Here is a 57,671-nt window from a genome sequence, read left to right as displayed (position 1 = left end):
TTGTAATATTCGTTAAAGTCTGAAGGTTTATACTTTTCGAATTGTAGTTTCTTCATGAAATTTAGTTAATGCTTTTAGTAAATTGATTTGATTAATCGTACGATTAAGATTTTGTTTCGGATAAGAAACTGAATAATAGACATCGTTATTCAAATAATCTCCTAAAAATCTTACCGCTTGAATATAAATCACAATATACGCAACAAAATCCATATTTTGTATCTCTATTGGTTGTAAATCATCTTTTAAATGTTCTAAAAATCCATTTTTAACCGCTTTGTAATAATTAGGTTCAAATAAATTCTCCGCAGTTGGATCATCTTCTTCCTTCAGATTCGCGTAGGTTCTAATCATATCCCCAAAATCGCACAAGATATTACCAGGCATTATGGTGTCCCAATCTATCACAGCAATCGCATTAGAATGATTCAGTTGATCAAATAAAAAATTACTTAATTTAGCATCTGCATGAACAATACGTTTTGGAAAATCAATGGCTAAATATTCTTTTACTTTCGAGAGATTATCTAAAATATAGTTGACCTCTTCTTTTGTTTCTTGTAAACGTTCTTTCGAAGCATTCTCTAATGCTTTATTAAAATCATTCATCCGTTTTTGATAATCCAAAAAATCATCAATCGACGGTTGAATTTGATCAACAGCCAAATCTAATAAGTACGAATGAAATTCACTCAATGTTTTGGCAGCTTCAAAGGCCTGATCAGAAGATTCTACTTTATCAAAACATATAGAATTTGGAATAAAAGATGTTAATCTCCATATTCCGTTTTCCTCTTTCACTAAAGAATTTCCTTTTAAATCGGGAATAATTTCTATAATTTGTTTTGGATACTTTTTTGATTTTAGATGAGAGGATACAAGTTGGATCGTATTCGAAATAATGTCCGGTTTTGAAAAAACCTGCGTGTTTATTTTTTGTAAAATGTATTTTTTTCCTTGATTATCTACTTCATAAGTAGCATTAATCCAACCAGAACTGATTGGATTAATGCTGATTTGATCAATCGTTAAAAAATAATGTTTTAAGATGTTTTCCATTTTTTTTATGACCAAAGCGGATTTGGATATTTTTGATCGTCCGTTAAAGTTTGAATAGAGTTGACCACTATTTCTCTATCTTCCGGATATGTCATTCCGAACCAATTGTCATCCGATTTTTTTACAATTACCTCCAATTGGTCTTCTTTTATCATATCATTGATTACCTTAGGAAGAAAAAATTCAGCTTTTGCCTGATTTGCATTGTGTTTAAGAAACGCTCTGAATTTATCTTCTAAATTTCTAAAAATAGAAGGATGAAGTATCCAAAAGTTCATTGATACAGGAGATTCGCCATCCAAAATATGGTTTACACTTTCCTCTTCGTATACAATGACACCTTCTTCGTCTGCAAAAATATTTGTACGCTCTACGACATAATCCAAAAATTCTTCAGTAACAGTACAGATTCCTCTGGATACGGATCCATTTTCGCTTAAAGTATTTTCTAATTTATAGGCAACCATTCCATAACGATTTGGTAAAATTAATTCCAATTGAACCAGTTCTTTTGCTTTCTGGAATGCTTTTCTACCATAAAAATCGTCCGCATTAATGACAATAAAAGGATTGCTTAGATGACTCTTGGCGATCAATAATGCATGAGCTGTTCCCCACGGTTTTTTACGATGTTCGATTGTATCATATATACTTCTTGAAACAGCTGTATAAGTCGTCTGCAGAATAAACTCGACAGAACCGCCATTGCGTTCTACTATATTTTGAAAGTATTTTTTTGTTTTAAGATCAAACTCTTGATTGATGATAAAGACAAAATGATGAATTCCAATAGAAAAAGCATCAAAAATCGAGTATTCCATCAAAGCTTCTTTACCCGGTCCAATCGGATCAACTTGTTTCTGCCCCTTATATCGGCTTCCCATTCCTCCTGCCAATATCACCAATGATAAATTATTAGCCATAGTTTTCAAATCCAAAAACTGGTTTTCTAGTTTTATATTTTCCTCTTGTAAAATCAGGCATCTCCTGAGACGCTCCATTACCTTCAATAGATTTTTCACTTAAAGGTGTAACAGCATACCAAGTTGCCAAATCATAAACATCAAAAGGGAATTCTTTATTTTGTTTGATACATTCTATAAAGTCATTAATCAAAAAGAAATCCATTCCTCCATGCCCGGCTCCTTCAGCTTGAGCTTCATACTTTTTCCAAATTGGGTGATCATGCGTTTTCAAATATTCTTCGGAATTTGCCCATTTGTGAGAATGTTGCATCTCATTTTCGAAATAAATAAACCCTTGATTAAATCCTCCCGAACCAATATCTTGCCAAATACCGTCTGCTCCCTGAATTCTAAATCCTAAATTATAGGGACGTTGTAATGACGTATCATGTGTCAATAATATTGTCTCTCCATTTTCACATTGCAACATGGTCTGCACAATATCTCCTTGTTTAAATTCTACTTTTGCATTAGGATGATCTTTTCCTCCGTTTTTCACAATATAGTCTGTTAAACCAACTTGTTTAGAAGCCATAGAGGACAAATGTGTAATTCTGTTTCCTCTATTTACATCCATCATTGTTCCTATTGGTCCCAGTCCATGTGTTGGATACAATTCTGCATTACGTTTCACATAATGACCTGTTCGCCATGCGGCTTCGGAAAAACCTTTTTCTCCAAACTCTACTCCGCCACCATAAGGTTGTTTTCCATCATTAAATAATACATTTCTTAAATCATGTTGATATCCTCCTTGACCATGTACAATTTCTCCAAACATCCCTTTACGAACCATATTCATGACGGCCATAATATCACGACGGTAACAAACATTTTCCATCATAAATACAGGAACTTTAGTTCTTTCGTATGTGTCGACATAATCCCAGCATTCCTGTATATTTATAGCACCACACACTTCCAAACCTACAATTTTACCGGCATTCATGGCTGCTATTGTCTGTTCTGCATGAAATTCCCATGGTGAAGAAATAATGACAGCATGAATTGTTTTATTCTTGTACAATTTTTTATACCCGTCTAATCCTTTGATGTATTCGACAGGTTTCTTGTTATGTTTTTGAAAAATCTTATTACATCGGTCAATCATTCGCTGGTCAGGCTCTGCAATAGCGACAACTTCAACATCATTTCTTTTTAATAATTCGTCCAGATGTACTTGCCCCCTCATTCCACAAGCTACTAGTCCAATTTTTACTTTCTCTATTTTTGATGAAAAATCAACCAATGAGCCTGGTGAAACTAAAGCTACTGTAGATGCAGCGGCTGTTGATTTAATAAAATTTCTTCTATCCATAATGTGTTTTTGTTTTCGATTTCTTTTCAAGTATTCGTTTGCAAAATATTAAAAAAAAATCAATAACCAGTCGCATAGTAGCAGAAAATTAATAGGTTTTAGGCGAATCCAAAGGAAATACTATAATAAATTCTGTAATCGTATTTTTTTCGTTTTTAGACTTAATTATAGATAATTTTTCGTTTATATCAGCTGCCTCTAGTATTTCAATTACAGCTACTTTGAGATTAGGCTGAAAATTATTCAAATACCAGTAAATTCCGCCATAACTTTTAGAATGAAAATCACCATTGTAGTGAAGAAAAAGATTTCCTTTTGTAATATTATTTAGAATAGACTCAGCCATAGTCGCATCTTTTATTGCTTGAGCTGCAACAAATTGTTTTGCTTTAACTCCGGCATGATCTCCCATCATTTTTAACATCTCCGGATATCCTGGCGCGTTATAATCAATGACAAACGGAAGTTTAACCATCAAATTTTTCTCATTATTTGGAATAGTATCCAATGATTCTATACCATTTTTCGCAATATAGGACGCATATTTACGTGTAACGTTTGTCGCTATAAAAGGAACTTTCTTTTCTTTTGCAAAATCAACCAACGGTTTGTAATCAGTTTTATAATTGCTCCAAAGCTTTGTATTTTTCTGAAATTCTTCATCTGTTGTTTTACCATTTACATACGCTGTTAAATCTGCTTGTTGGTGGCGTTCAAACATTTCTGCACCAAGTTTCAGTTGATTCCCTTTCAGCTCATACAAAGCTTTTGTCGTCTGTAATTGTAACCAATGATTGACTGCGTTATTATGATATTCTCCAAAAAGCACAACATCATATTCGGCCAGTTCTTTTATCATTTTACCAAAATCAACCTTCTTTTCCTTTTGATTATAGATTTGATAAACTTTTTTTTCTTGTGCGCTAAGCTGGATAGATGCTATAATAAGTAAGCTGTATAAAATCGTTTTCATGTTATTTAAATTAATTCTAAATTGTAACAAATTAACGAAAAACTCTACATATTAAAAAAACAAATTCAACTACGATGAATAAAGTTCTTGAAATAACTCAACTAACTAAAAAATTTGGCAGTTTTACCGCTGTCAATAACGTCAGCTTTTCAGTAGAGAAAGGAAACGTTTATGGACTACTTGGACCAAATGGAAGTGGAAAATCTACAACGTTAGGAATGATTCTTAACGTAATTAATCCTACAGCTGGCTCATGGAAATGGTTTGGAAAGGAACCTGACAACGATTCTCTAAAAAAAATTGGTGCAATTATCGAAAGCCCAAAATTCTACCCTTACCTATCAGCACAAAAAAATCTTGAAATAGTTGCGGACATCAAAGAAGCAGATTATTCCAAAATTGATGAAAAACTTGAATTAGTTGGTTTGCTTTCCCGCAAAAAAGATAAATTTCAACAATACTCATTAGGAATGAAACAACGTTTAGCTATTGCCGGCGCTCTACTAAATGATCCTGAAGTTTTAATTTTAGATGAACCAACCAATGGATTAGATCCACAAGGAATTATTCAAATTCGCGAATTGATTATTAAGATTGCTGAACAAGGTACCACAATTATCTTGGCAAGTCATTTATTGGACGAAGTAGAAAAAGTATGTTCACATGTGGTGGTTCTTAATCAAGGAAAAATGTTGTATGCCGGTTCTGTCGATCAAATGAATTCTAGTTTTGGTAGCATTGAAGTTTCTGCATCTAATATGGAAAGCTTAGAGTATACGTTAAAAACTTTTTCGTTTGTTTCTAAAGTTACCAAAGAGAATAATAAACTTTTGGCTGTTTTAACTGAAGAAAAAGATCCAGCAGAAATAAATAAAACGTTATATGAACATGGAATTATAGTCAACCATTTAGTAAAACGAAGAGAATCTTTAGAGCAACAATTTTTCCAATTAATTCAAAATCAAAATTAACATGAAAAGATTATTTAACATAGAATGGAATAAATTATTTTATAACAAAGGAACACGAATTTTTATCATTTTATATTTTGTGATGATTTTGTTAATGGGAATTACTTTACCGAATATCAAACCAAATATCAATGGATTAAAAATTGATTTCATTCAACTTGGTGCTTTAGAATTCCCTGCAATCTGGCACAATATTACCTGGTTACTTGGTTTTGGTAAATTCTTTTTAGCGATTATCGTGATTAATAATATAACCAACGAGTATTCTTTCGGTACATTCAAACAAAATACAATTGATGGGTTATCAAAAACAGAATTTCTGAATACAAAGGTACTCATGAATATCATCATTACACTTCTATCAACTTTGTTGGTTGCTGTTTTAGTTTTTGGATTAGGTTCTTTCTTTAGTGAAAAATTTGAATTTATCAAAGGCATCGAATTTTTGGGAGGCTATTTCATCGAAATTTTCGCCTATATTGTATTCGCCATGTTTTTATCTTTTTTATTAAAGAGAAGTGCCTTTGCAATTCTATCTCTAATTGTATTAAATATTATAGAATCAGTTTTAAAAGTGATTGAATTCTTGGTTCGTTTTGGAAAAAATCCACCAACCAATGTAGAAGAGATAAAATTATTCACTAATTTTTTACCACTCAACTCGAATTCAAAAATAATTGATTATCCGTCGATGGATATAAAAGAAGCTTTGATGGGTGGAAAATTATTCACACCAGATGCTATTCAATGGGAACATCTTGGAATCAATGTTTTCTATATCATTTTATTTTTAGGATTATCTTTATTCATCATCAAGAAAAGAGATTTATAGATTTTATTCAAAATTAGAAAAGGTTTCTTAACAAAATAATTAAGAAACCTTTTTTTGTCTATTCTAGAAATATGAAACAGTATTTACATTTGCTTATTTTTCTTCCTAATTTATTATTCGCTCAAACAGAATTTTTGAATAATGAAGAACTAAACTATCTAAAAAAGTTTATTTATCCTATTTCAACGACTAATCCTAAGGTTGAAGATGAAAAAGATTTACTGTTCTTAAATGAATTAATTGGAAACTCAAATGCTGTCGCTTTAGGCGAAGTTACGCATAGTTCTAAAGAAATTTTTCAATTAAAACATCGTATCATTAATTACTTGATCAAAAATAAAGAATTTGATATTGTAACAATGGAGTCTCCTACAGTAGAAACCAATCAAATTAACGAGTTTATTATTGATAATAAAACCAATGCCATAAATGTCTTAAATCAATTAAATTTTCCAATATGGGAAAATTATGATGTCTTAAATATGATTAACTCTTTACATGATTATAACTTGAATCATGATAAAAAAGTATATATAAAAGGAATTGATATGCAAAGTTATATTCCTTCTATCTCCATTCTAGAAACATTTTATGCCAATAATTCTATCGATTCTAGTACTTTAATTCAATTCAAGAATTTACTAGTAGAATTGCAAAAGAATCAAACACGAATTACCAATTATACGACAAACCAGAAAACACAATTTGAAAAATACATCAACCAAATAATTTATGAAATAAGCAACACAAAAGACTCTAAAAAAAATAAAGATTGGGCTCTTCATAATATAACCATTATTACACAATATTTCGATAAAATGTATCGCTCTAATCGAGATTCATTTATGGCAGATAATTTCTTTTGGACTCAAAACCAATATCCAAACTCTAAATTTATTATTTGGGCTCATAATCAACATATCATGCAAAAGAAGCCTGCTAGTGGGTTTTATTTAGACAAGAAATTAAAAGAAAATTATACGTCTATCGGTTTTACTTTCTTCAGTGGACAAAATCGTGTGTTTTTAAATACTATGAAAAAGATTCCCATTACCAAAGTTGTTGAAGCTCAAATAGAAAATAGCACATCCATCGAAGCTTACTTAAACTCTCTTAATATTCCTATTTTTCTATTAGACTTAAAAAAAATAAAAGAAGAAAATAATAATTTAGCTAAATGGATTTTAAATAAAAAACCATATCGATGGACAGGAATGGTAGAAGCTAAAAATGAATTTGTCAATTCATCTATTACAGATGATTTCGATTATCTCATTTTTATTAATCAAAGTACAATTTCAACTTTACTTCATGAAATCGAATAATTATCAATTGAATGCTAAAAAATCTATTTCTTACGTTTTTATTTCTTTGCACTATTCCACTTTTACAGTTGTTTGTTTATCTTTGCAACTATGCAAATGACAAATTTCGAAGAGTTAAAATCTCTTTTAAAATCAACGCCAAAAAAAATTGCAATTCTTCCGCATAAAAATCCGGATGGAGATGCGATAGGTTCTACATTGGCAATGTTTCATTACTTGAACAAACTAGGGCATACGTGTAACATTGTTTCGCCGAATGATTTTCCGAAATTCTTAAAATGGATGCCTTCTGCAAAGGATATTGTAATAGCAGATTATCGTCCAAAAGTTGCCGAAGCTATTATTCATCAAGCCGAGTTAATTTTTATTTTAGATTTCAATACCGTAAAACGAATTGACGACTTAGGGAACTGGGTAGAACGTTCAAAAGCTCCAAAAATATTAATCGATCATCACCGCGAACCTGATACATTCGATTTCATGTATTCGGATATTGAAATGCCAGCAACTTGTCAAATGGTCTACAATTTTATCAATGCGATGAATGATTTAGATAAAATTGACAAAGGTATTGCTGAATGTATCTATACAGGAATTATGACTGATACCGGTGGTTTCCGTTTTCGTAATACTTCAGCTGATACACATCGTATCGTAGCTGAATTAATTGACAAAGGTGTAGAAGTTGACAAAGTAACGTCATATGTCAATGATTCGCAGACTCAAGGTCGCCTGAAATTATTATCCTTAACTTTAAATAACCTGACTTTTTTGCCGGAATACCGCACAGCTTTTATGTTCTTAAAACGTGAAGACCTGTTAAAAAATGGTTTTCAAAAAGGTGATACAGAGGGGTTCGTTAATTATGGTTTGAGCGTAGAAAATTTCGTTTTTTCTGTAATTTTCATTGAAGATACACATCATAATTTCATCAAAATTTCATTGCGTTCAAAAAGCGATTTTGATGTGAATGAATTTTCGCGTAAACATTTTAATGGAGGTGGTCACATCAATGCTGCTGGTGGTCGTTCGGATATGAACATGGAAGAAACAATTGCTTACTTCCAATCTCTTCTAACAGATTACAAAGAAAAATTGGCCCATATTGTCATCTAAATGAAAAAAATTATTTTATTCACTTTCGGAATCTTTACTTTGGTCAGTTGTGACCAGAAAGTTATCCAATATCCCGTTTCATATTCCAATGATGATTTTATGAAACGTTCGCAAGAGCGTGGAAAATTGTTACACCAAGAAGAATTGCAATGGTTTGATGATTACATGAAAACATCTGATCTAAAGTTTGTAAAAACAAATTCTGGCTTTTGGATTTCAAATAGTGGACAACATACATCACTAACTGCTAATAATGGAGATTATATTGAATTTGAATACCAAGTAACGGATCTCGAAAACAATGTTTTATATACTTACAACGAGAATAAAACTCAGAAAATTATTTTAGGAAAATCTGATATTGTAAGAGGCTTACAAGCAGCATTGCAACTAATTCCTGAAGGTGAATCTGCAAAATTATTATTACCTTCGTTTTTAGCATATGGAGGTTATGGTGACACTAAAAAAATTGCACCGGACACACCTATTATTATGGATGTAAAGGTTTTAAAAATAAAAAAACACTAAAATAGAATTTCAAAGACTTTAAAATAAAATGAGAAAAATATTATTAATCTTAACTGTCATTACTACCTTGGTAAGTTGTGGCGTTAAAATTCCAAAATCGATGAGTAAAGAAGAATTTAAAAGTTTAGAAGACGGATTGTATGCAAAAATGACAACAAATCATGGTGCAATGACAATCAAATTATACGAAGAAGAGGCTCCAATGACGGTTGCAAACTTTGTTGGATTAGCAGAAGGAACAAAAGAAAATAAAGCAAAATCAAAAGGAGTTCCTTTTTATGACGGAATCGTTTTTCACCGTGTAATTAAAGACTTCATGATTCAAGGTGGAGATCCTGATGGAAGAGGTACAGGAGGACCTGGTTACGATTTTGAAGATGAATTTGATCCAGCTTTAAAACACGATAAAAAAGGTGTTTTATCTATGGCAAATTCAGGACCGGCAACAAATGGTTCTCAATTTTTTATTACAGAAGTTCCTACTCCGTGGTTAGACGGGCGACACACTGTTTTCGGACAAGTTGTAGAAGGCTTAGAAGTTATCGATTCTATTGCGAATGTAGAAAAAACTCCAGATGATAAACCTGTTGTTCCTGTTGTAATTGAAAAAGTAGAAATTGCCCGTAAAGGTGATAAATATGCTAAATATGACGGGGCAAAATCATTTGAAGACGCAAAAGCAAATCATGCAAAAAAACAAGCTGAAGCTGAAGCTAAAATAAAAGCTGAAAAAGATGCAGAAATTGCTCGTCAAAAAGAATTAGAAGCGAAAGCACAATCAACTCCGTCTGGATTAAAATATGTTATTTTAGAAGAAGGTACAGGGGTTAAACCAGTTCAAGGAGATGCTATTCAAGTTCATTACACTTTACGTTTAAATGACGGAGAAAAATTAGACTCTTCTTATGACCGTGATCAACCATTAGATGCAACAGTTGGAGTAACAGGTTTAATTCAAGGTTGGATGGAAGCTTTAACAATGTTCAACAGAGGGGCTAAAGTATTTTTAATTATTCCTGCTGAATTAGGTTATGGAGCAAGAGGTGCCGGAGGAGTTGTTCCACCAAACGCTACCTTGTACTTTGATATGGAAGTTTTAAATAAATAAACTTATAGATAGACAATAAAAAAATCCGCTCAAATGAGCGGATTTTTTTTATTGTTCCAAAACTGATTCTTCTTTTTCAGTCTCAATTTTCTTTTCATATTTTTTTCGAATATAATCAGCAGCCAATGTTACAGCAATTCCTCCAATTATTCCATAAATAGAACGTTTACCAAAAAATTTCGCAACAGTAACTCCTGTAGTCGCTGCTGTTGTTAATAATCCTATTTTCGTTCCTTTTTCTTTTTGACTTTTTGTTAATGCGTCTAAAATTCTCATAGTTTGGATGTTTAATTTAGAAGGTATAACAATTATCAAACCAAATTTTATCGAATAAAATCTTCAACCAATTCCTTTGGACGCCCCACTACTCCACTTCTTTCATCTGTTACAATAGGACGTTGAATCAATTTCGGAAATTCAATCATCGCATCTAAAATAGCATCTTCAGACAACTCTTTTCCTTTAAAATTTAATTTCCACTCTTCTTCATTTGTTCTGATAATATCAATCGGTTTTAGATTTAGTTTTTTTAGAACATCTTTTAATTCTTCCTTTCTCAAAGGTTCTTTCAAATATTCTCTTATTTCAAAATCTTTTCCGGATTCTTCTAAAACTTTTATCGCTTCTCTGCTTTTCCCGCAGCGAGAATTATGCAAAATCGTATACATATCGGTATTTTTTAGTAAATTTAATCAAATTAAAAATGATGAAAAAACTAATCCTACTTATAAGTCTTCCACTCTTATTTTTTGCCTGTTCTACAAATCAGACAACTAAAAATTCGATTCCAAATAAAGAGGATAATTCTTTAAAATTTGAGCCAAACGAAGAGGGTGATTATGATATTGTTGTATTTGACCCTCAATATGATGTTTATTTAAAATCGATTGCCTTACCAAAAGAATCTTATTCAAAACAATATTATGAACAAATGAACCGTCTATATGTCATGATCTGGAATCAACGTCATATGCAACCACTCGTATACAATCCTGATTTATATGCGGTTAGTATAGATTTAGATCCTTCTGTTGATTATGGATATGATTTTGAATATAAATTATTTAACTTCTTTCGATTTATTGAACATAAATATCGTGTCAGAATTAGATAATATCGTTTATTTTTGCAAGCTAATTTTAGAAAGATGAACGATTTTTCAACCAATATATACACTGAAATTGTTGAGGCTTTGCCCGACTTAACAGGGCTTCATAAAAAGGAATCCGAATTATTAGAATTTCATATCGAGAATGAATACAAATCAGCTCTAGGAGATTTATACATTCAAACATCTGATGATGATAAAATATGGATCAAGACTTCTCATCCTTTTACAACGTATCAAGTAGACGCAGTGGAAGAACTTCTATATATCCTGGAAGGTTTATTATTCAACGAATTATTTTGGGTTATTAGCTATGAAAAGGACGATTGGGATGATACATTTTTGATATTGAAAAATCAAGAAATTAAAACCGAAGAAGGTTTTAATTATAAAATTCTTTCTTGGAACGGAAAAGATGATAAAGTCATTAATGCCTAATTTTCTATTTTTATACATTTGCATTTATGTTTAACAACGAATTACTAAAAGATATCCAAAAGCGTACACAGGATTTGCACGAATATTTGGAAATTGAGCAGAAAGAAATCGAAGTTCAAAATGAAGAAGAACATGCTGCTTCTCCTGAATTTTGGAACAATCCGAAAGAAGCGGAAGCTTTTATGAAAGGTTTACGCGGAAAAAAGAAATGGATTGATGAATACCAGACCATTGCAAATGCTGTAAACGATGTGGAAGTCTTAGTAGAATTTAACCGTGAAGGTGAAGTTACAGACGAAGAAGTGATGGAACAATACGAAATTGTTGCAAAACTTCTCGAAGATATTGAATTTAAGAATATGCTATCAGAAGAAGGTGACAATCTTGGTGCTGTTCTTCAAATCACTGCTGGAGCCGGAGGAACAGAATCATGTGACTGGGCTTCTATGTTGATGCGTATGTACCTCATGTGGGCTGAAAAGCATGGTTATAAAGTAAAAGAACTGAACTACCAAGCAGGTGACGTCGCTGGTGTAAAAACCGTCACATTAGAAATTGATGGAGAATTTGCATTCGGCTATTTGAAAGGAGAAAATGGTGTTCACCGTTTGGTACGTATCTCACCTTTTGATAGTAATGCTAAACGTCACACAAGTTTCGTTTCAGTCTATGTCTCTCCAATTGTGGATGACACCATCGAAATTGAAATCAATCCTGCAGATATTGAGTTACAAACTTCTCGTTCCGGTGGGGCTGGAGGGCAAAATGTCAACAAAGTAGAAACCAAAGTTCAATTAACACACAAACCAACAGGAATAGTAGTCGTTTGTCAAATTGAACGTTCTCAATTGGCCAACCGTGAACGTGCAATGGAGATGTTAAAATCTGAGTTGTACAAAATAGAATTAGAAAAGAAAATGGCTGCCCGTAACGAAATTGAAGCAAATAAGATGAAAATCGAATGGGGTTCTCAAATTCGTAATTATGTAATGCATCCTTATAAATTGGTAAAAGACGTCAGAACAGGCACGGAAACAGGTAATGTAGATGCTGTGATGAATGGTGATATAGACGAATTCTTAAAATCGTTCCTGATGTTAATGGGGCAAAAAGAAACGTCAAAATAATCGTACACTAAATCTCTTTCATGAAGATATTAATCGGAGGCGCCGGAGAAGTTGGTTTTCATCTAGCTAAATTACTTTCCAATGAAATGAATGACATTGTCATCATGGATATGGACAAAGACAAATTGTTGATGATTGAAAACACGTTAGATGTAATGGCCTATCGTGGTGATATCACTTCTTTTAAAGCCCTACGAGAAGTTGGGATAGATGATATTGATATTTTTATATCAGTCACTCATCTTCAAAACACAAACCTTACGAGCGCTTCGATTGCAAAAGATTTAGGAGCAAAACGTACGTTAGCGCGCATCTCTAATCCTGAATTTTTACACAAAGAAAATCAGTTTTGGGTTCAAGGTATGGGAATTGATGCCCTTATTAGCCCGGAAAAACTAGCAGCAGATGAAATCTATTCTTTAGTCCAGCAATCTGCATTTAATGCTATGCATCCGTTTGCTAACGGCCAATTGTTCATGGTTGGAACTGTTTTGGATGCCGATTGTAAAATATTGGATAAGAAATACAAAGACATGTATTTAACAACAAAAGGTGGAGAAGATAACCTTTTGATGCCATTTGCAATTATCCGAAGCAGCGATCGTGGAGAATATCAAACAATTATTCCGGAAGCCGAAACTGAATTCAAAATTGATGATCACGTTTATTTTATTGTCAAAAAAGCCGGAATTTTAGAAATCTACAAAATTCTTGGAAAAAAACAAGAGTATTTCAAAAATGTAATTGTTCTCGGAGGAGGAAGCATAGGAGTTAAAGTTTCCAAACTTTTAAAAGACAACAAACACAATGTTAAACTATTAGAAATCAACCGAAACAAGGCATTCGATTTGGCTGATGATTTAAATAATATTCTGATTATTAACGGAGATGGTCGAGATGGTGAACTACTTTTAGAAGAAGGTATTTCTGATTCGGATGCCTTTATTGCTGTAACCGGAAGTTCAGAAACAAATATTATGTCTTGCCTTTTAGCAAAATCCAAAGGCGTAAAAAAAACGATTGCTTTAGTCGAAAATATCGATTATATCCATCTCAGTCAAGAGGTTGGAATTAATGCCTTTATCAATAAAAAACTATTAACTGCTGATAGTATTTTCCGTTATATTCGCCAAGGTTCAGTGATGGATGTCACTGGAATTTCAGATTTGGATGCTGAAGTTTTGGAATTCCGTATTCATGAAAATTCTGAAATTGCAAATAAGCATGTTTCTGACTTTCCATTTAAAGAAGGTGCTATTATTACAGGAATCGTTCGCAGAAATGACGGATTTATTCCTACCGAAGATTTTATTATCGAGCCCAAAGACCATGTAATTGTCTTTTGTCAGGCAAATTTAATTCCAAAAGTGACGAAATATTTTAAATAATGAAATCACTTAACATCAAAGTAATCCTGAACCTTTCAGGTGTTCTATTGTTACTGAATGCACTCTTCATGTTCATCGCAACATGTGTGAGTATTTATTTTAATGATCATTTACTCTACTCCTTTCTTCTTTCTGGAAGTTTAGTAGGGTTAGCAGGAATAGCAATGATGTATTTTACACGCGATAGAAGAAAACACATCAACAAACGCGAAGGATATATTGTGGTTTGTGTTGGTTGGCTTTTCTTGATTCTCTCAGGATGTTTACCTTATGTCACTTCTTTACTCTTATTACCTAACGACCATATTATCAATGAAAATTTTAGTCTTGTAAATATTGTTTACGAAACTGTTTCAGGTTACACAGCAACAGGAACTTCCATTTACGATGATGTAGAAAGTCTTCCGAAAAGTATTTTATTTTGGAGGAGTACAACCAATTGGATTGGCGGAATGGGAATTATTGTATTGACAATTGCCATTTTACCTTTTCTTGGAATTGGAGGCAGGCAGCTTTTTATGGCAGAAGCTCCGGGAATACATACCGATAAAATTCATCCTCGAATTACTGAAACCGCTAAAAATCTATGGTTAATTTACTTGGGACTAACTGCTTTTTTTGCGTTGTTACTTCATTTGGGAGGAATGAATTTATTTGATGCAGCTAATCATTCGATGAGTATAATTGCAACTGCAGGTTTTTCTACAAAAAATGAAAGTTTAATGCATTGGAACAATAATATTTTTATACAATATGTACTAATCGTTATGATGTTTTTAGGAGGTACCAATTTTGCATTGATTTACTTATTGATTAAGGGGCAGTTCAAAAAAGTATGGAAGAATGAAGAATTTAGATGGTGGGTTGGTTTACTTGGTGTGGTGACCTTCATTGTATTTCTTGTTTTATTTTTTAATATTTACCCCAATTATTCCGTCGAAACATATTCATGGTATAACTTAGAACATTCCTTTAGAAGTTCTCTTTTTCATGTTGTTTCTATTGCTTCTACGACGGCTTTAGCAATGGAAGATTATACAAGTTGGCTAACCGTAACCACGCTGATTTTCTTCGCATTATTCTTCATTGGAGGGTCAGCAGGTTCTACTTCAGGTGGAATTACAGTGATTCGACATGTCATTTTATTGAAAAATAGTTGGATTGAATTCAAACGAATTTTACACCCAAACGCAATTATTCCGGTACGTTACAACAATCGTTCACTCAACCAATCAATTGTTTTTCACGTGATGGCTTTCTTTGTAATGTTTATGTTTACCTGGATTGTAAGTTCTATTTTGTTTGCGCTTTTGAATTATGGTATAACAATGAGTTTTCAAGATATTTTGGCTTCTTTAACATTAACTGCTTCCACTTTAGGAAACGTAGGTCCGGGAATCGGCGAATTTGGTCCGGGTACCTCAATGAATTCTTTAACGGATAGTGCAAAATTATTATGTTGTTTTTTAATGATTTTAGGACGTTTAGAACTTTATACAATCTTAATTTTATTTACTCCTGCTTTCTGGAAAAATAATTAAATCATTGCTTCTAAAATAACTTTTTGAATAATTTTTTCAGTTTGGTCAGGAAAATCTTTTTCTATAATCTTATTCGAATCAACCCATTTCTGAAGTTGATTAACATTTAGATCATACGAATAATCGATACCAAGTTGTTTTAAAGCTTCACAGTTGCACAACTGTTCGTATTGTCCTTTAATTGGAATTACAAAAAGTTTTTTTCTGAGGTAGATACTTTCTGCAGGTAATTCAAATCCGGCTCCACACAAGACCCCTTTACAATTTTCTAAAGTTTTGATAAAAAGACGTTCATCAACCGGATAAAATTCTACATTAAATTGTTTCATCATTTCTTTGACAAAAGGAGAAAAAACCTTCCATCTGGAATCCTTGATTAGAGATAAAACTTCTACGATTTCATTTGGATGAAAACTAGGTAAATACACCAAATTATAATCTCCTTGCTTTGGATTTAGCATTCTGATTTTATCTCTGATAATAGGTAAAAAAATGGAATCGTGATATTCTTCAAAATGAAATCCATAACGATTGGAAGTCGGTGCATAATATTTCAAAATAGTCTCGCCTGTTTTATTCTTTATCTTTGGTGTTTCTTCAAATAATAAAGAAGCTTGGTGGCTGAGTCCTATAATTTTTTTCTTCTTTTTTCGAGCTGAATGCGCTGTGATAGGTTCAAAGTCATTGATAATTAAATCATATTTTTCGATTGGAAATTGATTTACTTCATTCCAAAAAGACTTAAAACTATTCTCCTTAAAAATTCTTTTATACGATACCTTTCCCATTTGATTATAAAATAAAGACAATCCTTTGTGGTATTTGAACTGATAATTTTCAAGCTGTAACTGCGAATTAGATCCACTTATAAAAACATCTAAATCGCCATAATTTTCGATAACCGGGAGCATCTTTTGTGCACGTGCCAAATGTCCATTTCCCGTTCCCTGCAGGGCGTATAAAATTTTCATTTACTTTTGTTTAGTATTGAAACGATTAACTCGTCCAACGAATAATTGAACTCAATCTCTTCCAGATTTTGCATCAAAACCTGTTTATGTTCATCAAAATAGAACACCGACCAATTTCCATCTACACATTCTAAAGCCGATAAATTTTCAATCCAATCACCAGAATTCATATAGATACAAGTTCCTTTATCCGTTTTTACTTTTCGTAATTGAGGTTGATGAATATGCCCACAGATTACATAGTCGTATTCATTTTCAATAGCCAATTCTGCAGCGGTTTGTTCAAAATCGTTAATATGTTTGACTGCTTTTTTGACTGAATTTTTAATCTTCTGAGACAGCGAATAACGCTCTCTTCCAAAAAACTCTAAACACTTATTGATAAAATAGTTTAACTGAATTAATTTATCATATCCCCAACCTCCTAATTTTGCAATCCATTTTGAATGCTGAATAGAAGCATCAAAAACATCTCCGTGAAAAATCCATGCTACTTTCTTATCTTGTTTTAACATATACTTATCAGTCAAGAGTATATTTCCAAAGCGCATTGTCGTAAATTTCCGCAACAATTCGTCATGATTACCAGTAATATAAATAACAGGAATTCCTTGCTCAGAAAGATTCAATAAATAGCTGATAATTTGAAGATGAGCTTCTGGAAAATAGCTTTTCTTAAAATTCCAAATATCTACAATATCACCATTCAGAATAACTTTTTTTGGATTGATTGACTGCAGATATGCTAACAATTCTTGTGCTTTACAACCAAAAGTTCCTAAATGCACATCCGAAATGACAACAACATCAAGATTACGCTTCATTGATTTTTATTTAAATTTCGAAATCAAATATTACTTAAACGTTTTTTTAATCTTATGAAATCTTTATAAATTTGACTCTAAATTGTAAAGTTATGAGCGAATTAAAATTCAAAACCAATATAAATTGTGACAGCTGCATCAAATCTGTAAAACCTTTTTTGGATGATGCTGTCGGCGAAAATAATTGGAAAGTAGATACGTCAGATGAAAGAAAAATTTTGACAGTAACAACAACAGAAGATGAGGAAGAAGTCGTGGAGGCTGTTACAGATGCAGGTTTTAAGATTCAGAAAATAGAGGAATAAAAAAAAAGCGATTCAATTTTATTGAATCGCTTTTCTATTAGAATAAGAAAATACTCTTACTTATTTTTTAACTACTTTTTGAGTAGAAGTTTTTCCGTTTACAGTTGTTTTAACCACGTAAGCTCCTTTAACTAAAGAAGAAACATCAACTGATTGATTCCCTTTTACTTCAAAAGATTTTACCAATTGACCATTCATGTTATAAACTTCTACTGCTGTTTTATCTTTCACATTAAAAGAAGCTGTATTTGTCCATAATGTATTAGAAATTGCTTTTGCAGCATCAGTATAGTCAATTGTTCCTAAATTTCCAGTTGTAACTTTTACGTCATCTAGGAAGAAACGAGAACTTGCCGGTTGAAATCCTTTAAAAGTAATTCTTGTTTCAGAAGTTCCTCCAATAATATTTACAGAAAATTCTTTGAAAGCTCCTTTTGTTAACTCAACTTCAGATACACTTAATGTACCTCCTCCTGAAATTTCTAATAATAAAGTTGTTTTCTCATTATTAGTACTCCAAGCACCAGCTCTAAAAGTTAAAGTCGCATTCCCGTTTAATCCCGCTAATTTAGGAGTAATAGCAGACCCTTGTGCAGATCCAGTTCCTATTTTAACAGCACCTGAAGCCTGATAAGCTTTAATATATTCGAAGCCTGTTGCTTCATCAACTCCATCACTTATAGCAGGTTGAGATAATGCTCCTCCCCATTGTCCATCATTTCCTCCAGCTCCTGTGTAAGCATCAAACGTTTGGTTCAAAATAACTTCTTGTGCTTGCGCCACACTAAAAGCAGATAAAGTAGCTACTGCTACTAAAGAATAGAATTTTTTCATATAAATTATTTTTATAATTATTTTGGTAAATATAGTTAAAAAACTAAATCAATACACATTACGCCAAAAATTAACCATTTAGTAAACTAAAAAAGCAGCCTTTACAAGGCTGCTTTCAATTATATATTAATCTTTTTATCTTTTTAAATATGAATTGCATGTCCATATGCATCTTCTACTGCCTCCATAATAGCCTCCGCCATTGTTGGATGAGCATGTACAGATTTCATAATTTCATGAGCTGTTGTTTCTAATTTACGAGCGACCACTGCTTCTGCAATCATTTCTGTAACTCCATCTCCAATCATATGACACCCTAGCCACTCTCCGTATTTTGCGTCAAAAACTACTTTGACAAATCCGTCTGCAGCTCCATTTGCAACCGCTTTTCCATTTGCAGAAAATGGAAATTTACCAACTTTTACTTCGTAACCTGCTTCTTTTGCTTTTGCCTCAGTAAGACCTACAGATGCAATTTCTGGTGAACAATATGTACACCCAGGGATATTTCCATAATCAATCGGTTCCACTTTTTCTCCGGCAATATGTTCTACACATAAAATACCTTGAGCAGATGCTAAGTGTGCTAAATCAGCTCCTTTTACAACATCTCCAATAGCATAATATCCTTTTACAGACGTTTCACAAAAATCATTGATGACAATTTTTCCTCTTTCTGTTGCGATTCCTACTTCCTCTAATCCAATATTTTCTGTATTTGGAACAACACCTGCTGCAGATAAAACTACTTCAGCCTCAAGAATTTCTTCTCCTTTAGCCGTTTTGATTGTAGCTTTTACTAAATCTCCTGAAGTGTCAACACCTGTTACTTCTGCATTTGTTAAAATATTGATTCCAGATTTTTTTAAAGACAATTGCAATTGTTTTGAAATATCTTCATCTTCTACTGGTACAATACGCGGTAAATATTCTACAATCGTCACTTCTGTTCCTAATGTATTATAGAAGTGAGCAAACTCTACTCCAATTGCACCAGACCCCACAACAATCATAGACTTTGGTTGCTTTTCCATTGCCAAAGCACCACGATAACCAATTACTTTTTTACCATCCTGTGGTAAAGCCGGTAATTCGCGCGAACGTGCACCGGTTGCAATGATTATGTTTTCTGAAGATAATTCATTCACAGAACCATCAGCAGCTGTAACTTTAACTTTTTTACCTGGTAAAACTTTCGCTTCACCTTGAATTACTTCAATTTTGTTCTTCTTCATTAAGAATTGAACTCCTTTACTCATACGATCTGCCACTCCTCTACTACGAGAAACTACATTTCCAAATTCGAACGAAATATCTGAAGGTAAGTTAATTCCAAAATCTTCTGCATGATTTAAGTATTTGAAAACTTGTGCAGATTTTAATAAAGCTTTTGTAGGAATACATCCCCAGTTAAGACAAATACCACCTAACTCTGCTTTTTCTACGATTGCTACTTTTTTACCTAATTGTGCTGCTCTAATTGCCGCTACGTATCCACCAGGACCACTTCCAATAACTATAATGTCGTAACTCATTTTTTCCATAATTTGAAATGCTAATTTAATCATTCTAGACCGAAAAAAAAGGAATTCCTTAAAATAGATTAAAATTTCTTACTTTTGCAATGTGAAAATATTCTTTGAAAATTACGCTGACGACTTACAAGTTGAAACTGAGCTACCTTTAGAAGGTAGTTTATCACAAGCTATCGAGATTTTTCATAACCTACCGGATTATGACGGAAGTTATATAGGCTTGGTTAATCGAGATGGCAATACTGTTCAAATTTCGAAATATGATCGTTTTTTATTTTTAATAGAAATCCCTGTATATCAAGAACAGGCTTCATATTATGCATTATTTACTTATTTTCAAGTTATGCAATTGTTACAGGATTTATACAAAGGATTTGATCCTTACACCATAAAAGGATTAAAATTTGAACAATATTTAAATAAAAAAGCAACGAAATAATCGTTGCTTTTTTATTTTTAATTTATGTATTAATTTGCCAAATCAGTGTATTTTTTTCTGGTTCTTTTTAAACGAATTAATACATAAATCAAAGAAAGAATTGAAATTGAAAATGTAACATTTAGCAATAAATCAGCAGATTCAACTTCCAAAATCTTCATAAATCCTGCAATAGTAACTAGCATCAAACTAAAAATATAGGCTACTATTGGATGCTTAACATAAACTTTCCCCATATTTAACCAAATCTTAACAATTGGGATAAAAATATTAATTATTTTCAATATTCCAAATTATTTTTAATCAAATACATAGAAATAAATCATTGTATATTTATGTATCCTTCTATTTATGGATTTTTCTCGCCAAAAGAATATTTGATTCTATGTTATCTACTTAAGTTTTGACATTTCATTTTTATAAAAGACTAAACTCTGTTGATTCAATTTATTTAGAAATGCATCATTAAAATCATTCAAACTTATAGATTCTAAATCAATCGTTGTTTTCAAAATAGGTAGAGTTATAACTTTATTCGACAACTTGTCAAGACTGCTCCATTTTGCAACAAATTCTTTTGTAGATACAGAATAAATTGATTCCCCATTTTCTTTTGATAAATCATCAGAAACAATTGTACGTTTTATAGCGGATAATTCCAACTTTTTAGATTGTCGATTGTATTTAAAGTAAGAAGTAAACAAAACATCTCCTATTTTATTTACAATCATAAACCCTCGTTTCGTTTCCTCAATAAAAGCATCTTGATCTAAATAATCAAAAGTCAAACTACTTTGTTTCTCATAATTAGACCCGGATAACAAAAAGTCTATCTTTTTTGTTTCGAAATTAATTGAAACTTTATCAAACTTTCCGTCTCCATCAAAATCTTTCACAATAGTCTCTTTTGCAAAAACCATCAGATGAATGCTAAAGAATAATGTTATGAAAGATAGAAATCTCATCGAAAATAAAAGTTTTAAATATTTATCTAAAGATACCACAAAAAAAGCTCCAAAAAGGAGCTTTAACTATTTAATAACAGGATTTATATCAAGTATATTTTCATTTCTATACTTTTCAATAAAATCATCTGTGAAATTTTCGCTTCCCATCAGCTTATTTTCCTGCAAAACTTTCTTGATATCTAGTTTTTTATACGCCTGTAACATTGGTTCTGAAATTGCTTTATACGTAAAATGCCAAGGCTCGTACTTAAATCCTTTTCGTGACGGATGATTTGTATACACTAAATAAAAACCATATTTTGATGCATGCTCATCTAACCAAAGTTTAAACTTATGCATTGACCCACCTTCATTAAAATGCTTCTCGTTCAACGGATCTGCCGGCACACCTCTTGTTCCATCTATAATATCCAAATCCGTTCCCCAATGGTGGCGAGAAGTTCCCGGTATTGTAGAATATTCTATAATTTTTTCAATATTCTGTTTCGCACTTATTTTTTTAGCTTGATTTGCTTTGTATTTACGTTCCCATATTCCGTTTTGATAGGTATAATTTCTATAACTCGAAATCACGTGTATTTTAAATCCTGCTTTCAAAGCATCAGCTTTCATCAATTCAAACTGTTTTGCTGCTTCCGGTAATAATTTGTACTCCTTTCCTACAAGAATTGGATTTCCTTTTCCTATAAGTTCAGCTGTTGTAAAAACTGGAGAAATCGTATCTGATTCTGAAGGAGTTTGATCACTGCTTCCAAAAGCGCATCCTGCATTCAACATAAATACAAGTAAAATTAAATAAGAAAATTTCATAATATTAAATTGTGACATTATGATCGGTATTAGATTTTGGTTTATTTTTATCAAAATTATAAAATAAAAGTGGAGATTGTTATAATAATTGTATTGATTTTATTGAACGGAATTTTTTCGATGTCTGAAATGGCTCTTGTTTCGTCAAGAAAATTCAAATTAGAAAATCAAATCAAAAAGGGAAGTTCTGGTGCAAAAACAGCTTTGGAATTAGCAGAAAATCCAAATAAATTTCTGTCAACAGTTCAAATCGGGATTACCTTAATCGGAATCTTATTAGGGGTTTTCTCCGGAGATAAATTAACTGCAAATTTAACGGAACTGTTAACCAAAGTTTCTTTTATTGCGCCTTATGCAAAAACAGTTTCTCCTATTATAATGGTAATCATTATCACTTATTTCTCTATTGTTTTTGGAGAACTATTACCAAAACGTTTAGGAATGAAATTTCCAGAAACAGTTTCTACAATTGTATCAAAGCCTATGAAGTGGCTTTCTGTTATTACTTCTCCTTTTGTATGGATTCTAACTTTTACAAACAATCTTTTCCTACAGCTTTTTGGAATAAAAGATCATGGTGGTGAAGTTGTAACAGAAGAGGAGATAAAAAGTATTATCAAAGAAAGCACAGAGGGTGGTGAAATTCAGGAAAAAGAGCACGAAATCCTAGAACGTGTTTTTGAACTCGGCGATCGCCGTGTAAATACTTTGGCAACCCACCGTTCAGAAATTGCTTCATTAGATATTTCTGATGATTATGAAAAAGCCCGTGCGAAAGTAAAGAAAAATAAATACTCAGCATATCCTGTTACTAAAAATAATAATCTGGATGAAATTGTAGGAATTCTGAAGCTGAAAGATATGTTCGGAGTCAGCAAAGATGATTTTAGTTTGAAGAAATTTATTCATAAACCTATTTTTGTAAATGAGAATTCGTTTAGTTACCCTTTGTTGGAAATGCTTCAAAATTCACAAGCTCATTTTGCTGTAATCTTAGATGAATATGGAACTACTGCAGGTATTGTTACAATAAATGATATTTTGGATGAGTTGGTTGGTGACACACCTGAAAATCAAGACGAAGACTATGAAATCATAGAACGTGAAGATGGAACATGGTTAATTGACGGGCAATTTTCTATTTACGAATTCGAAAAATTTTTTGAAATTGATATTGATGAAGAAATTGAGAACCGATATGTTACCGTTGCCGGAATCTTCTTAGATAAATACGAAACCATTCCAAATGTAGGAGATAAAGTTGAAGTAGATGATCTGATTTTAGAAATAGTAGACAAAGATGGTAATCGGATAGATAAAATTTTAGCTTACCGTAAATCATAAAAAAAGCTCAGCCAATTATTGGCTGAGCTTTTTTTATGATTTAATCGTTATAACCTATTATTTAAAATTAATTTTTCCTCCGGCAAGTTTTTTCTGGTTACGCTGAGATGGATTTCCATAAATATCAATCACTCCACCGGCTCTTGTTTTTGCCTCAACTGATTTCGTAGAGGTTGTTTCTATAAAACCACCTGCATTTGTCGTTAAGGTTGAGTTTTCGGCTTTTAATGTCTTAGAATAATATTTTCCTCCAGAGTTTGCTACAACAGTCTGAAATTCTGTATTTCCTGTTAATATAACTTCCGCTCCGGAATTAATTTTCACTTCTAACTTTCCTAAATTAACCGGTAACTTGATTGAAGAACCTTCATTCGAAATCAAATTCAAAGCTTGTGATTTAATCTCATCATCCGAATAAATTTTAGAACCTTGACTTGCTTGAATTTCATACAGCGATTTATAATAAACTTTAACCGTTGCCTCTCCTCCTTGCATCAATTTGGTTCCCGACATTTTGATTTTTAATTCGCCTTTGCTATTCTCTACCTTTATATCACTAGCATTGACACCATCCACTTCTATTAAATTTTTGTTAGATGATATTAATTCTACCGGTATTTTATCATACACCTTTAAAATACTAAACTCTCCTACATTAATTTCTTCCTGTGCAAAGACAAAAGAAGAGCCAAATAGTGCAACAGCACATAAAACGATATTTTTCATAAAAAAAGTTTTCTATTATAGATTTCGAAAATTTAAGCAAATTTCAAACCAAAATAGAAAACTTTTTTATTTTTAAGGGTATATTGTATTGATTATTTTGCTCCTTCAGCAGTTAATTCTGCAATGCGTACAATAATTTCTGTTGCTTTTTCCATCGATTCAACCGGAACATATTCATATGGCCCATGGAAGTTATGACCTCCTGCAAAAATATTTGGACAAGGTAATCCCATAAAAGATAAACGTGCGCCATCTGTCCCTCCGCGAATTGGTTTAATATTTGGCGTTACACCACAATCTTTTAATGCCTGTTCAGCAATTTCTACAGATTGGAATTTTTCTTTCACTTTCTCAATCATATTAAAATACTGATCAGAAACTTCTACCTTAATCACTTCATGATCGAAACGCTCTTGAATGTCTTCTGCTATTTGCAAAAATAACGCTTTACGCGCTTCATACTGTTCCATATCATGATCACGGATAATGTAAACCAATTTGGCTTCAGAAACATTACCACTCATTTTTGCCAAGTGAAAGAATCCTTCACGCCCATCTGTTAGTTCAGGAACTTCATCATTTGGTAATTGTGCAGCAAACTCCATTGCAATATTAGATGCATTAATCATCTTATCCTTCGCGTAACCCGGATGAACAGATTTTCCTTTAATTGTAACAATTCCTGACGCTGCATTAAAATTCTCATATTCTAACTCTCCAATTTCAGAACCATCCATTGTATAGCCCCACTCTGCACCAAATTTCTCTACATTAAAGAAATCAGCACCACGACCAACTTCTTCATCAGGCGTAAATCCTACAGCAATACGTCCATGTTTAATTTCCGGATGAGCAATTAAATATTCTGCTGCTGTTACAATCTCAGCAACACCTGCTTTATCATCAGCACCTAATAAAGTTGTTCCATCAGTTGTGATGATTGTTTGGCCTTTATATTGTAATAATTCGGGAAATTCATTCGGTGATAAAATCATTGAGTCATTCAATTTTATATCTCCTCCATCATAATTTTCCCAAATTTGAGGTTGTACGTTTTCTCCTGAAAAATCTGGTGATGTATCCATGTGAGATACAAAACCAATTGTAGGAACTTCATGATCTACTGTAGAAGGAATATACCCGAAAACATATCCGTTCTCGTCAATCGAAACATCTTCTAAACCGATCTGCTTTAACTCTTCTACTAAATAATTTGCTAAATCCCATTGACGGTCTGTACTTGGGAATTTTTCTAAGAAAGCTTCACTTTCCGTATAAGTTTTAACATATTTCAAAAAGCGTGTTACCAACTTTTCTCTCCATTCTGTTTGCATTGCGTTTTAATTTTTGTCAAAATTAGTAAATTATCTACCTTTAAGGCGCAAATAAACCAAAAAAATGAGTAAGCTTACTTTTAAAATTATTGAGTGTCCACGCGACGCGATGCAGGGACGTAAAGATTTTATACCAACTGACGCAAAAATCGATTACTTAAATCGTTTATTGACTGTCGGTTTTGAAGCAATAGATTGCGGAAGCTTTGTTTCTCCAAAAGCAATTCCACAAATGGCAGATACAAAAGAAGTTTTGGATCATATTGATAAAACAAATTCAACATCTAAATTATCTGTTGTTGTTGCAAACAAAAGTGGTGCAATGAAAGCTGCTGAGCATGAAAAAGTAGATATTATTGGTTTTCCTTTTTCTATTTCAGAGAGTTTTCAGCAATACAATACCAATAAAAGCCGGGAAGAAGCATTTGAAATGGTCAAAGAAATCAACAAAATTGCAATAGATAACGGAAAACACATGTTGATTTACTTGTCAATGGCGTTTGGAAATCCTTATGGAGAAACCTGGAATGAAGAAATTGTAAAAGAGTGGTCGAAAAAAATGGCTGATCTTGGAATCTCTTCAATCAATCTTTCTGATACAATAGGTGTTGCAGATGAAAAAACGATTGTCGACTTATTTCAAAACTTAATCCCTCATTATCCTGAAATTGAATTCGGCGCTCATTTTCATACCGTTTATACCGATTGGCACACAAAAGTAAAAGCTGCTTACGACAACGGATGCCGTCGTTTTGATGGAGCAATAAAAGGTTTGGGAGGATGCCCCATGTCAAAAAGTGATATGGTAGGAAATATGCCAACCGAAAAACTGATTAGCTTCGCAAACGAACACAAAGAAACACATGGTTTGAATCTTTTTGATTTCGAATCAGCCTGGAATGTTTCATTAAGAACATTTGGGCTGGTTTAATCTTAACAATAAACTAAAAAATCAATTCTTTTGTTAAAGGAAATTAAAATATGCTTGACTTTAACAAAAAAAGTTAAATTTGCTCATTGATAAGTAAATTATCAGGCTTAGAATATTAAAATGAAATTAAAGTATATGAAATTTAAATCGAGTATGATGTTGTTAATTGCAGCATTATTTACGGTAAATACTTTTGCACAAACAGCAAAACCAACACCAAAACGTCTTGCTAAAGTAGACGGTATCGCTGCTGTTGTCGGGGATCAGATTGTTTTAGAATCTGATGTTGATCGTGATTACTTAATGTCAAAACAACAAGGAATGAAAGTTGATGACAAATGCGATTTCTTAAACGACATTATGTTGGACAAAATGTTGGTTGACCGTGCAAAACAAGATACTTTAATTAAAGTTACCCAAGACGAAGTAACACGTCAGTTAAATTCTCAAATTGAAGGATGGATTGCGCAAGCCGGTGGCGAAAAACAAATCTTAGATTATTTTGGATTTCGTACTATGGCGGAAATGAAAAACGAGACAAAATATATTGTAGAAGATAATATTTACGCTCGTGAGAAAAGAAATATGGTTGTAAAAGGTGCAGATGCAACACCGGAAGAAGTTCGTTTATTTTTTGAAAAACACCAAGGTGAATTACCCGACGTAAAAGATGAGGTTTCGATTAGCCATATTGTAATGTATCCACAGATTTCTGAGGAAAACCAACAAAAAATTATTAATCAATTAAAAGAAATCAAGAAAGAAATTGAAGAAGGAGCTTCTTTTGCGACAAAAGCCATTTTATATTCAGAAGATCCTGGTTCTGCCAGTAATGGAGGCGAATATAAAAAAGTTTCACGTGGAAAAATGGTAAAAGAGTTTGATGCTGTTGCCTTCAACTTGCAAGAAGGTGAAGTTTCTGATCCTTTCAAAACTGATTTTGGATATCACATTATTAAATTAGAAAAACGCCGCGGTCAAGAGTTAGACTTACGCCATATCTTAATTACGTTGAAACCTACTGAGGAAGAAATAAAAGCAGCAAACAACAAATTAGATTCTATTCGATTGTTAATTAACGATGGAAAAATGACTTTCAAAGATGCTGCATTAAGATTTTCTGATGACAAATACACAAAGTTTAACTCAGGAAATATCATGAATCAAAATTCCGGAGATGATCGTTTTGAGAAAATAGCTTTACCATTACCAATGTTTACTGCAGTTACAACGTTGAATGAGGGTGATATTTCTCAAGTTTTTGAAGACGATTTTGACAACAGAAAAGCGTTAAGAATTTTAAAATTAAATAAATTCTATCCCGCGCATAAAATCAACTATGAAGATGATTATTACAGAATTCAGAAATTTGCTGTTCAAGACAAAGAACGAACTATGCTGATGGATTGGGTAAAACGACAAGTTGGTGATGCATATATAAAAATTGGTAAAGCATATCAAAGTTGTGACTTTCCAATTGACTGGGAAAAGAAAAACATAAAATAAAACAAAAACCCCCGAGAATTTCTCGGGGGTTTTTGTTTTATTTTATAATCGAAACTTTAGCTTATTTAGAAACCGGAATCTGAGAAGGCCAAATTAATTTACTTGGATCAAATCCTACTTTCTTCGCCGAATCTAAAAATCGGTCTTTTACTTTATCTGAAATTTCTTTTTTGCGTGATAAAATCCATAATTTATTATAATCTTCGCTTGCAACCAATGCATTGTTATACTCTTTATCAAAATCTATAACATATATTTTTTTAGCAAAAATGGGTAAAAAAGTTGTTGAAAACAATCCAACGTTTTCAATATCCTGTGTTCCTATTCCTTCTATTTTATCCCATCCCTTTTTCTTTGTATCATAACCGCGTACAATAATTTCTAATGAACCATTTTCTTCATTCAAATTAAAACGATGTGTCACATTTGTTTGGTTCTTTTGCACCTTGTTATCCAAACGAGCTATTTCGTACCAACGCCCTAAAAAACCACCTAGATCAAACTTTTGAACAGGCTTATATTTAATGTTCTTTTTATTGTGATTCACGATATATGCAGTTGTTCCTATTGCAAGCGCAGCAAGAGCTAATTTTTTAAAATTCATTCTCCTAAATTGTTAGGGTGCAAATGTATTAATAAAATTAATCCTGAAAAAACATCATTTCAAAGTTTGATTTTATTGAATATATTTTTAACTTTATTAAAATTAAGTTTAATTTTATTTATAACCATGAAAAAATTACCCGTTATATGTCCAAGTTGCACGCAAGAGCTCGCAGTCGAGAAATTAGTTTGTAACAACTGCCAAACACAAGTTGTAGGAAATTATGAATTACCTCTCTTCTTAAAACTTTCTGAAGAAGAACAAAATTTTATTATGCAGTTTTTTTTGAATTCAGGCAGTCTAAAAGATATGGCTAAACAAATGGATGTCAGCTATCCTACAATGAGAAACAAAGTAGACGATTTGATTCATAAAATAAATACAAGGTCAGATGAATAAAGATTTTTCAGTTTCTATGTCTCGATTTTTTAAGATAACCACGTTTCTATTAATCGCTTTATTAATTCTGACTGGATTAACGATGACTTATAACGAGCCTCGTTTGATTCCAAATCTTATTTATTGGGGAATCGTTCTTCCTATAATTACTGGTTGTTATCTTTTTTCATTGAATAAAGTTAAAGTCGATTTTAAGAATATTTATATCATATCAAAAATAAAGACAACTGTTATTCCTATAAATAAGGTTAAAAACATCACACGAAAATCTAAAAGTAATTACTTGATGATCATTGGAGCTCGAGGTATTTATGGATTAATCGGTCGCTCGTTAGATAATTATAAATGCAACATAAAAGACACTTCTAAACTTATCGCAATCGAGCTAAAAGAAGAAAAATTTCTCATTAGCTGCGATCATCCGGATGAATTCATTAACACAATAAACACACTAAAAAATGTTCAGAAAACTTCTTAATCCCTTTGCCTATTTCGATGATAAAATTCTATTGATAGTAGGAATTTTTGCCCATTTTATTTTTAGTTATATCTGCTATATTTCAAGTTCTTATTTTCCGGATTTTTTGAGTATTCAAAAAGTTAAAATAGCATTTTCTTTTCCTGATATTGTGTATCAAAACACACGAAATGTATTTATCGCAGTAGTTATTTTCTACATTTTTGGAAAAATAATTAATTCAAAAACACGGCTCGTCGACATTATAAACGTTATTTTAATTTCACGAATTGCTTACTACGCCGTGTTCATCACAGACTTTATTCCGTTCATCAATCACAAGATTGATCGTCTAGCAGAAGGCGTACTATCAAACGATTTTTCGATGTTACATGATATCTCTACAATGACAATTGTGGTGATTGTAGCTTTTATTGCAATATTTTTTATGGCACTCATGTTCTACTATTTATACATCGGTTTCAAAACCGTTACAAATATGAAAAGCCTTCAACAAACTATTGCGTTTGTTGCTGTTGTTCTCTTCCTAATTATTTTCACTTCAATTTTAGCCCTAATTATACCACAAAAAATATGAAAAAAATTTTATTTACATTCGGATGTTTGATTTCTATAAATGCATCCGCACAAAATCTGAACAAATCCGGTTTGGATAGTTTATTCACTTTTATAAATGAACAGAAGATTGGAGCAGGAAGTATTTCCATTTTCGAGAATGGAAAAGAAATATATTCCAATTCGTTCGGAAATCGAGATAATGAAAATAATTTAGTCAATAACAAAGACACAAAGTACAGAATTGGTTCAATTTCGAAAACTTTTACGGCTACTTTGGTTATGAAAATGATTGAAAATGGTCAATTATCTCTTGACACAAAACTTGCTCAATTTTACCCTAAAGTAAAAAATGCAGATCAAATAACCATCCGTCAATTGTTACAACATAAATCAGGGATTAATAACATTACAAATCATGAAACTTTCTTGAAATGGTATTTACAAGACCAAACAAATGAAGAATTACTGGAACGAATTTATGCATTAAAAACAGATTTTGATCCCGGAACAAAAGAAGAATATTCGAATACAAATTATATTTTGTTGAGTCTTATTTTAGAAAATGTTTCAAAAAAATCTTACAAAAATTTAGTCGAATCAATTATTATACAACCTTTCAACTTAAAGAATACAAAAGTTGGCGGAAAAATCCTGACCAATGAAAACGAAGCCAAGTCATACAATTATTTTAATAACACCTACCATTTACAACCCGAATCTTCGATGACTATCCCGCTTGGAGCCGGTTTTATGGTTTCGAATCCCAGTGATTTAAATACGTTCTTTTATTCACTTTTAAACGGAAAAATTATAACACCCGCTTCTGTAAAACTCATGACAGAAATTACAGAAAAGTTTGGTTTTGGTTTATTTTATGATGAGTTAAATAATGAAAAAGGGATAGGACACAACGGTATTATTGATGGATTCAGTTCCTACGCATTTTGTTTTGACAACACCACTTTTTGTTATGCTTTTGTTCAAAATGCAAATGAAATATCACAGGAAATGCTCAAAAATAATTTATACAATGCCACTCATCAAAAGAAAATTGATTATCCGAAAAAAGTGGTTTCAGTTAAGATTTCAGATGAAATTTTGAAAAAATACACGAACGAATATTCATCAACTGAACTTCCTATTTCGATCAAATTCTTTTTAGAAAACGATGCATTTATGGCACAAGGAAGCGGACAGCCTGCCTTTCCATTAACTACAGTTTCGGCCACAACGTTTGAATTTGAACCAGCCAAAATCAAAATTGAATTTATAGAAGACGGGGCTACAATGAAACTCATTCAAAATGAGAGAATATTTCATTTTACAAAAAAATAAAAAACGTTATTTCTTGATCTACATCAATTTATATCATTTTCAGAACACCTAACTTTACACTTCTTATTAGTGATTCGTACTTAAAAGTTTCGAATTTGTTTATACAAGTATATTCATAGTATAGTTAATGTATAAGAGTTATTTTAGGTTAGAGTGTTAAATAAAGAGCGGTTTTCATCGCTCTTTATTTTTTAGATTAATGATTATGACACAAATCTAAACATTGTTTTTCCAATTTAAGTTGTAACTTACAATCAACTTTTTAAGCACACTCTTATGAAAAAAATTGTCTCATTATTTTCAATCATTTTAGTCACACAATTATTTGCTCAAAAAATTCCAATACAACTTCTTCCTTCCGGACATATTATCACAAAAGCAACAATAGACGGAAAAGAAGGAAACTTCATTTTTGATACAGGAGGAGGAATTAATCTATTTTTTGAAAATTTTGCCAAAGATTTAAAGCAAAAAGAATCTTATAATTTTCTTACTGCATATCGGGCAACGGGTGAACGAATCGACGCGCCTTTATTTAAAAATGAAGAAGTCAATTTTGCAGGAAAAAGTTTTAGAAAAGTTCCCTATTCCACTTACAATATGACTATAGAAGGGATTGATGGTTTAATTTCTCTTCAAATGTTTGGAGAAACTGATTTTATAATTGATTTTAATAAAAAAGAAATCGAATTAACAGATTTCTCTAAAAATGAAAAGTTAATATCTTTTGACATTCAACTCACAACATATGCAGATAAAGCTACGGATATCTTCACATACATTACATTAAATGACAACTATACAATTCAAGTTTTATTAGATTCCGGAGCTGGAAGCAATTCTTTTTGGATAAGCGATAAATTCATCAAGACATTACAAATAGATAAAACAACTTTAGAAATAAGCGAAAAGAAAAGTGAATTTGATGAAAATATTGTAACGAAATTTTATAAAGGAACAATTTCTTCAATAGCGAATCAGTTTGTAACCTTAAAAGATCCTAAAGTCACTTTTGTTGAAGGATTGATTTATGAAGGAAAAACAAGTATTAATTGGTTTGGTAATAAAATAGGGATAAGTTTGAAAAATAAGAAAATGTACATCCTTGATTAAAAAAACAGATAAATGTATTTTTTTATAAAACTGTATCTCAAACTGAAAATATCTTCGTTAAGATAATTTAAGATCACCTTCCTTTATCCAATTTTTCTTTTTCATAATGGCATAAATTAAATAAGAGATGGCGGCAGGTGCTACAAATTGCAGCAACAAAATAGAAGTTAAAATATAAGTAGTTCCATACGTTGATTTCATTGCATTGAACGTTCCTATTTGCCCTACTAATCCACAAGATCCCATACCTGATTCTAAGGCTGTATTCTCCATCTTAAAATAAATAATGGCTATAGGACCAATAACTGCAGAAGCCAAAGTCGGTGGAATCCAAATTTTCCAATTTTTATAAATGTTTGGAACCTGTAACATACTTGTGCCTAATCCTTGAGCCAAAACTCCTTTCAACCCATTATCTCTAAAACTAATTGTTGCAAACCCTATCATTTGTGCACAGCAACCTATTGTTGCTGCCCCTGCCGCTAGACCATCCAATTCTAACATTAAACATAAAGCTGCTGATGAAATAGGTAAAGTTAGCACCATTCCTACAATTACAGCGACTACAATTCCCATAACAAATGGGTTTTCATTTGTTGACAACATAATAATTTCTCCGATCCATCTCATTATTTGCTGCACAGACGGCCCGATAATTTGCGCCAACACAACACCAACTAAAACTGTCACAATTGGTGTAACGACAATATCCACCCGTGTCTCACCTGCCACCATTTTACCAAATTCTACAGCAATTATTGTCGCAAGAAAGACACCTAAAGGTCCTCCTAATTGATAAGAAGCCATACCAACAACAGCAGAGGAAAACAAAACCAATTGAGGTGCTCGTAAACTATAAGCAATTGCTAATGCTATTGCAGGTCCTGTTGCCTGATTTGCTACCGGCCAAACAACATCTTTTAAGAAATAAATATTAAATTCTTCCCCAATCGTTTTAAAAATAGTCCCCACAAGCAAAGTTGCAAACAAGCCATAAGCCATTGCCCCCATTGCATCTATAAAATATCGTTTTGCCGAAATTTGAATGTCTTTTTTTAACAGGAAATCTTTCATGAGTGAAATTTACAACTTATATTAAAAAATAAAAGCCTTGTCTTTCAACAAGGCTCCTATTTATATGAATGAATTTTACATGTTACGTCTATACTGACCTCCTACTTTAAACAAAGCATCCGTAATTTGACCAAGTGAACAAACTTTTGTAACATCCATCAAAGCTTCGAAAATATTACCATTCTGAATTGCAATTTCTTGCACTTTCTCTAGTAACACTTTTTCTTCTTCAGCTTTTGCATGATGTAAATGCTCTTTTGTTTTAATCTGAAATTGTTTTTCTTCTTCTGTTGCACGAATCACTTCCGCAGGAACAACTGTTGGTGAACCTTTAGAACTCAAAAACGTGTTAACTCCAATAATCGGGAACGTTCCATTATGTTTTAACGTTTCATAATACAAGGATTCTTCCTGGATTTTAGATCGTTGATACATTGTTTCCATCGCACCTAAAACACCTCCACGCTCTGTAATTCGATCAAACTCTTGTAAAACAGCTTCTTCAACCAAATCTGTTAATTCTTCGATAATGAATGAACCTTGAATCGGATTCTCATTTTTCGCTAAACCTAATTCTTTATTGATGATCAACTGAATGGCCATTGCTCTACGCACCGACTCTTCTGTAGGTGTTGTAATTGCTTCGTCATAAGCATTTGTGTGCAATGAGTTACAGTTATCATAAATCGCGTATAAAGCTTGTAGAGTTGTACGAATATCATTGAAATCAATCTCTTGTGCATGCAACGAACGACCGGAAGTCTGAATATGGTATTTTAACATCTGTGCACGTTCATTTGCACCGTATTTATTTTTCAAAGCTTTTGCCCAAATTCTTCTTGCAACACGACCAATCACTGCATATTCAGGATCGATACCATTTGAGAAGAAAAATGATAAATTTGGACCAAATGCATTGATATCCATTCCACGAGATAAATAATACTCCACATAAGTAAACCCGTTTGCTAATGTAAAAGCTAATTGCGTAATTGGATTTGCTCCTGCTTCCGCAATATGGTATCCTGAAATAGAAACTGAATAGAAATTTCGAACATTTTGATTGATAAAATATTCTTGAACATCTCCCATCAAACGCAAAGCAAATTCAGTCGAGAAAATACATGTATTTTGTGCTTGATCTTCTTTCAAAATATCTGCCTGAACCGTTCCACGAACCTGTGCTAATGTATTCTTTTTGATTTCAGCATAAATATCAGCTGGCAAAACAAGGTCTCCCGTTACACCTAAAAGCATCAAACCTAATCCATCATTTCCTTCAGGTAGATCTCCATTATAGCGAGGACGTTCCAAACCTTTGTCTTCATAAATTGCTTTAATTTTTGCTTCTGTTTCAGCTTCTAATCCGTTTTCTTTAATATATTTCTCACAATTTTGGTCAATTGCTGCATTCATAAAAAAGCCTAATAGCATAGGAGCTGGCCCGTTAATTGTCATAGAAACTGATGTCGCAGCATGTGACAAATCAAAACCTGAGTATAATTTTTTCGCGTCATCTAAACAGCAGATCGAAACCCCTGCGTTCCCAATTTTCCCATAGATATCAGGACGATGTCCCGGATCATTCCCATATAACGTAACCGAATCGAATGCGGTAGAAAGACGCTTTGCCGGCATTCCTTTCGATACATAATGAAAACGGCGGTTTGTTCTCTCCGGACCTCCTTCTCCTGCAAACATACGTGTCGGATCTTCACCTTCACGTTTGAAAGGGTATAATCCCGAAGTGAAAGGAAATTCTCCGGGTACATTTTCTTGCAAAGCCCAACGTAAAATATCCCCCCATGCTTCATATTTTGGTAGAGCTATTTTAGGAATTTGTAAATGTGACAATGATTCAGAATGTGTCTGAATTTTAATTTCTTTATCACGAACCTTAAATGCATAAACAGGATTTTTATATTTATTTACCTTTTCATCCCAAGTTGTGATAACTTCCCAATTAAAAGGGTCTAAATTCATTTTAAGCTTATCAAATTCAGCTAAAAGAACTTTCACCAAATCAGTGTTATCCGTTCCTGTAATTTCAATTCCATGTGACGTAATTGCAGGCATTTTTCCGGAAAGAGTTTCTATCGTTTTAAAAAAACCATATAATTTTTGCGCAACTTCTTTTTGAGTCACGACTTTTGCATCATATCCTCTGTTATTTTCTGCAATTTCTGAAAGATAACGCGTACGAGACGGCGGAATAACAAATATTTTTTCTGACATCTCTTTTGAAATTTCAAAAGTAGATGTCAAATCTGCACCTGTTTTTTCTACCACTTTATCAATAATTGATTTGTACAATTGATTTGTACCCGGATCATTAAATTGGGAAGCAATTGTTCCAAAGACAGGCATCTCATCAGGATTTACATCCCAAAGATTATGATTCCGCTGGTATTGTTTTTTTACATCACGTAACGCATCCAAAGCTCCACGTTTGTCAAACTTATTGATGGCAACAATATCTGCAAAATCTAACATATCAATTTTCTCTAATTGAGTTGCAGCACCAAACTCCGGTGTCATGATATACAAAGAAGCATCTGAATGGTCTAAAATTTCTGTATCCGACTGACCTATACCGGAAGTTTCCAGAATAATCAAATCGTACTGAGCTGCTTTTAATACCTGAATTGCTTCTTCAACATATTTTGAAAGGGCCAAGTTCGATTGACGAGTTGCCAACGAACGCATATAAACCCGAGGATTATTGATCGAATTCATTCGAATACGGTCTCCTAATAAAGCACCTCCTGTTTTCTTTTTAGATGGATCGACCGAAACCAACGCGATTGTTTTTTCCGGAAAATCTATTAAGAAACGGCGAACCAGTTCATCAACCATAGACGATTTACCAGCTCCTCCTGTTCCGGTAATTCCCAAAACCGGTGCTGATTTATTTTCAACTTTATTGTAATCAAACGCTTTAAAGAAATCATCTTCTCTGTTTTCTGCTAAAGAGATTAAGCGTGCAATTGTTGTAATATCCTTATCTTTTAACGATTGATACACATCTTTACCTTCCGGTAATTCTAAAGTTCCGGTAGGGAAATCAGATTTCTCAACCATATCGTTGATCATTCCTTGCAAACCAAGTTCACGCCCGTCATCCGGGGAATATAAACGAGTAATTCCATATTCCATCAACTCTTTAATTTCTGAAGGTAAAATTACTCCACCTCCACCTCCGACAATACGAATATGACCTGCTCCTTTTTCTTGAAGTAAATCGTACATGTATTTAAAATATTCGTTATGTCCTCCTTGATAAGAAGTCATGGCTATAGCATTAGCATCTTCTTGAATCGCCGTATTTACAACATCTTCTACAGATTTGTCGTGTCCTAAATGTATCACTTCACATCCTGTAGCCTGAATAATCCGACGCATGATATTAATTGATGCATCATGTCCATCAAATAAAGCTGCAGCAGTTACAATACGAACTTTATTTTTTGGATGATAGACTTCTTGAATAGGATGGACAAATTTTTCTTTCTTTTCTTCTTGAGTAATTTGCGACATTTATTTGTGTTTTTGATTTTTTATGACTCTTGCTAAGATAGTACAATTTTGAACGAAAATTAAATCATTAAATTATCATATTAAATAAAATGACAACTATTCATTAATAACTTATTAATATTTCTTTTGATTTTATTTCAATATTTCACTAACTTCAATAACACTTATATAGAACCCTTTTTATGAATACTTATACGTTGAAAAACCTTTCAGAGTTCTCTAGATTAGACGAACAAATGATTATTTTATGGAACAAAAAGTTTAAGCTATTCAGTGAAGAAAAAATAGATAATAAATCATTATTTAGTCAGAAACATTTAAAAAGACTCATTATTGTTTCGTTTCTTGTTGAATCGAATAAAAAACATACAGTTGAAATATTGAGTAAAAAATCAACCTCCGAATTACAAGTTTTATCTGAGTTTGAAATCCAAAATTACATTCTCAAAAACAGTGATTATCATCCTCTTACACAACTTCTAATTTGCGCTTGTTTCTCTTATGATTCCCGCTTTTTTGATTCAATCTTAACTATTTGCTTCAACAAAATGGGAATTGAGAAATGTTGTGTAGACCTTGTTTTTCCTTTTCTAAGCAAAATGTCCATTGTTTTAGATCAATATAAAATTCAGGAGTCTATTATTTCTTTTTCTAAAAATTTGATTCGAAAACATCTTTTTTATTTAATCAAATCCATTCCATATGATGAAGGCCATAACAGGAAATGGTTACTATTTTTGCCTGAAAATGAAACGCATGATCTGGAACTTCTTTACGCTTATCTTTTTTTAAAAATGAATAACGAGAAGGGAATTTATTTAGGCGGAAACCAAAGTTTAAAATCAATAACTGAATGCTTAGAGCATGTTTCAATTACACATACAATCATTTATGTGAATAAAAACTTTGACGATGAAAATGTTTCAAAACATCTTGCTCTATTAAAGAAATTAAACCCCACTATGACGATCTTTGTTGCGAGTTATGAACCTTTGAAAAATAAAATAACAGAAGAAATTCCTTATATTAATGTGAATACCCCTCAAATGTTTAATTCATATTTACAAAAAATCATATCGATGTAACCTATATCTTCCAGTTGATTTCCTGCAGATTTTTACTCTTTAAAAATGCATTGGTTTTAGAAAAAGGCTTACTTTCAAAAAAACCGCGATGAGCAGCAAATGGTGAAGGGTGAGCAGATTCTATCACAAAATGTTTTGAACGATTAATTTTCGCTCCCTTCTTTTGTGCATATGCCCCCCATAAAATAAAAACAAGGTTTTCTTTTTGATTCGAAAGCGCTTCAATTGCAGCATCAGTAAACTCTTCCCATCCTCTATTTTGATGTGAGCCGGCATTAGAAGCTTCTACTGTAAGTGTCGCATTTAGCATCAGAACGCCTTGTTTTGCCCATGACTCAAGATTTCCTGAAGTTGAAATTCCTATGCCCAAATCATCATTCAGCTCCTTGTAAATATTACGCAAACTAGGTGGCAATTTAACCCCATCTGCAACAGAAAAAGATAAACCGTTTGCCTGGCCTGCTCCATGGTAAGGATCTTGACCAATCAAAACAACCTTTACTTGATCAAAAGGAGTATTATCAAAAGCAGAAAATATTTTGGATGCAGGAGGATAAATTATTTTTGTTTTGTATTCATTACGTACAAATTCAGTTAAGTTTTTAAAATAATCCTTCTCAAATTCATTTTTTAAAACTTCTTTCCAAGAAGCATCCAATTTCACATCCATATTTTCTCTTTTATGAAAACAAAATTATTCTTTTTATACTAACCAAAGTACATTTTTATGCTAAATCTGATTTTCATTTATCCATTTTCCAACTGTAGGAGCCTTATAATTTTTTATTTGATCAAACAAATCATCTAAATCATCACTCACAATCAACATATCATAATTTTCTTGTTTTAGAAAACCTTTGGTTACCATACTTTTAATAAAAAGTAAAAGATCATCGTAAAAACCATCTATATTGTAAATGGCAATTGGTTTTTTATGCAATCCTAACTGTGCCCACGTCAACATTTCAAAAAATTCTTCAAGCGTACCAAATCCACCAGGTAAAGTAATAACTCCATCTGATAATTGATTCATCTTAGCTTTCCGTTCATGCATAGAATCCACCAATATAAGTTCACTCAACCCTTTATACTCCACTTCAACTTTCTTTAAAAAATGAGGTAATACACCAATCGCAACGCCCTTATTTTCTAGAACTGAATCTGCTACAATCCCCATTAATCCAACATTGGCTCCTCCATAAACAAGTTCTATCTCATTTTCTACCAACTTTTTCCCTAACTTATATGCTTCATTTATAAAAACTTTGTTAGAACCATTACTTGAACCACAAAACACTGTTAATCTTTTCATTTTACCAATTTATACATTATCACTGAACCATATATATTCTGCAAATTAATTTATCATCAAATCTGTTTACTTAAGAATCTCTTCATTTATATTCTTATAAAAATTTATCCGTAATTTTGCATTAATGCAAATATCAGAACAAACTTTAAAAGATTTAGAATTTAATGTGATTCAAAAAGAAATCGCAGAATTTGCTTTTACAGAAAAGGTTGAAGAATTTATTCATCGCCTAAAACCTTATGAAGATCACCAAATTTTGTTACAGGATCTTCAAACAACAAATGAGTATTTAACAACTTTCGAAACCGGAAACCGTTTTCCATTCTCGGAATATTATATTTTAGACGAAAACCTAAGTCGACTAGAAATCGAAAATTATTATTTGCCTGCTGAAGAATTTTTCAAAATCAAAGCAAATACACTTCAAGTAAAAGAAATATTGAAATACTTGACCGCTTTTCAGGAATATACACCTGTGTTATTTGAAAAAGCATCAACCATTCATTATGAAAAAAACATTGTCAAATTAATTGATCAGGTATTTAACAAATTTGGAGAAATAAAGGACGATGCTAGTCCGGAACTAAAAATTGTACGCGATCGTTTACGTCATTTGAATAGTAGAATTACAGAGTTATTCAATAAATCGATGACTTATCATGCAGATTACTTGGATGACATTCGTGAATCTGTGATTGGAAACCGTCGTGTTTTAGCGGTGAAATCAGCTTTAAAAAAACGAGTAAAAGGTCAATTTTTAGGGACTTCAAAAACCGGGTCAATTACCTTTATTGAGCCTGAAAGTGTTCAAAATCCTCGTCGCGAATGGGAAGAATTGAAAGAAGAAGAAAAACATTTAATTATTCAGATTTTATTAGATTTAACTGCTCAGATCGCAGCATACAAACCAAATCTTGAAGAATACCAAACGTTTTTAGAATACATTGATTTTACTCAAGCTAAAGCAAATTATGCTTATTTAATCAACGGTATCTTACCTCAACTTTCGGAAAATAGAATTATCAAACTGATTGATGCTTTTCACCCTGTTTTATATTTGAATAACAAACGACGCGAACAGAAAACCATTCCGCAAAGTTTAGAGATGAACGAAAACTGCCGAATCATTATTATTTCCGGGCCAAATGCCGGGGGAAAATCGATTACCTTAAAAACAATTGGTTTACTTCAGCTTATGATTCAGAGTGGAATTCTAATACCTGTTAAAGAAGAAAGTCAATTTGGTTTCTTTAGTCAGATTTTTACTGATATTGGGGATAACCAATCCATTGAAAATCATCTATCTACTTATAGTTATCGACTAAAACAAATGTCGTATTTCTTGAAAAATGCAGACGATAAAACATTATTATTAGTAGATGAATTTGGAACAGGATCTGATCCTGAATTAGGCGGGGCTTTGGCTGAAGTTTTCTTTGAAGAGTTTTATGAACGTAATTCTTTTGGTGTTTTCACCACACATTACACCAACATCAAATTGAGTGCAGAAAGTTTACCGGAAGCCATCAATGCTTGTATGTTGTTTGATAAAAAAACATTAGAACCGCTTTATCGCTTGGAAATTGGACAAGCAGGAAGTTCATTTACATTTGAAGTAGCAGAAAAGAATAAAATTCCGTTCCGATTGATCAATCGTGCAAAGAAAAAAGTTGAACGTGAAAAAGTAAGTTTAGACAAAACGATTTTGAAACTTCAACAAGAGAAATTTGAAATTCAGAAAACGAAAGATCATGTTGAAGAATTACGTGAAACAAATCTTGAGCACAACGAAAAATTAGAGCAAACGAATGAAAAAATTCAGCAAAAACTGTATGATTTTCAACAATTGTATGATCGCGAACAAAAACGTTTGAAGCTTGGTGAACGTATTTCGGATATGGCTGATTCTTATTTGAAAACAAAGAATAAAAAACTCATGATTTCAAATTTCCTAAAGTTGATTGAAATGGAAAATTCAAAAAAAACAAAGGAAGTTCAGCAATTGAAGAAAATTGAAAAAATTGTAGAAAAAGAGGTTAAGCGTGAGTTAAAGGAGAATTCAGAGGTAATTTCTCAACAAAAACAAGTAATTGAACAAAAAGAAAAAGCGGAAACAAAGAAAAAAATTGACGCTTTGAAAGTTGGTGACCGCGTAAAAATTCATGGTTCGTCAAGTGTTGGGACAATTGATAAAATCAAGAAGGATACCGTTTTTGTAAATTATGGTTTATTTACAACACAGATTAATGTCAATGAAGTTTATAAAATTTAAAAAAAGAACTTCTTAACAGAAGTTCTTTTTTAATTAATATCCTTTATTTTGAATTAGATGACTATTTCTATTTATTGCTTCTTTCGGTATTGGCAATTGCCATCTATAATCCGATTCTTTTAATTCTAGTTGAACAGGTGCAGTTCCGCTTCCATCCGCTCTATATCCATTTCCAGAACGCTTAATTCCTTTACTGTATTTTGTTGGAATATTTTTTACACCTAAAAGTCTTTTCAAAGTAAACCATCGATCTCCATTCTCAAAGGCTAACTCCTTTCTTCTTTCTGTAATAATCGCGTCAAATAATTCTTCTCCTTTTTCCTCTCCTTTAAAACTAGAATATCGCTGTGCTCTTTCTATATTTAATGTTTGAAGAGACTGTACTAAATCACCTTTCAAATAATAAGCTTCTGCCAAATTAAAAATAACTTCCTCTACTCTCAAATACCTTGCATGATTGATATAATTTTTAATTTGACCCGGATAATATTTATAGACAACAATATTTGCATTATTCGCATCTCCCGCTAAATTATAAATCTTAAAATATGTATTTTTTCGTTCCGGTTCTGTTGATGTATCATACAAATCATACAAAGCTTTATCAGCAGAGAATTCCATCACCATATTATTTGCATTGGTTCCATAACCAAAATTAGAGCCTATTGACGGATCATTGGCTTGTAAATAAGGAATTTCAAATAAACTTCCCTGGCTTGTTTTTGACGACCAGAAACTCGCAATTTCATTTTTGGACGTCGGTTGAATTGCTTTCACCACCTTTTGTCCATGCTCAATAACTTTATCATAATCACCACTATATAAATATACACGACTCAAAAATCCACTTGCTGAATATTGATTCAGACGATTAATGTCTTGGTAATTAGTTGGTAAATTATTGACAATACTTTCTACGTCTTGAGTAACATTATCGTAAACTTCTTTTATTGTTTTTGTACGACTTGCTTGAAATTCAGGGTTATAAGTTGTTAGATAAGGAATTCCTATCGAAGAAGCTGATGTTGCACTTTGAGTTGGAATCTCAGCATAATGTCTGGCGATTTCAAAATGTGCAATTGCCCGAATCAATATCGCTTCTGCTTTTATTCTATTTTTGAATTCTCCTTCTTTTAAATTATTGATTTTAGAAAGAATAAAGTTGGCATCTGAAATCATTCGATACGCAGCTCCATAAATATCCGTAGGCGTTTGACTGGAATCATATGTCCAGTTATTTGCAGCACGATTAGATCCCCTACCTCCATAATTTGACAATAAATTATCCGATAGAATATCTCCGACAACAACTAAATCTCTGGAATAGCCACTTCCCCCGTAAAACCCGATTTGTTTAAAATCCTGGTACAATCCATAAATTGCTTTTGTAAAATCTTCTTCTGTCTTGTAAAAACCATCAACCAATACATCATTTGGTGATTCTTTTTTTATATCATCATCTGCACAAGAACTAAATATTGTCAACAGTCCTAAAACTGTAAGTAGAATTATATTTTTTTTCATAATTTCTTAAAATGTAATGTTAAAACCAAGTGAGTAAGTACGAACTTGTGGATATGTAAACAACGAATATGAGCCCGAAACATATCCCGCATCACCGACACTCATCATACTCTGAGAACCTGTAGCCGAAACCGGATCTCCATGATATTTTGTCCACAATGCTAAATTTTGTACTTGTGCATAAAGCCTCAAATTTTTGATAAACGTATTTTTCAACAACTCAGTGAATGTGTAACCAATAGAAAGATTTCTGAACATTACATAGTTCGATTTCTCAAGATATTTTGTTGACTCTTGTTCGCCTAGAGTAGTTGGTCGACCAAACTTTGCATGATCTCCGGGATTTCTCCAAAAATCGTTTGCTTCTACTACCTGATTAAAATTCATCGGAGCATTTGTTAAATCTCTGTATGTATAATTGTACATATACGCTCCTAAACTATACGTAAAATCTGCACTGATATCAAAACCGTAAAAGTGAGTATTTAATCCAAATCCTCCATACAATTTTGGAAGAGGAGTCTTTCCTGTTGCTACGGCATCTTCAGCTCTATATTCTTCTGTAATATGACCATCTTTATCTAAATACAAGTTTTTTCCATTTTCAGGGTTAATACCTGCATAGCGCACCAAACGAAACTGATAGGGTGATTGTCCTTTTACATGAATCATACTAGGCGAAATCTCATCACCTGTACCAATTAATAATTGGTCATTTCCATTCAGATCATTAATTTTATAGCTAATTGATGTCAAATTTCCATAAAAAGATAATTTAAAATTCTTCTGAGAAATTGCTGCAATATTAAGATCCAACTCTATTCCTTTGGATGTTATTTCTCCTGCATTGACCGTTTTACTTAAATTTCCTGATTCTATCGGCAGCAACGTCTTGAAAATAAAATTCTTTCTGTTGTCGTTAAAATAGGCAAAAGATCCTGTGAGAATGTGTCTGAAGAAGTCAAATTCAGTCCCTATATTTAATTTTCGATTGGTTTCCCACGTCATTTTAGAATCAATCGCATACCTTGGTGGAATTGCAGCTGTATTTCCGCCATAATTTCCATTCAAACTCATGTATGCCTGATTGATGTATCTTGCAATAGATGAATCATCTCCTACTTCTCCATAAGATGCTTTTAACTTAAGACCCGTTAGATATTGGTTCCCTTTCAAAAAATCTTCTCTTGTAACATCCCATGTTACCGAAGCTCCCCAAAAATTGCCATATTGCTTTTCTAGCCCTGCTAATGAAGATCCATCTCTTCTAAAATAAAAATCTAAAAAGTACTTTCTGTTGTAATCATAAGAAACAGCTCCTAAATAACCAAATCGCGCTTCTTCCCATCGGTTTGTCAAAGAAGAATTCAAAATTCTATTAGCCAAAGATTGAACACTTTTATCTCCACTTGGATAACCCTCACTACGTAAAGTGATGTTATAATTTTTTTCGTTTGAATATTCAGAAGCTAATGTAAAGCGCAAGGTGTGTAAATCAAACTTATTTATATAATTGAATTCATTTCTCCAATTGTAAGCAAAACGATCGTCTCCTATATCAGCTTTACTCCCTCCCGTTCCACGATTTTTAGAAACAAAAGCCAAAGGTGAAACAAAACTTTCAAACTGATTTCGGTTATATCTCGCTCCAAAAGTGGTTCTAAAAGTTAACTTTTCAGTTAAGTCTGCTTCTAAAAATCCAGAACCGAAAAGTCTAAAATTTCTATATTCTGCATCAGTATATTTCATTTGATCCAAAACCGGATTTTGTAAAATATTTACATTTGAATTGTATACAGGAGAGCCTGTTTCATCTAATTTCACATTTCCTGCTTCATCCAGCTCATAAACAGATGCGTATGGATAATTTAAATAGATATTGGTAAAAGGACTAGAAAAATTATAAACATCCGATGGTAAATCTCTTTTTGTATAAGCTCCATTGATATCAATACCATATCGTAACCAATCTTTCATTTTTGATGAAATGTTAATGGAAGAAGTAATACGCTCAAAACCTTTATAAAACTCTACAGTACCATTGTCCTGATCATAACCCAATGAAAAAGATTGCGCTGTTTCGCCATCATTTTTATTGAAAGTCAAATAATGTGAACTAATAACACTTCTTTTAAAGATATCATCTTTCCAATTGTGAGCATATTGGGACAACCGGTTAATTTCCTCTTGACTTCTTGCTACGCCTAAACCTAAACTACGCCCTGTTTCCAGATCTTTTAATTGACTTATTTCATTCTGAAAATTTAAAAACTGACGCCCATTCATTAAGTTGATGTTCTTAAATCCTAAATTTTCTCCAAATCCGATACGTGAAGAATAAGAGATTATTCCTTCATTTTTTTTAGCACGTTTTGTTGTGATCAGAATCACTCCATTTGCGCCTCGAGAACCATAAATAGCTACCTGAGAAGCATCTTTTAATACTTTTACTTCCTCTACATCATTAGGGTTTAATGCAACAATATCTGCAGCAGACAAATAAGTTCCATCAACTACATAAAGTGGATTTTTAACACCACCGTTCAAACCAATAGCTCCCCTTATCACAACATTTGCGTTACTCCCCGGCGCACCATTCTGTGCTTGAGAAGAGAGTCCTGAAACTTTACCCGATAACAATTGATCTATCGAAGTTGAAGGATTTAAGTTTTTGAAATCATCACCTTTCAAGGTTGTTGTACCTGCTGATTGAGGTGCTTCGAAAATACTTTTCACAACAACGACATCCAAATCAACATTTTCTGATTTCGGTTTCAAATCAATTACACCCAAATCATAGTGATCTACTTTATATTCTAAACCATTAATGATTAATATTGTTCCCAGAGGAAGATCGATTGAAAAATGACCATTTTCATCTGTATAAAATGTTTGGTCTTGATTTTTCACTTTTATTTCCACATCCTGTGATGGAAAACCTAGTTCATCATTCACCTGCCCTTTGATCTGAGTATACGCTAGAGAACTTAACAGCAGCAGACCTATGAGACTTAACTTTTTTTGAGCTTTCTTCATTCATAAATTTTTATACTGCAAATCTCTATATTTAAAGAATATTATACCATAAAATATATTTTTAATACTATTTTTTAGAAAACATTTCTATTTAATAAAAATGATTATTGTATTAATAATCGTTGAAATATTAAATAATTAGTAAAATTTTAACAGAAAATATAACAAATTATAAAACAATACAGGAATCCAACTAATCAAATGAAATTATCAGGAAGCAATAGCGAATAGAATAAAAATCCTATTTTTTTAAAGTCTATGGAATTAATAGAATTTTAAAATATAAATCATAGAAATATGTTAAAATTGATTAAAAAACATCTTACATACTGTTAATCAATCACATAGCTGAAAACGAAATAAAACAACAATTAAAACAATACAGTGTTAAAGATAAGATTTTGGCGTATTTCCAATAAATTAATAGTTTTTATTAATCTTTTTACACTGCTTAAGAATACACCTCATTTCATTTATTCCTTTCTTTGCAATCCTCATTTTTATCACTTTTTTTTGACTGATCAGGCAATTCTATTTTTACAGTATAAGATTTTTCATTTAATAGAAATAAAAATTGTTGCATCTGTTACTCCAACAAATAGAACTAATACAAATAAATATCTTAACATATTTCAATTCTATTAATACAGAGACAAGATTTAAATCATTTTAAATCATCATCAACATAAGCAATGTCATTCTTTATAGTATAAAAACGTTGTAGATTAGCGTATGATATAGTAAAATTGTTTAATAACATTGATTATCAGAAGAATCCTGGTTTATTCATTTTTGCTCGTCATAAGTCATAAAAAATATTTATAGTTTAATCTATAATTGAAATTAAAAATCTATTGTCTGTTTAAAATATCACTCTAAATTTGCATCAGTAAAAGAGCTAAAAACTGGCTTATTTATCAAATTAGTTAATATTAAAATAACAAAATATAAAAATTAAAATTATGTCATTAGTAGGAAAAAAAGCACCTTTATTTACAGCGCCAGCAGTAATTGATGGAGATGAAATTGTAGAAAACTTTTCAATGCCAATCGGAGAAAAAAACATCGTTTTATTTTTCTACCCAAAAGATTTTACTTTTGTATGCCCAACGGAATTACACGCTTTCCAAGCTAAATTAGCTGAATTCGAAAAAAGAGATGCGATTGTAATTGCTGCTTCTGTAGATTCAGAAGAAACGCACTTAGCATGGTTAAACACTGCAAAAGATAACGGAGGTATCGAAGGAGTTACTTACCCAATCGTTGCAGATTTTGCTAAAACTATCGCTATGGATTATGGTGTATTAGCAGGTGAATATGTCTACAACGAGGAAAATGATTCTTTAAAATTTGAAGGAGCTCCAGTTGCATACCGTGGTACTTTCATTATCGACAAAAATGGTGTTGTTCGTCACGAAACAATTAACGATTTACCATTAGGTCGTAACATCGATGAATATGTACGTTTATTAGATGCAATCTTACACGTAGAAAAATACGGTGAAGTTTGTCCAGCAAACTGGGAAGAAGGAAAAGATGCAATGAACGCTACAAAAGATGGTGTAGCTTCTTACTTAGCTTCTCACTAAAATACAATTGGAAATTTTTATTTCCAAAATTCACGAAGAGGCTGTCTAATACTATTGACAGGAGATTTTTAAAAGGATTCATTTTCACTAAAAAATCACTAAGCTCATAACTTAGACAGCCTTTTTTATATTCAATTTTTAACGCTTAAAAAGTAAAGAAAATGTTTGCAGAATTAGAACAAGACAACTTAGCACAAGTAGTGGCTGATAACAATATAGTAATTGTACAATACGGAGCAGGATGGTGTGGAAACTGCCGTTTAGTAAAACCTAAATTCAAAAAATTAGCAGCCGAATACGAAGGGCAAGCAGAATTTTTGTACGTTGATGCTGAAAAATTAGTTGAATCAAGAAAATTGGCTGAAGTGCCAAATTTACCAACTTTCGCAGTTTTCAAAGGAGGAGTTAATGTAGGACAAGTAACTGCATCTAAAATTGATGCCGTAAAAGAATTGATCAATGAAACTGCCGGTATTTAAGAATTTAGCAAAAAATGTTTCTGTTGAAGCAATGGAAACAGCTTTAGAAGTTTTGGAAGTTTATGCAGATTCTCCAGCTGTAAAAGAACCGGAACAAGAAGTCATCGGAGAAATGATTTCTAACATTTGCGGAGCAATTGAGATGAAGCAAATGATGGAAGAAGAAGGACTGGATGAACGTACGGCTGCCAATACTTTTATGCAACGCGTAATGGGTTCCATAGATAAATAAATTATCAATTAGTTCGTATAGAAGAAAAGGATTTCAATTGAAATCCTTTTTTTGTATTAACATTTATCAGCAATTGAATCTGCTATTTATTTTTATCCACCCCGATAGAAAAACTATTTTTAAACTTTTCTTTTGATTCTTCTTGAAGTTTTTTGAATTCCTCACTTGTTATATCTTTCCCTTTACTTTTCTTCAATTTAGCAGCTTTTTTAGGAGCAAGATTTATTTTTTCTGCCAGCATCGTGATCTTCGTTTCAAATTTATTCTTTAATTGAGTTTCAGATTTCAATATCAAACCAGGCAGTCCATTGATTTGATTAGGTCCTATATTCACTTTTATTTCAGGAGCAAACCAAGCCGTAATTCCTTCTTTTTCTGCTATGGCTTTGATTACTTTATAACCCAGAATTGTTGCTTCTTCAGTCGTCACCTTCCATTCATAATTTTTAAAAGGATAGTTCACACGATAATTTTCTCCATCTAATATGACGTCTTGGCTAAAGCTTTCCGTCAATTGATTACCTATCAACTCTTTATGCTCACCTCCCATATGAATCGCAAAAGAGGAGTTACCAGCACTCAAGGACTGATCATTATTAATTGTTTCAATTTTTGAAAAGACAGAAATTCCATTCGCATAATCTAATTGATAAAAAAGATCTTTCCCTCCTATTTTAAACGAACCCCCGCTGCCCTTTTGTTTCATTTCTATTTCAAATTCTCTCACTTTCTCGGGATTGGCTTCATTTTGTTGTCGATACTCCACTGCAAATTTTTCCTGAGCAGACAAGATGGTACCCGAGAATAAAAATGTCAATAATAATTTCCTCATGATTAATTTTTTATAATGTATTAGTATTAGTCCTTATCTACGCCTTGGTGTTCATTCAACATTTTTTTATCATACTCTGCTTTTAATTTCTCAAAATCCTTTTTCGAAATTTCTTTTGCTTTAAACAGTTGATGAAGGATCATTTTATCCTTTTCATGAATAGATTTGGCTTTCAATGAATAACGAGGAACTGGATCGTCGTTTAGAAATGATTCTACTTTTAATACTAATCCCGGTAAATTAATAAAATCTCTGGGGCCAAATCGATTAGGCAAATCACTCGCGTACCAAATATATGTTGTATAATCACCTTCTTTGATAACAGCTTGCTTTACATTAAAACCAAGATAAGTGGATTTTTCTCTTGTCAATTGATATTCTTTGTTTGTTGAAACAGAATCTACAACAATATATTTCTTGGTCTCAATTAACCATTCTTGTTTAAATTGATTCTGATTAAAATCGATAAGAGAGTTATAAGGCAAAACTCCAAAAAACTGAACTGAACTCCCATTTTGGGAGTTATTGATCTTTTCTATTTTAGTAAAAACACTTACATGGTTTTTTATTTGTAAAAGATAGAGTTTAGGTACAGAAAAAGCTTCCAATAGTTCAGTAGACAATTTTTCTTCTTTCCCATTCTGATCAAAAATTTTTGGAATAGATATTTCTTCATATTCTATTTCTACTCCTTTTTGAGCAAACAACTGTACAGTAAGTAATACAAAAACAATCAAGTATTTCATTTAACTTCTATTTTTGTAGAAATATAAGAAGATATTTAAATTCTACAAAAATAGAAGTTATTTTTTTTTAAATTATTTCATAATATTTCAATGCATTCCAAATTCCATGATCATCGGCAGAAGTTGTGACATGATCAGCCGCTTGTCTCACATTATCTTTTGCATCTCCCATTGCAACACCAATTTTACAGCCTTTCAACATACTAATATCATTACCTCCATCTCCAAAGGACATCGTTTTCGATAAATTTAAATTATCACGATCCGCCATTCGTTCTATCCCTCTCATTTTACTAATATCTTTAGGGTTTATATCTGCAAAATATTCTATCCAGCGGGTTCCGATGCTATTGATTAGTACATTTTCCATTAAGTATTTTTCTTGTTCTTCATCAACAAAGAAATTCATCTGCATAATATTATCTTTTGGTAAAGTTCTAGGATCTACAACTTCGGGAACTTCCATTCCAAAATAAGCAAATGATTTTTCCACTTTTTCATTAATCCTATTAATACTAAATGCATTTTTTGTCATATATGAAAACGAGAAAGGATACTCTTCATCGTAACGTAACAACGCTTCTATGTCATTTGGATCAATGTAATCGACAAAAAATGTCTCGCGATTTCCATCAGAACACATACCTCCATTGTTATTGATGTAACCATCAAAGCCATATTCAAAAACATGTGTTGGCATATCCACCATGTTACGTCCTGTTGCAATGTATATTTTTTTGTTTTTTTGTTTTAATAATTTCAATGCCTCAATTGTAGAATCACTTATTTCATGGTTTTCAAACCCTTGTAATGTTCCATCAAAATCGAAGAAAAAAGAATCTATCATATGTACTTGTTTATCTTATATTCAAAATTAAAAAAGCAACCTCAATTTGGTTGCTTTTTCGTTTTATTTTAATGCTAATTTAATAATTTCTATCGCTTTATTGGTATCTTCTTCAGAAATATTAAGATGAGGCCGCATTCGGACCGAATTTTCACCACACGGTAAAATAATCATATGATGATCAAAACATGTTTTGATAAATTCTGAACGGTTCTGATCAGAATCAAAATCAAATGCAATGAACAGTCCTAATCCTCGAACCGAATGTATTTTTTTTGTTTCTTTGGCTATCTCATTTAGTTTATTGATGATATATTTTCCTTTTTCCGCTGCGTTATCAACCAGATTTTCTTGTTCGATGACTTCTAAAATCAATTTAAAACGCAACATATCAATATAGTTTCCTCCAAAAGTAGAATTGATACGACTTGATTCCTTGAAAACATTGTTTGGTATTTGATCCAATTTTTCTTTGTTGGCTAAAATTCCACATACCTGCGTTTTCTTTCCAAATGAAATAATATCCGGAACCACATCATAATGTTGAAAAGCCCACATTTTACCAGTCATTCCCATTCCTGTCTGCACCTCATCAAAAATCAATAAAATCTCTTCTTTGTCGCAGATTGCTCTTAGCGTTTGAAAAAATTCTTTCCGAAAGAAATTATCTCCTCCTTCTCCCTGAATTGGTTCTATAATAATACAAGCCACTTTATTTTTTCGATCAGAAAGTGTTTTTTCAATTTGTTCTATAGCCTGTTTCTCATGTTCTATTGTTTTGGAAAGATTTTCTTCTGTAACAGGATACTGAATTTTTGGATTATCAATTCGAGGCCAGTTAAACTTTGGAAAATATTCATATTTTCGAGGATCTTTCGTATTTGTCAACGATAAAGTATAGCCAGAACGCCCGTGAAATGCCTGTTTGAAATGAATTACTTCCCCCGCTTCCTGCTCTATTCCTCTTGAAATATTTAATCTCGTTTTCCAATCAAAAGCTGCTTTCAAGGCATTTTCAACCGCTAATGTTCCTCCGGATATGAAGAATAAATACTGTAATTCTTTCGGCATTGCAACACGCTCAAACGTATCAATTAAATCGGCATAATCCTTTGTATAAATATCTGACATTGCAGGTTTATTGACCGCATTTCGCCCTAAAAAATCAATTTTTGACATCAAATGTGGGTGATTATATCCAATAGCTGTCGATGCAAACATCGAAAATAAATCCAAATATTCCACCCCATTTTCATCTACTACATAAGAACCATGCGATTTATCCATATCCATTACGATTGGATACCCATCTGCCAATATATGTTTTGCTAATCTTTCGTGTACTGTACTCATTGTAAAATCTTTTTAAAAATCAAACTTAATCCCCTGTGCCAATGGCACTTCTGTCGAATAATTTATCGTATTGGTTTGTCGTCGCATATAGGCTTTCCATGCATCAGATCCCGATTCACGACCTCCTCCGGTTTCTTTTTCTCCGCCAAATGCTCCGCCAATTTCCGCTCCTGAAGTTCCGATATTCACATTTGCGATACCACAATCAGAACCTTGCTGACTTAAAAATAATTCAGCTTCGCGAAGATTATTTGTCATAATTGAAGAGGATAAACCTTGTGCAACATTATTCTGAATCTCTATCGCATTTCCTACATCACCAGTATATTTTATCAAATATAAAATTGGTGCAAATGTTTCTTTCTGTACAATATCAAAATGATTTTCAACCTCAGCAATTACAGGTTTCACATAACAGCCACTTTCGAAACCACTACCTTCCAAAACTCCTCCTTCAACAATAATTTTTCCTCCTTCTTTCTTAATTTCTTCTAATGCATTCGTGTACATTTCTACCGCATGCTTATCAATTAATGGCCCTACATGATTTGCCGCGTCCAAAGGATTTCCCATCTTTATTTGTTGATAGGCATTGACTAACGACTCTTTTACTTTATCATAAATCGATTCATGAATAATCAGACGGCGAGTAGTCGTACAACGTTGTCCGGCTGTACCAACTGCCCCAAAAACAGCTGAAGTCAACATAATCTTCAAATCGGCATCCGGCGTAACAATAATGGCATTATTACCGCCTAATTCTAAAATAGTTTTACCTAATCGGGCAGCCACAACTTTATTCACCTCAATTCCCATTCGAGTAGAACCTGTCGCTGAAACTAATGCCACACGGCGATCCTGTGCAATTAATTCACCAATCGACTTATCTCCCATCACCAAAGAAGAAACCCCTTCCGATATCTTATTTTTTGCCAAAACTTCGGCTAAAATATATTGACAGGCAACTGCACATAGTGGTGTTTTTTCACTAGGTTTCCAAACGACTACATCACCACAAACCAATGCCAAACAAGTGTTCCAGGCCCAAACTGCTACAGGAAAATTAAACGCAGAAATTATTCCCACAATTCCTAACGGATGATATTGGTCGTACATGCGATGCAAAGGTCTTTCTGAATGAATTGTTGAACCGTATAACTGACGTGATAAACCAACAGCAAAATCGCAGATATCAATCATTTCCTGTACTTCGCCCAGCCCTTCTTGGTACGATTTTCCCATCTCGTATGAAACTAATTTACCTAAAGCAGCTTTTTTTTCTCTAAGTTTATCACCAAACTGACGAATAATTTCACCACGCTTAGGTGCAGGAATCATACGCCATTCTTTAAAGGCTACTTCTGCTTTTTTAATCACATCTTCGTAATCCTCTTTAGTTGATGCCTTTACTTTTCCAATTAATTTACCGTCTACTGGCGAGTAAGAAGAGAACTCTTCACCTTTTCCGAACCAAGTATCTCCTGTTGATGTTCCGAAATTTTCGGAAGAAATACCTAACTCGTTTAATTCGTTTTCTATCATTTTTTGTGTTATTTTGTGGTTTTAATGTTGACCTAAATTAGTCAAAAGTTTCTAAAATTAAAATTTTTAATAAATATTATTCATAATAATTTTTAATTTAATGAATAATCGTTAGTTTTAATAAAATAAAACCGCATAAAATGAATTCAACTACAGATTATTTTAAGATTGATGATTTATTGACAGATGAGCACAAGTTAATTCGTCAATCTGTTCGAGATTTTGTGGACAACGAAATAAAACCTGTTATAGATGATGCTGCACAACATCATAAAGACATTCCGGGCTTGATGAAAAAATTAGGAGCCATTGGAGCATTAGGTCCTTATATTCCTGAAGAATATGGAGGAGCAGGATTAGACCAAATGTCGTATGGATTGATTATGCAAGAGTTAGAGCGCGGAGATTCTGCTGTTCGCTCGGCTGCTTCTGTTCAATCTTCATTGGTTATGTATCCAATTTATACGTTCGGTTCTGAAGAGCAAAAGCGTAAATATTTACCCAAATTAGCTACAGGAGAATTTGTTGGAAGTTTTGGGTTAACAGAACCTAATCACGGATCAAATCCGGGAGGAATGGAAACACGTTTAACAAAAAATGGTGATCATTATTTGTTGAATGGAGCAAAAATGTGGATTACCAACTCACCTATTTGTGACATTGCTGTTGTTTGGGCAAGAGATGAAGAAGGGAAAATACGAGGTGTCATCGTAGAACGTGAAATGCAAGGCTTCTCTACACCAGAGACATTAAATAAATGGTCGTTAAGAGCTTCTAAAACAGGAGAATTGGTTTTTGAGAATGTAAAAATCGAAGAAAGTCAAATTCTACCGGAAGTTAAAAGTTTACGCGGTCCTTTATCCTGTTTAAATTCTGCTCGTTATGGCATTTCTTGGGGGGTAATTGGTGCTGCAATCGATTGTTATGATTCTGCCTTGAAATATTCATTAGAACGTACACAATTTGGAAAGCCCATTGCTTCTTATCAATTGCAACAAAAAAAATTAGCTGAATTTATTACAGAGATTACAAAAGCACAATTGTTGTGTTGGCGATTAGGAACATTAAAAAATGAAAACAAAGCAACTTCTGAACAAATCTCAATGGCTAAACGCAATAATGTTAAAATGGCCTTGGATATAGCCCGAGAATCCCGTCAAATAATTGGTGCTATGGGAATTGTTGGAGATTTTCCAATGATGAGACATGCGGCGAATTTAGAGTCCGTTATCACTTACGAGGGAACGCATGATGTTCATTTATTGATAACTGGTGCAGATATAACGGGAATTAATGCATTTGTGTAAGATTATTTTTCATAAAATCAGATAATTTTATAGGTTTACAATTCTTTTGTAAACCTATTTATTTTTATCACACATGAAATTGAAATCTATTGTATTCTTTATTTTTTGTATTCAAGCCATTGTTTTGAATGCGCAAGAAACGTATAAAATTACGTATGAACGTTTTTCGAATGGGAAAAAAGTAGCGGAAAGTAATCCTATACAAGTCATTGCAAATACAAAAGAAACCATTATTGGAAAACAGCAAAGTTTTGCTGCTACCGCTACCTATCCTGACGAAATGTTTTATTACACCAAAACCAATCCGTCTGTTATTTCATTGATTACTCAATTCGATTCCATCCATTCGATCATCTCAAATGATTCGGTTTCATTTAATAAATCTGTTTTTACAATTTCGAAAGAAACAAAACGAATTCTGGGTTTACGCTGTAAAAAAGCAACAACAACTATTAATTCGAATACCATCGATGTTTGGTTCGTCGACAATATGGATATTAATGCTTCACCTACAATGGTCGGAATGAATTTAGGATTTGTTTTAGAATTTACGCGTAATAACAATATGACGGTTCGCGCTTCGAAAATTGAACGTCAAAAAGAGCCTGTTCCAAGTGAATTTATCAGCAAAGAATTACAACAAAAACCTGTTGATTTATTGACCTATAAAGATGTCATTTGGAAAAGTAAGTTCGTTGATATTCCTCTTTTATCAAATCAGCAAATTAATTTCAGCAATCACTTTTCTTCTAACGATTCGATTTATCGTTTTGCAAACGGAACTGTAGTTGTCAGAAAAATTAAACTTCCGTACATAAAAGAAGGGAGCCAATTATTTTTAAATGTTACGCAGCAATCAAATGGAGATGCTTATGACAGAACCGGCTCTGTATTTTTGATTCCTCAACATTCTAAAATCACGTTTATGGATGCTTTACAAAAAGGAATTAATCAATTACCCGTTTATACAGGTTCGAATGGAAAAAAATACCAAGGTTACTTTTGGACGGAGAATTATTCACCAACGATAGAATTTATGAGATTTTTCACCCCATTCGGAATCAATAAATTCAATCATATTCAATTAAAAAATCAAACATGGCAAACTGAAGCAAAGTATCGCCAAGAAATTACAGAATTCCAACATTTATTATCAAATCAAGAAGTGTTAATCGGTTTCTTTATTGGAAATTACGACCAAGGAGGTCATATAATTTCTGCTAATATTTCTGTACATCCTTCAAATTCGACTACTATTCCGAGTAAAAAAGTTCAACCTGTTTTTAATACTGCAAATGTAATGGAAATGGCCGGGCAGGAATATCCTTCTTTGTTTGAAAACCCAAATGGATTTACACTAGAATTTTCGTTGAAAGAAGATTACAATAATGCTAAATTACGTTTTATAACAACCGGACATGGTGGTTGGGAAAACGGTGACGAATTTGTGCCAAAAGAAAATAGTATATTCCTTGACGGACAAAACGTATTTAATATCATTCCATGGCGTCAAGACTGCGGTTCGTACCGTACTTATAACCCTGCTTCAGGAAATTTTGACAATGGTTTATCTTCTTCAGATTACAGTCGCTCTAATTGGTGTCCAGGCACCATTACCACTCCATTTTTTATTCATTTGGGTGATTTAAAAGCGGGAAAACATACGATACAAGTAAAAATTCCACAAGGAAGACCAGAAGGAAATAGTTTTAGTTACTGGAATGTTTCCGGTGTTCTTTTAGGAGAATAACAGCAATCAAAACATGCTTCATAAGTTTAAAATGAAGCATGTTTTATTTTGATCTCACCTTATTCATGATATGATTTGATTAAGTTCTTTTTCTGATTAATAATTTCAAACAACCAATCTGCTATCTCTTCAAATACTTTATCTTTAATGGATTCGTTTAATATTTCATGTCTCATATTGGGATATAATTTCATCGTCACATGTTGAAATCCATTCTCTTTTAAATCATAGAAACACTGTTTAACTCCTGTTCCAAAATTTCCTATCGGATCCTCTGCTCCACTTACAAAATGAATTGGCAAAGATTTCGGAATACCTTCTGTCCAATTCTTTTTCGTTGCTT

Annotated in this window: 57 protein-coding genes (2 of these 57 running past the window's edge); 28 read left to right on the top strand and 29 right to left on the bottom strand. The window is 32.5% G+C overall.

From position 1 onward, the window contains the following. From H277_RS0100840 to H277_RS0100820, 5 genes are all read right to left on the bottom strand, one after another. Positions 1 to 56, bottom strand: partial view of a GNAT family N-acetyltransferase gene (locus H277_RS0100840; RefSeq protein WP_019973663.1) — the start only. It extends 436 nt beyond the left edge of the window; 56 of the gene's 492 nt are visible here — the first part of the coding sequence; the start codon lies at positions 54 to 56; its stop codon lies off the left edge, out of view. Beyond that, the gene (locus H277_RS0100835; protein WP_019973662.1) at positions 28 to 1,059 is read right to left on the bottom strand and encodes a phosphotransferase enzyme family protein; all 1,032 of its coding nucleotides are present in this window, start codon (positions 1,057 to 1,059) and stop codon (positions 28 to 30) included. Before H277_RS0100835 ends, H277_RS0100840 begins: the two co-directional genes overlap by 29 nt. Positions 1,060 to 1,064: 5 nt before the next feature. Beyond that, positions 1,065 to 1,982, bottom strand: a complete 918-nt coding sequence (locus tag H277_RS0100830; RefSeq protein WP_019973661.1) for a nucleotidyltransferase family protein — start codon at positions 1,980 to 1,982, stop codon at positions 1,065 to 1,067. Further along, the gene (locus H277_RS0100825; protein ID WP_026357328.1) at positions 1,975 to 3,342 is read right to left on the bottom strand and encodes a Gfo/Idh/MocA family protein; all 1,368 of its coding nucleotides are present in this window, start codon (positions 3,340 to 3,342) and stop codon (positions 1,975 to 1,977) included. The genes H277_RS0100830 and H277_RS0100825 overlap by 8 nt, the downstream gene beginning before the upstream one ends. 88 nt (positions 3,343 to 3,430) lie before the next feature. Next, positions 3,431 to 4,315, bottom strand: a complete 885-nt coding sequence (locus H277_RS0100820) for a ChaN family lipoprotein (RefSeq protein WP_019973659.1) — start codon at positions 4,313 to 4,315, stop codon at positions 3,431 to 3,433. A 74-nt stretch (positions 4,316 to 4,389) separates the two neighbouring features. On the opposite strand from H277_RS0100820, the gene H277_RS0100815 reads away from it, so the two are divergent. The 6 genes from H277_RS0100815 (at position 4,390) to H277_RS0100790 (ending at position 10,195) form a co-directional block, all read left to right on the top strand. Next, positions 4,390 to 5,286: an ABC transporter ATP-binding protein gene (locus tag H277_RS0100815; RefSeq protein WP_019973658.1), complete on the top strand. Its 897-nt coding sequence runs from the start codon at positions 4,390 to 4,392 to the stop codon at positions 5,284 to 5,286. A gap of 1 nt (position 5,287) precedes the next feature. Beyond that, on the top strand, positions 5,288 to 6,118 hold the full coding sequence (locus H277_RS0100810) for an ABC transporter permease (protein ID WP_019973657.1): 831 nt from the start codon (positions 5,288 to 5,290) through the stop codon (positions 6,116 to 6,118). A 71-nt stretch (positions 6,119 to 6,189) separates the two neighbouring features. Then, entirely contained in the window at positions 6,190 to 7,443 is a 1,254-nt protein-coding gene (locus H277_RS0100805; protein WP_019973656.1) for an erythromycin esterase family protein, read from the top strand. Between the two features lie 90 nt (positions 7,444 to 7,533). Then, positions 7,534 to 8,559 carry a DHH family phosphoesterase gene (locus H277_RS0100800; RefSeq protein ID WP_019973655.1) on the top strand — a complete coding sequence of 342 codons (1,026 nt, stop codon included), beginning with the start codon at positions 7,534 to 7,536 and terminating at the stop codon, positions 8,557 to 8,559. Then, entirely contained in the window at positions 8,560 to 9,087 is a 528-nt protein-coding gene (locus tag H277_RS0100795) for an FKBP-type peptidyl-prolyl cis-trans isomerase (protein ID WP_019973654.1), read from the top strand. 28 nt (positions 9,088 to 9,115) lie between these two features. Continuing rightward, entirely contained in the window at positions 9,116 to 10,195 is a 1,080-nt protein-coding gene (locus H277_RS0100790; protein ID WP_026357327.1) for a peptidylprolyl isomerase, read from the top strand. Between the two features lie 48 nt (positions 10,196 to 10,243). On the opposite strand, the gene H277_RS0100785 is transcribed toward H277_RS0100790, so the two are convergent. Then, complete coding sequence (locus tag H277_RS0100785) at positions 10,244 to 10,471, bottom strand: hypothetical protein (RefSeq protein ID WP_019973652.1); 228 nt, start codon at positions 10,469 to 10,471, stop codon at positions 10,244 to 10,246. 47 nt (positions 10,472 to 10,518) lie between these two features. Beyond that, positions 10,519 to 10,863 carry an arsenate reductase family protein gene (locus H277_RS0100780; protein WP_019973651.1) on the bottom strand — a complete coding sequence of 115 codons (345 nt, stop codon included), beginning with the start codon at positions 10,861 to 10,863 and terminating at the stop codon, positions 10,519 to 10,521. Between the two features lie 38 nt (positions 10,864 to 10,901). Here H277_RS0100780 and H277_RS0100775 point away from each other — a divergent pair, with 38 nt between their 5' ends. Genes H277_RS0100775 through H277_RS0100755 form a run of 5 tightly spaced genes read left to right on the top strand, consistent with a single transcriptional unit; the run spans position 10,902 to position 15,797 of the window. Further along, on the top strand, positions 10,902 to 11,309 hold the full coding sequence (locus tag H277_RS0100775; protein ID WP_146810285.1) for a DUF6146 family protein: 408 nt from the start codon (positions 10,902 to 10,904) through the stop codon (positions 11,307 to 11,309). A gap of 33 nt (positions 11,310 to 11,342) precedes the next feature. Further along, positions 11,343 to 11,741, top strand: coding sequence for a hypothetical protein (locus H277_RS0100770; protein WP_019973649.1), 399 nt, complete (start codon positions 11,343 to 11,345; stop codon positions 11,739 to 11,741). 26 nt (positions 11,742 to 11,767) lie between these two features. Beyond that, entirely contained in the window at positions 11,768 to 12,868 is a 1,101-nt protein-coding gene (prfB, locus tag H277_RS0100765; RefSeq protein WP_019973648.1) for a peptide chain release factor 2, read from the top strand. 20 nt (positions 12,869 to 12,888) lie between these two features. Next, positions 12,889 to 14,256, top strand: coding sequence for a Trk system potassium transporter TrkA (trkA, locus tag H277_RS0100760; RefSeq protein ID WP_019973647.1), 1,368 nt, complete (start codon positions 12,889 to 12,891; stop codon positions 14,254 to 14,256). Then, positions 14,256 to 15,797 carry a TrkH family potassium uptake protein gene (locus tag H277_RS0100755; RefSeq protein WP_019973646.1) on the top strand — a complete coding sequence of 514 codons (1,542 nt, stop codon included), beginning with the start codon at positions 14,256 to 14,258 and terminating at the stop codon, positions 15,795 to 15,797. Before trkA ends, H277_RS0100755 begins: the two co-directional genes overlap by 1 nt. On the opposite strand, the gene H277_RS0100750 is transcribed toward H277_RS0100755, so the two are convergent. Both H277_RS0100750 and H277_RS0100745 read right to left on the bottom strand, forming a co-directional pair. Next, positions 15,794 to 16,768, bottom strand: coding sequence for a glycosyltransferase family protein (locus H277_RS0100750; protein ID WP_019973645.1), 975 nt, complete (start codon positions 16,766 to 16,768; stop codon positions 15,794 to 15,796). The two genes, H277_RS0100755 and H277_RS0100750, sit on opposite strands and share 4 nt — an antisense overlap. After that, positions 16,765 to 17,592 carry a UDP-2,3-diacylglucosamine diphosphatase gene (locus H277_RS0100745; protein WP_019973644.1) on the bottom strand — a complete coding sequence of 276 codons (828 nt, stop codon included), beginning with the start codon at positions 17,590 to 17,592 and terminating at the stop codon, positions 16,765 to 16,767. The genes H277_RS0100750 and H277_RS0100745 overlap by 4 nt, the downstream gene beginning before the upstream one ends. A 92-nt stretch (positions 17,593 to 17,684) precedes the next feature. Between H277_RS0100745 and H277_RS0100740 the strand changes: the two genes are divergently transcribed. Further along, the gene (locus tag H277_RS0100740; RefSeq protein ID WP_019973643.1) at positions 17,685 to 17,897 is read left to right on the top strand and encodes a hypothetical protein; all 213 of its coding nucleotides are present in this window, start codon (positions 17,685 to 17,687) and stop codon (positions 17,895 to 17,897) included. Between the two features lie 60 nt (positions 17,898 to 17,957). Here H277_RS0100740 and H277_RS0100735 read toward each other — a convergent pair whose 3' ends face one another. Both H277_RS0100735 and lpdA read right to left on the bottom strand, forming a co-directional pair. Then, positions 17,958 to 18,731, bottom strand: a complete 774-nt coding sequence (locus H277_RS0100735) for a T9SS-dependent surface endonuclease, AS87_RS02955 family (RefSeq protein ID WP_019973642.1) — start codon at positions 18,729 to 18,731, stop codon at positions 17,958 to 17,960. A gap of 143 nt (positions 18,732 to 18,874) precedes the next feature. Then, a complete protein-coding gene (lpdA, locus tag H277_RS0100730) occupies positions 18,875 to 20,266 on the bottom strand; it encodes a dihydrolipoyl dehydrogenase (RefSeq protein WP_033422514.1) in 1,392 nt (463 codons plus the stop codon). Between the two features lie 91 nt (positions 20,267 to 20,357). Between lpdA and H277_RS0100725 the strand changes: the two genes are divergently transcribed. Continuing rightward, positions 20,358 to 20,705 (top strand): hypothetical protein, encoded by a 348-nt coding sequence (locus H277_RS0100725; protein ID WP_019973640.1) that lies wholly within the window; start codon positions 20,358 to 20,360, stop codon positions 20,703 to 20,705. A gap of 29 nt (positions 20,706 to 20,734) precedes the next feature. Here H277_RS0100725 and H277_RS0100720 read toward each other — a convergent pair whose 3' ends face one another. The 3 genes from H277_RS0100720 to H277_RS0100710 all read right to left on the bottom strand — a co-directional run bounded on the left by H277_RS0100720 (position 20,735) and on the right by H277_RS0100710 (position 22,483). Then, on the bottom strand, positions 20,735 to 20,941 hold the full coding sequence (locus tag H277_RS0100720; RefSeq protein ID WP_019973639.1) for a hypothetical protein: 207 nt from the start codon (positions 20,939 to 20,941) through the stop codon (positions 20,735 to 20,737). Between the two features lie 156 nt (positions 20,942 to 21,097). Beyond that, on the bottom strand, positions 21,098 to 21,670 hold the full coding sequence (locus H277_RS0100715) for a hypothetical protein (RefSeq protein ID WP_146810282.1): 573 nt from the start codon (positions 21,668 to 21,670) through the stop codon (positions 21,098 to 21,100). 66 nt (positions 21,671 to 21,736) lie between these two features. Further along, a complete protein-coding gene (locus H277_RS0100710; protein ID WP_236901527.1) occupies positions 21,737 to 22,483 on the bottom strand; it encodes a M15 family metallopeptidase in 747 nt (248 codons plus the stop codon). A 69-nt stretch (positions 22,484 to 22,552) separates the two neighbouring features. Between H277_RS0100710 and H277_RS0100705 the strand changes: the two genes are divergently transcribed. Further along, positions 22,553 to 23,827: a hemolysin family protein gene (locus H277_RS0100705; protein WP_026357325.1), complete on the top strand. Its 1,275-nt coding sequence runs from the start codon at positions 22,553 to 22,555 to the stop codon at positions 23,825 to 23,827. A 57-nt stretch (positions 23,828 to 23,884) separates the two neighbouring features. On the opposite strand, the gene H277_RS0100700 is transcribed toward H277_RS0100705, so the two are convergent. Both H277_RS0100700 and pepT read right to left on the bottom strand, forming a co-directional pair. After that, the gene (locus H277_RS0100700; protein WP_019973635.1) at positions 23,885 to 24,553 is read right to left on the bottom strand and encodes a head GIN domain-containing protein; all 669 of its coding nucleotides are present in this window, start codon (positions 24,551 to 24,553) and stop codon (positions 23,885 to 23,887) included. 92 nt (positions 24,554 to 24,645) lie between these two features. Next, positions 24,646 to 25,887: a peptidase T gene (pepT, locus tag H277_RS0100695; protein ID WP_019973634.1), complete on the bottom strand. Its 1,242-nt coding sequence runs from the start codon at positions 25,885 to 25,887 to the stop codon at positions 24,646 to 24,648. 64 nt (positions 25,888 to 25,951) lie between these two features. On the opposite strand from pepT, the gene H277_RS0100690 reads away from it, so the two are divergent. Next, a complete protein-coding gene (locus tag H277_RS0100690) occupies positions 25,952 to 26,818 on the top strand; it encodes a hydroxymethylglutaryl-CoA lyase (protein WP_033422491.1) in 867 nt (288 codons plus the stop codon). A 135-nt stretch (positions 26,819 to 26,953) separates the two neighbouring features. Further along, positions 26,954 to 28,324, top strand: coding sequence for a peptidylprolyl isomerase (locus tag H277_RS0100685; protein ID WP_236901526.1), 1,371 nt, complete (start codon positions 26,954 to 26,956; stop codon positions 28,322 to 28,324). Positions 28,325 to 28,385: 61 nt separating this feature from the next. On the opposite strand, the gene H277_RS0100680 is transcribed toward H277_RS0100685, so the two are convergent. Beyond that, on the bottom strand, positions 28,386 to 28,928 hold the full coding sequence (locus H277_RS0100680) for a lipocalin family protein (protein ID WP_019973631.1): 543 nt from the start codon (positions 28,926 to 28,928) through the stop codon (positions 28,386 to 28,388). A gap of 126 nt (positions 28,929 to 29,054) precedes the next feature. Here H277_RS0100680 and H277_RS0100675 point away from each other — a divergent pair, with 126 nt between their 5' ends. The 5 genes from H277_RS0100675 (at position 29,055) to H277_RS18395 (ending at position 32,811) form a co-directional block, all read left to right on the top strand. After that, a complete protein-coding gene (locus H277_RS0100675) occupies positions 29,055 to 29,327 on the top strand; it encodes a DUF2089 family protein (RefSeq protein WP_019973630.1) in 273 nt (90 codons plus the stop codon). Beyond that, positions 29,320 to 29,805, top strand: coding sequence for a PH domain-containing protein (locus H277_RS0100670; protein ID WP_019973629.1), 486 nt, complete (start codon positions 29,320 to 29,322; stop codon positions 29,803 to 29,805). Before H277_RS0100675 ends, H277_RS0100670 begins: the two co-directional genes overlap by 8 nt. Further along, positions 29,786 to 30,382: a M48 family metalloprotease gene (locus tag H277_RS0100665; RefSeq protein ID WP_019973628.1), complete on the top strand. Its 597-nt coding sequence runs from the start codon at positions 29,786 to 29,788 to the stop codon at positions 30,380 to 30,382. The genes H277_RS0100670 and H277_RS0100665 overlap by 20 nt, the downstream gene beginning before the upstream one ends. Next, positions 30,379 to 31,698 carry a serine hydrolase domain-containing protein gene (locus H277_RS0100660; RefSeq protein ID WP_019973627.1) on the top strand — a complete coding sequence of 440 codons (1,320 nt, stop codon included), beginning with the start codon at positions 30,379 to 30,381 and terminating at the stop codon, positions 31,696 to 31,698. Before H277_RS0100665 ends, H277_RS0100660 begins: the two co-directional genes overlap by 4 nt. A 276-nt stretch (positions 31,699 to 31,974) precedes the next feature. Continuing rightward, positions 31,975 to 32,811 (top strand): aspartyl protease family protein, encoded by an 837-nt coding sequence (locus H277_RS18395; protein ID WP_019973626.1) that lies wholly within the window; start codon positions 31,975 to 31,977, stop codon positions 32,809 to 32,811. Positions 32,812 to 32,868: 57 nt separating this feature from the next. Here H277_RS18395 and H277_RS0100650 read toward each other — a convergent pair whose 3' ends face one another. Next, entirely contained in the window at positions 32,869 to 33,885 is a 1,017-nt protein-coding gene (locus H277_RS0100650; protein ID WP_019973625.1) for a PTS sugar transporter subunit IIC, read from the bottom strand. Between the two features lie 75 nt (positions 33,886 to 33,960). Then, a complete protein-coding gene (locus H277_RS0100645) occupies positions 33,961 to 37,422 on the bottom strand; it encodes a methylmalonyl-CoA mutase family protein (protein WP_019973624.1) in 3,462 nt (1,153 codons plus the stop codon). 182 nt (positions 37,423 to 37,604) lie between these two features. Between H277_RS0100645 and H277_RS0100640 the strand changes: the two genes are divergently transcribed. Then, a complete protein-coding gene (locus H277_RS0100640; protein ID WP_019973623.1) occupies positions 37,605 to 38,507 on the top strand; it encodes a hypothetical protein in 903 nt (300 codons plus the stop codon). Position 38,508: 1 nt separating this feature from the next. On the opposite strand, the gene H277_RS0100635 is transcribed toward H277_RS0100640, so the two are convergent. Continuing rightward, positions 38,509 to 39,177, bottom strand: a complete 669-nt coding sequence (locus tag H277_RS0100635; RefSeq protein WP_019973622.1) for a uracil-DNA glycosylase — start codon at positions 39,175 to 39,177, stop codon at positions 38,509 to 38,511. A gap of 60 nt (positions 39,178 to 39,237) precedes the next feature. Further along, positions 39,238 to 39,819, bottom strand: coding sequence for an LOG family protein (locus H277_RS0100630; protein ID WP_019973621.1), 582 nt, complete (start codon positions 39,817 to 39,819; stop codon positions 39,238 to 39,240). 124 nt (positions 39,820 to 39,943) lie between these two features. Here H277_RS0100630 and H277_RS0100625 point away from each other — a divergent pair, with 124 nt between their 5' ends. Continuing rightward, positions 39,944 to 42,091 (top strand): endonuclease MutS2, encoded by a 2,148-nt coding sequence (locus tag H277_RS0100625; RefSeq protein WP_019973620.1) that lies wholly within the window; start codon positions 39,944 to 39,946, stop codon positions 42,089 to 42,091. 33 nt (positions 42,092 to 42,124) lie between these two features. Here H277_RS0100625 and H277_RS0100620 read toward each other — a convergent pair whose 3' ends face one another. Beyond that, complete coding sequence (locus H277_RS0100620; RefSeq protein ID WP_019973619.1) at positions 42,125 to 43,615, bottom strand: RagB/SusD family nutrient uptake outer membrane protein; 1,491 nt, start codon at positions 43,613 to 43,615, stop codon at positions 42,125 to 42,127. A gap of 6 nt (positions 43,616 to 43,621) precedes the next feature. Continuing rightward, a complete protein-coding gene (locus H277_RS0100615; protein WP_019973618.1) occupies positions 43,622 to 46,651 on the bottom strand; it encodes a SusC/RagA family TonB-linked outer membrane protein in 3,030 nt (1,009 codons plus the stop codon). A gap of 962 nt (positions 46,652 to 47,613) precedes the next feature. Here H277_RS0100615 and H277_RS0100605 point away from each other — a divergent pair. From H277_RS0100605 to H277_RS0100595, 3 genes are all read left to right on the top strand, one after another. Continuing rightward, positions 47,614 to 48,240, top strand: coding sequence for a peroxiredoxin (locus H277_RS0100605; RefSeq protein ID WP_019973616.1), 627 nt, complete (start codon positions 47,614 to 47,616; stop codon positions 48,238 to 48,240). Between the two features lie 161 nt (positions 48,241 to 48,401). After that, on the top strand, positions 48,402 to 48,719 hold the full coding sequence (locus tag H277_RS0100600; protein WP_019973615.1) for a thioredoxin family protein: 318 nt from the start codon (positions 48,402 to 48,404) through the stop codon (positions 48,717 to 48,719). After that, entirely contained in the window at positions 48,700 to 48,951 is a 252-nt protein-coding gene (locus tag H277_RS0100595) for a DUF6952 family protein (RefSeq protein WP_019973614.1), read from the top strand. Before H277_RS0100600 ends, H277_RS0100595 begins: the two co-directional genes overlap by 20 nt. Before the next feature lie 82 nt (positions 48,952 to 49,033). Here H277_RS0100595 and H277_RS19540 read toward each other — a convergent pair whose 3' ends face one another. From H277_RS19540 to amaB, 5 genes are all read right to left on the bottom strand, one after another. After that, the gene (locus tag H277_RS19540) at positions 49,034 to 49,783 is read right to left on the bottom strand and encodes a GLPGLI family protein (RefSeq protein ID WP_081623179.1); all 750 of its coding nucleotides are present in this window, start codon (positions 49,781 to 49,783) and stop codon (positions 49,034 to 49,036) included. Between the two features lie 26 nt (positions 49,784 to 49,809). After that, positions 49,810 to 50,529, bottom strand: a complete 720-nt coding sequence (locus tag H277_RS0100585; protein WP_019973612.1) for a GLPGLI family protein — start codon at positions 50,527 to 50,529, stop codon at positions 49,810 to 49,812. Positions 50,530 to 50,596: 67 nt separating this feature from the next. Then, positions 50,597 to 51,376 carry a Cof-type HAD-IIB family hydrolase gene (locus H277_RS0100580; RefSeq protein ID WP_019973611.1) on the bottom strand — a complete coding sequence of 260 codons (780 nt, stop codon included), beginning with the start codon at positions 51,374 to 51,376 and terminating at the stop codon, positions 50,597 to 50,599. A 63-nt stretch (positions 51,377 to 51,439) separates the two neighbouring features. After that, a complete protein-coding gene (lat, locus tag H277_RS0100575; RefSeq protein WP_019973610.1) occupies positions 51,440 to 52,729 on the bottom strand; it encodes an L-lysine 6-transaminase in 1,290 nt (429 codons plus the stop codon). A 12-nt stretch (positions 52,730 to 52,741) separates the two neighbouring features. After that, positions 52,742 to 54,271, bottom strand: a complete 1,530-nt coding sequence (gene amaB / locus H277_RS0100570) for an L-piperidine-6-carboxylate dehydrogenase (protein ID WP_019973609.1) — start codon at positions 54,269 to 54,271, stop codon at positions 52,742 to 52,744. A gap of 140 nt (positions 54,272 to 54,411) precedes the next feature. Between amaB and H277_RS0100565 the strand changes: the two genes are divergently transcribed. Both H277_RS0100565 and H277_RS0100560 read left to right on the top strand, forming a co-directional pair. Then, the gene (locus tag H277_RS0100565; protein WP_019973608.1) at positions 54,412 to 55,578 is read left to right on the top strand and encodes an acyl-CoA dehydrogenase family protein; all 1,167 of its coding nucleotides are present in this window, start codon (positions 54,412 to 54,414) and stop codon (positions 55,576 to 55,578) included. 73 nt (positions 55,579 to 55,651) lie between these two features. Beyond that, positions 55,652 to 57,328: a PNGase F N-terminal domain-containing protein gene (locus H277_RS0100560; RefSeq protein ID WP_019973607.1), complete on the top strand. Its 1,677-nt coding sequence runs from the start codon at positions 55,652 to 55,654 to the stop codon at positions 57,326 to 57,328. A gap of 59 nt (positions 57,329 to 57,387) precedes the next feature. On the opposite strand, the gene H277_RS0100555 is transcribed toward H277_RS0100560, so the two are convergent. Next, on the bottom strand, positions 57,388 to 57,671 hold the end of the coding sequence (locus H277_RS0100555) for an alpha/beta fold hydrolase (protein ID WP_019973606.1). It continues 652 nt past the right edge of the window; only the last 284 of its 936 coding nucleotides appear in the window; the start codon falls outside the window, past its right edge — the gene reads right to left on this strand; the stop codon is at positions 57,388 to 57,390.

The organism is Empedobacter brevis NBRC 14943 = ATCC 43319 (assembly GCF_000382425.1).
GTDB classification, from domain to species: domain Bacteria; phylum Bacteroidota; class Bacteroidia; order Flavobacteriales; family Weeksellaceae; genus Empedobacter; species Empedobacter brevis.
Note: the sequence above shows the minus strand (reverse complement) of the source record. Positions and strands in the feature narration are given on the sequence as shown.

Bases quoted from the DNA above. Each gene is read 5' to 3' on its own strand.
- H277_RS0100835 (WP_019973662.1), bottom strand. From the start codon at position 1,059: ATGGAAAACATCTTAAAACATTATTTTTTAACGATTGATCAAATCAGC.
- H277_RS0100830 (WP_019973661.1), bottom strand. From the start codon at position 1,982: ATGGCTAATAATTTATCATTGGTGATATTGGCAGGAGGAATGGGAAGC.
- H277_RS0100825 (WP_026357328.1), bottom strand. From the start codon at position 3,342: ATGGATAGAAGAAATTTTATTAAATCAACAGCCGCTGCATCTACAGTA.
- H277_RS0100820 (WP_019973659.1), bottom strand. From the start codon at position 4,315: ATGAAAACGATTTTATACAGCTTACTTATTATAGCATCTATCCAGCTT.
- H277_RS0100815 (WP_019973658.1), top strand. From the start codon at position 4,390: ATGAATAAAGTTCTTGAAATAACTCAACTAACTAAAAAATTTGGCAGT.
- H277_RS0100810 (WP_019973657.1), top strand. From the start codon at position 5,288: ATGAAAAGATTATTTAACATAGAATGGAATAAATTATTTTATAACAAA.
- H277_RS0100805 (WP_019973656.1), top strand. From the start codon at position 6,190: ATGAAACAGTATTTACATTTGCTTATTTTTCTTCCTAATTTATTATTC.
- H277_RS0100800 (WP_019973655.1), top strand. From the start codon at position 7,534: ATGCAAATGACAAATTTCGAAGAGTTAAAATCTCTTTTAAAATCAACG.
- H277_RS0100795 (WP_019973654.1), top strand. From the start codon at position 8,560: ATGAAAAAAATTATTTTATTCACTTTCGGAATCTTTACTTTGGTCAGT.
- H277_RS0100790 (WP_026357327.1), top strand. From the start codon at position 9,116: ATGAGAAAAATATTATTAATCTTAACTGTCATTACTACCTTGGTAAGT.
- H277_RS0100785 (WP_019973652.1), bottom strand. From the start codon at position 10,471: ATGAGAATTTTAGACGCATTAACAAAAAGTCAAAAAGAAAAAGGAACG.
- H277_RS0100780 (WP_019973651.1), bottom strand. From the start codon at position 10,863: ATGTATACGATTTTGCATAATTCTCGCTGCGGGAAAAGCAGAGAAGCG.
- H277_RS0100775 (WP_146810285.1), top strand. From the start codon at position 10,902: ATGAAAAAACTAATCCTACTTATAAGTCTTCCACTCTTATTTTTTGCC.
- H277_RS0100770 (WP_019973649.1), top strand. From the start codon at position 11,343: ATGAACGATTTTTCAACCAATATATACACTGAAATTGTTGAGGCTTTG.
- prfB (WP_019973648.1), top strand. From the start codon at position 11,768: ATGTTTAACAACGAATTACTAAAAGATATCCAAAAGCGTACACAGGAT.
- trkA (WP_019973647.1), top strand. From the start codon at position 12,889: ATGAAGATATTAATCGGAGGCGCCGGAGAAGTTGGTTTTCATCTAGCT.
- H277_RS0100755 (WP_019973646.1), top strand. From the start codon at position 14,256: ATGAAATCACTTAACATCAAAGTAATCCTGAACCTTTCAGGTGTTCTA.
- H277_RS0100750 (WP_019973645.1), bottom strand. From the start codon at position 16,768: ATGAAAATTTTATACGCCCTGCAGGGAACGGGAAATGGACATTTGGCA.
- H277_RS0100745 (WP_019973644.1), bottom strand. From the start codon at position 17,592: ATGAAGCGTAATCTTGATGTTGTTGTCATTTCGGATGTGCATTTAGGA.
- H277_RS0100740 (WP_019973643.1), top strand. From the start codon at position 17,685: ATGAGCGAATTAAAATTCAAAACCAATATAAATTGTGACAGCTGCATC.
- H277_RS0100735 (WP_019973642.1), bottom strand. From the start codon at position 18,731: ATGAAAAAATTCTATTCTTTAGTAGCAGTAGCTACTTTATCTGCTTTT.
- lpdA (WP_033422514.1), bottom strand. From the start codon at position 20,266: ATGAGTTACGACATTATAGTTATTGGAAGTGGTCCTGGTGGATACGTA.
- H277_RS0100720 (WP_019973639.1), bottom strand. From the start codon at position 20,941: ATGGGGAAAGTTTATGTTAAGCATCCAATAGTAGCCTATATTTTTAGT.
- H277_RS0100715 (WP_146810282.1), bottom strand. From the start codon at position 21,670: ATGAGATTTCTATCTTTCATAACATTATTCTTTAGCATTCATCTGATG.
- H277_RS0100710 (WP_236901527.1), bottom strand. From the start codon at position 22,483: ATGAAATTTTCTTATTTAATTTTACTTGTATTTATGTTGAATGCAGGA.
- H277_RS0100700 (WP_019973635.1), bottom strand. From the start codon at position 24,553: ATGAAAAATATCGTTTTATGTGCTGTTGCACTATTTGGCTCTTCTTTT.
- pepT (WP_019973634.1), bottom strand. From the start codon at position 25,887: ATGCAAACAGAATGGAGAGAAAAGTTGGTAACACGCTTTTTGAAATAT.
- H277_RS0100690 (WP_033422491.1), top strand. From the start codon at position 25,952: ATGAGTAAGCTTACTTTTAAAATTATTGAGTGTCCACGCGACGCGATG.
- H277_RS0100685 (WP_236901526.1), top strand. From the start codon at position 26,954: ATGAAATTTAAATCGAGTATGATGTTGTTAATTGCAGCATTATTTACG.
- H277_RS0100680 (WP_019973631.1), bottom strand. From the start codon at position 28,928: ATGAATTTTAAAAAATTAGCTCTTGCTGCGCTTGCAATAGGAACAACT.
- H277_RS0100675 (WP_019973630.1), top strand. From the start codon at position 29,055: ATGAAAAAATTACCCGTTATATGTCCAAGTTGCACGCAAGAGCTCGCA.
- H277_RS0100670 (WP_019973629.1), top strand. From the start codon at position 29,320: ATGAATAAAGATTTTTCAGTTTCTATGTCTCGATTTTTTAAGATAACC.
- H277_RS0100665 (WP_019973628.1), top strand. From the start codon at position 29,786: ATGTTCAGAAAACTTCTTAATCCCTTTGCCTATTTCGATGATAAAATT.
- H277_RS0100660 (WP_019973627.1), top strand. From the start codon at position 30,379: ATGAAAAAAATTTTATTTACATTCGGATGTTTGATTTCTATAAATGCA.
- H277_RS18395 (WP_019973626.1), top strand. From the start codon at position 31,975: ATGAAAAAAATTGTCTCATTATTTTCAATCATTTTAGTCACACAATTA.
- H277_RS0100650 (WP_019973625.1), bottom strand. From the start codon at position 33,885: ATGAAAGATTTCCTGTTAAAAAAAGACATTCAAATTTCGGCAAAACGA.
- H277_RS0100645 (WP_019973624.1), bottom strand. From the start codon at position 37,422: ATGTCGCAAATTACTCAAGAAGAAAAGAAAGAAAAATTTGTCCATCCT.
- H277_RS0100640 (WP_019973623.1), top strand. From the start codon at position 37,605: ATGAATACTTATACGTTGAAAAACCTTTCAGAGTTCTCTAGATTAGAC.
- H277_RS0100635 (WP_019973622.1), bottom strand. From the start codon at position 39,177: ATGGATGTGAAATTGGATGCTTCTTGGAAAGAAGTTTTAAAAAATGAA.
- H277_RS0100630 (WP_019973621.1), bottom strand. From the start codon at position 39,819: ATGAAAAGATTAACAGTGTTTTGTGGTTCAAGTAATGGTTCTAACAAA.
- H277_RS0100625 (WP_019973620.1), top strand. From the start codon at position 39,944: ATGCAAATATCAGAACAAACTTTAAAAGATTTAGAATTTAATGTGATT.
- H277_RS0100620 (WP_019973619.1), bottom strand. From the start codon at position 43,615: ATGAAAAAAAATATAATTCTACTTACAGTTTTAGGACTGTTGACAATA.
- H277_RS0100615 (WP_019973618.1), bottom strand. From the start codon at position 46,651: ATGAAGAAAGCTCAAAAAAAGTTAAGTCTCATAGGTCTGCTGCTGTTA.
- H277_RS0100605 (WP_019973616.1), top strand. From the start codon at position 47,614: ATGTCATTAGTAGGAAAAAAAGCACCTTTATTTACAGCGCCAGCAGTA.
- H277_RS0100600 (WP_019973615.1), top strand. From the start codon at position 48,402: ATGTTTGCAGAATTAGAACAAGACAACTTAGCACAAGTAGTGGCTGAT.
- H277_RS0100595 (WP_019973614.1), top strand. From the start codon at position 48,700: ATGAAACTGCCGGTATTTAAGAATTTAGCAAAAAATGTTTCTGTTGAA.
- H277_RS19540 (WP_081623179.1), bottom strand. From the start codon at position 49,783: ATGAGGAAATTATTATTGACATTTTTATTCTCGGGTACCATCTTGTCT.
- H277_RS0100585 (WP_019973612.1), bottom strand. From the start codon at position 50,529: ATGAAATACTTGATTGTTTTTGTATTACTTACTGTACAGTTGTTTGCT.
- H277_RS0100580 (WP_019973611.1), bottom strand. From the start codon at position 51,376: ATGATAGATTCTTTTTTCTTCGATTTTGATGGAACATTACAAGGGTTT.
- lat (WP_019973610.1), bottom strand. From the start codon at position 52,729: ATGAGTACAGTACACGAAAGATTAGCAAAACATATATTGGCAGATGGG.
- amaB (WP_019973609.1), bottom strand. From the start codon at position 54,271: ATGATAGAAAACGAATTAAACGAGTTAGGTATTTCTTCCGAAAATTTC.
- H277_RS0100565 (WP_019973608.1), top strand. From the start codon at position 54,412: ATGAATTCAACTACAGATTATTTTAAGATTGATGATTTATTGACAGAT.
- H277_RS0100560 (WP_019973607.1), top strand. From the start codon at position 55,652: ATGAAATTGAAATCTATTGTATTCTTTATTTTTTGTATTCAAGCCATT.